The sequence below is a fragment of the Caldalkalibacillus uzonensis genome, from assembly GCF_030814135.1.
GTDB classification, from domain to species: Bacteria; Bacillota; Bacilli; order Caldalkalibacillales; family Caldalkalibacillaceae; genus Caldalkalibacillus; species Caldalkalibacillus uzonensis.
Genome location: NZ_JAUSUQ010000005.1, coordinates 113789 through 168381, shown reverse-complemented (window position 1 = coordinate 168381; position 54593 = coordinate 113789). Strand labels below are relative to the sequence as shown.

Here is a 54593-nt window from a genome sequence, read left to right as displayed (position 1 = left end):
ACACTATCCGTTGAGGTGGTCCACATGTACGTTTATTTACCCCCGGAATATATTCAACACCTGGAAGAGCGCCTTCAAAAACTGGAGAAAGATAATGAGGAATTGAGACAGAAGCTGGAAAACATCAAACCGGTCCATATTGAAAACATCAATTACAAGATTCAAGAATTGGTGGTCCAGGAACTGAGCGGAACACTCAATATTGGCTTTACGGCAGAAGCTGATGCCGAAGAGATTCAAAAGTGGTTCAATGAGGATGGCAAGGAAGGGGTTCAAATCAACGATTTGGAGGAAAACCAAGCGGCCAACAACAAACAAACGGAGTAGAAACATCTACTCCGTTAAATGAGGTTGATCCCTGTACAACATGACCAACGCAGACAAACCGATGGCCCACAATATAAACGCTAATATCCCGTCTGTCCAGGCAATCACACTATCCATACGGCACCTCTCCTTAAATACCTCACTGATTGCACATCCGTTAGTACAGCTTATGGCCTGTACCAAGGAAATAGAACTCATAATTGGACAACCTTTTCCTTACAAAATCTTTTGAGAGTCTATATACACATGTCCAATCTTTCAAAAATTAAAATACATACACTAATTTTGAGTCTGCTTATTACTATAATTAAAGGAGGTATGGTTATGGCCCACCCGTATTATCACCTTTGCCGGGCTAATATAGGGCGTATCGCATATATCCGGACAAGAGATGGGAGAAGAATATCCGGTCGTGTTGACAGGGTTACACCTACTCATGTTTATATTACCCCCCTCGGACAGGGTGTCTCACTTGAGCCGAAAGTTGAAGAAGGGACACCTGACGCTAAGCACGCCATAACAACCACATCAAAGGAAAAAGGAGAAGAAGTTTTGTTCTTTTTCTTTCCAGTGGCGGTAGCTCTTGCTGCGATTGCTGCTATTGCCTTCGCAGCTGCCTTTTTCCCGTTTGCTGGATTTAGAAGACCATTCTTCCGCCGTCCTTTCTTCCCACGGCCCTTCGCCCGCAGAGGCTTCTTTTATTGAATGGTGTCTAGAGTAGAAACATGGTAGAAGAGCCCAAAAAAGTTCAGCAACATTTTAAATGGTGACCTCTGTACAGGTCACCATATATATTTCACATTTAATATTTTCTGTATTATGATAGAGAAAAAGAGTGGGAGGGTGTCACAGATGAGTGAATGTAAACTGGACCATTCTTTGGAGGATGTGCAAAAAAAGTTGGAAGAACAAGCGCCGTTTTTACCTGAGGACTTGTACAGCCGGTTCAAAGCCTTTTTAACTTCCGATGTGGATCAAGCGACTTTAAACGAAGCATTTCATTTATTAAAAAAATATGATCTGGCTTCAGCTGAAGAGCAACAAGCCCGAAATGCCAAGATCGAAGTAATGATTCAAGGTTGAGTCCTCTTATGAAGGTTCATTCTCCTTATGGTAGAGCCCCGTACGTCTCTATGACGCATGGGGCTTTTTGTGGAGCTTTCGTTGTTACAGCACGATTGTTTCTACCCATGTCAGCAGTTTGTCCGTCTCAACCAACAATCCTGTTGGAAAAGGGGCAATCCCCCTGCGATCACACTGATGGACATAGTGCTGCCGGTCGGCTTCCTGCCAGAACACGGCCCACTTAATGTTAGACAGCTGTTCAAGCAAAGGCAAATCTTTCTCATGACGGATCAGAACCAGCTTAGGAAAATCAGCTTGTTTAAATCCTTCCACAAGAGCCAAATCATAATCACCTGCATGTTGGACCAGCCGGAGTAACTGGTCTAAAGATTTTTCCTGATCATGTGCCATTGTCAATCCTATTCCATGTGGAGACTGAATCAGAATGGACTGTGCACCTGCCTGGCGGTGAGCCCAGGTATCGGTTCCCTCCCGGTCCATATCAAAATGGCCATGATCATGTTTGACCGTTAAAATGCGCAGGCCATACCCATGGACGAGGTGGCGAACCACCTTGGTGATCAATGTGGTTTTGCCGCTGTTTTTATACCCGACTATCTGTAATACCGGGATCTGGTTTTGTTGTTTAGACATAAAAATTCCCCTCATCCGGCCGCTCCAGCCACAACACTTCCACTTCTCCTTGCAGTGTATCTTCTCCCCTCCGGGCAATATTTTCCCCTGGTTTAACCGGCCGTTTGACCTCGATCCAGGTTAAAGGAGGGAACCGGGTGATCGGCAATCAAATCTTCAGCCAGGTAACGGCCATTGGCTTCCGCAAGGGGAACCACTTCCGTTTCACCCAACTCAACCCTGGCCATAATCCGGTTGATCGCTGCGGATACATCAAGGGGCACTCGGTTTTGGTTCATGGCTGTTCCAACTCCCGTTCAGATTCATTTCTTTGCTGATATCTTAACTTAAACAAAGCCCTGTTCCAGCGTGAAACAGGGCTTAAGAGGTCATATTCTGTAACAACGATGGACCGTTTAACTCACTTCCGTTTCCAGATCCTCAATGCGCTTCTCTACATAACGGGTATCTTTATGGGCATAGTACGTGTCTGCTTTTTCCACCACGGCAGCCACATTGTATTCGGGCACACCCGCAAATTCTTCATAGACTCCTTTTTCCAGGAGCACATTGCCTTCCGGCCAATAAACCTGAATATTGCCAGGACGGACATCCTCATATTTGGCCCGTCCTTGTAAGAAGCCAAACTGGTTATAGACCACAATGGCCTCACCCTCTTCAATATTCAGCTTTTTGGCATCTTCCGGATTGATAAAGATATCGTGCCGCTCTCCCCCTGTCGCGGGGTCTTTTTCACTGAAAATCATGGAGTTAAATTGCTTGCCCCGCCGGGTGGTGACGTAGAATTGTCCTTCTGTTTTGCGCAGCTCCGGAATCTCTATGGGAATCAAATTGCCTTTCCCGTCCGGGGTGGGGCAAATCCCGTCTTCGCACAGCCAGGCCCCGCCCCATTGAAAGAAGTCTCCTTGTTTTTTCAAATGCTGGATGCCGTCATAATTAGGGTTAGCTTTAGCAATCTCCTCCCGGATGGCCTGGGCATCTTTAAACTGAATCAGGTGCGCCTTTTCCGGATATACCCTGGAAGCAAGGTCGATATAAATCTGCCATTCGGCTCTGGCCTCTTCAATACGCGGCCCTTTGATTTCCGGACTGAAATAAACCATGCGTTCCGTGCTAGTGGAGGTGCTTCCCCCCGGCTGTTCAAAGCGGGTCATGGCCGGCAGCACAATCACCTCTTCTTTGGCATCCACCAATGTGGAGGTATTAAGAATAATATCCTGATGCACCCGTAACTCGACGGCCTCAAGACATTTCTTCACAAAATCAGGGTCAGGCATGGTTTCCAAGAAATTGCCGCCGCTGGTGTAGAACAGTTTTGTTTTGCGCTCATGGCCATCGGGCAGCAAGGCATTTTCCAGGGAGACACCCACAATATCGCCAGGCCATCTGGGGATCTCAAAGCCCCAAATCTCTTCCATGCGCTTGACATTCTCCTCATCCAAGGGACCGCCGCCAGGAAGTGACATGGGTTCGGCCCCCATCTCACCTGCTCCTTGGACGCCGCTGTGACCGCGAATGGGCATGACACCGCAATGTTCACGCCCGATAAACCCGCGCAGCATGGCCAGGTTCGCCACTTGGGAGACGTTGTCTGTGCCAAAGCGGTGCTGGGTCAGGCCCATGCTCCACACAAAAACGCCTGACTTGGCCTTGGCCAACAGATCGGCGAACGCTTTCATCCGCTCGCGGGACACACCGGCCGACTTCTCCAGTGAGGCCCAGTCTTGTTTCAGCACATGGGCTTTCAACTCTTCGAAACCATTGGTATGTTCACGGACAAAGGCAAGATCAATGGCTGAGCCGGTTTCTTGCTCTTCCATTTCAAACCAGTGTTTCATCACCCCGTTCATAAAGGCAATGTCCCCGCCAATGTTCACTTGGTAGACATCATCCACCAATTTAGTGCCAAATAAGGCACTCTCAGGGATGGAGGGAATCCAGTAATTTTCCATAGACGGTTCACGGTAAGGATTAATGAGGATAATTTTGGTCCCCTTCTTCTTGGCCGCATACATATACTTGGTGGAGACAGGCTGGTTGTTGGAAGGAACGGAGCCCCAGAAAATCAGCACATCGGTGCCGATCCAATCCTTATAACTGCAGCTGGAAGCCGCAATGCCCAAGGAACGTTTCAGGGCCGTTTTGCTGGGCGAATGACAAATGCGTGAAGCATTGTCAATATTGTTGGTGCCCAGAAAACGGGCCACTTTGGTCGCTGTGTAATACACCTCATTGGTAATGCCGCGGGATGTGAGGTAAAAGGCCAGCTGTTTGGGGTCAATGCTTCTGATTTTGGTTGCAATGCGGTTCAGGGCCTCATCCCAGCTGAGGCGGGTAAACTTGTTTTCTCCCGGCTTTCTTGACATGGGAAACGGGATCCGGCCCAGCTTGCGCAACTCGGTGCTGTCCAGTTTCCTTAACGCCTCGACATCCTCCAACACGGCTGGATTTAAAGCCGGCATGGTATTTAAGCGCAATACATTGAGGCGGGTGGTGCACAAATGGGGCCCTGTCAGGGTCTGGTCGTATAACCCCCCCACCCCCAAGGCACAGCCATCGCACACGCCTTGGGTCAGGATCCTGTAGGCATAAGGCAGGTTATCCCGGTTTTCCCACACCACTTTAAGGGTGTCCCGAATATGTTTCGGTTTGATTTTGCCCAGCCCCATCGGCACCTTGCTGACCCACAGGGAAGGGGTTGGGGATGTGTCCAGTTTGATCGGTCCTGTATGTTTGGTTTTACCCATGACAATCCTCTCCCTTAACAATATGTTGTGCTGTGCTGACCTGTTTTTCTGCTGTACTCACTTTCTATGTTGAAAAAAACGCCGTATATCGTTTGTTCGTTCACCTGGAACAACGATACTACGGCGTGTTGCCCTTCCAGCAGGAGCGCTACCGAAGAGCCAACAACTGCAATAGGCGACTGAATCTGTTTCCCAAATGTAGCTGATCCCTATTCTTCTCGTTTATGCTTACAAAACTTAGCCTCAATATCCTGATCAAAGACAAAGATGGACATACCAAAATCCCGTTCTATATCAATATCCACAAACAGGTCAACAAACTTAGCCCCCAAGAATTCTTCCATTTCAACCGGATGGTTTTGCCGGTACATCTCTTTGACCATCTCAGTGCGGGCGGCACGCAACATTTGCTTGCCTTCATCGTAATTGGCAATAAATTTTTCCACAGGAGACAGGTTCCCTTCCAATTCACAAATCGCCCAATTTTTACAGAAGGTGGTCACAATCTTGCGTGGCCCTTTGCCCATATGTTTCTTGCGGAAAGCTCTGACCAGATTGCTAAACTCGGCTTCATACTTGTTCATTCTGTCCAACCTTCTTCAGTCTTTATTTAATATTAGCACGACTGCTTGGAACGGTAAATAACTCAACATACAACTCAGCTATTCTCTTCTGCCAGCTTAACCGGCCAGCTCCATGTTGCCCTGCTTGGCTTCTTTGGTATTACGGACGCGCAAGCGTCGAATGTCAAGGCGGATGAAGAGGGATACGGCCAAAGCGATAACGAACATACCGCCAAAAATATACGCTGAATCACAAAAAAAGCAGTATATACATTGGGACGGCCAATGTAATCGGAAATAGAGGCCCACATAATGCGGCCCAGACCGTTAAACAAGCCCATAGAGGCAGCAATTAGCCAGCGGTTTTTCTGTTTCGCCATCCTTCCCCATCTCCTTTCAACTTTGTCCCTTGCTTCATTGTGAATTCGTTTTCACACAAAAAACCGTCGTAAACACTTTGCAGTTTTACGCTGCAAATGGTTTACGACGGTTAGCCTTTAGCAGGGCCACTACCAAGTGCCAACGGTCAGTGCTGATCTGACTGGCTCCACCCCCCTATTAACCGATGACAGGGCCGCTGTCTCGTATCAATAAGGAACAGAGCACCGGTAGTAAGTGTGTCAGTGACGAAAATCACTGATGTAATCATTAATTGTGACAGATTTCTTACAAAACGTTGTCTGAAACAATATTATCATGATAACGTATACATGACAATATCTTTTTTGTTTTTTTGAAACCCCTGTGAAGGAGAGAAAAAAATGACCACACCAGAGATCACCACAGGCTGGCGCATGATGAAATACAAGGATAAGTGTGTTGTCTCTTGTGAGGACCAGATTGTCACTGAATATCCTTTAACCATTTACCTGAACGGAGACGAGTTTGCCACTTTGGTGTGTACACCAACTCACCTGGAGGAAATGACCGTTGGTTTTTTGGCTTCAGAAGGTGTGATCTGCCGTTACACTGAAATCAAGTCACTTCATATTGATGATGACCAAGGGCTGGCCTATGTTGAATTGCATCATTGCTCTACACCTGCACAGACGTTCCATTCCAAACGCTTTATCGGTTCCTGTTGCGGGAAAAGCCGCCAGTCATTTTATTTTTATAATGATGTGCGCACAGCTAAAACAGCTGTCACCAAACTTGCCATTACGGCCGAAACATGCTTGGCTTTAATGGCTGAGATGCAAAACCAAAGCAACACTTTTAAAACAACCGGCGGGGTGCACAACGCTGCTTTATGTTCCCCAGAGGGCATTCTAGTCACCCGGACGGATATCGGCCGCCACAACACTCTAGATAAATTATACGGCTATTGTCTGATGCAGCGTATTCCTGTTGGTGATAAAATTATCACCTTCAGCGGCCGAATATCCTCAGAGGTGTTGCTGAAAGTTTCCAAGATGGGCATAGGCATTCTGCTCTCCAAATCAGCCCCGACTGAATTGGCCTTACGGATGGCGGACGAGCTTAATATCACCACGGCTGGTTTTATCCGGGGCAATCAAATGAACGTTTATACCCATCCTGAGCGAATCTTGTTATAATCCTGGGGTGTATTCATATTGAAAAAAGGATCCGGCTGTTTGGTCCAGGTTTGCCATTCTTCTTCTTGGATCAAATAGCCTTTTTTCAATTTGGAAAAAAGATCACTCCACCGCTTTTCCCCCCGCTCCAGCAATTCCTCAATTTGGGCAGCCAGATTCCGATATACCCCGGCAAAAGGTTGATACTTTCCGCCAGATAACGGCACGTAGGCTTCATGTCCCGGCTGTTCCTGAATGAGTTGTTTTAACCCGTGCAGATAATCCTTATCCAAACAAGGCATATCACAGGCACATACAAAATAATACGGAGAAAAAACGGCCTTCATCCCAGTATACATGCCCGCCAAGGGGCCATATCCCTTATAGCGCGGGTCATCCTGTACAAGATGAACAGATTTACCCTCCCTAAAAAGGGAAGCTATTTGGTCATGATCCTCTTGGCGAACAACAATGACGATATCCGTTGAAAAGGGGCTTAACAATTCTGACAGCCGCTCAACCATGGTCTGATTCTGAATCGTAAGCAATGCTTTGGTCTGGCCCATGCGGCGGCTGGCTCCCCCAGCCAAAATAATGCTTGTCCATTTCACATTGCTCCGCTCCTCTATGAATATGATCTCTTCACCACGTCAAAGGTGCGCATAAAATGGCCCAAATGCCAAAAACTATCTTACTAAGCATGTTCTATATGTTCTTTCCATGTTCATTTTAGCATGTTTAAGGAGCCCTGATCATGAAACGAAAATTTATCAAGCCGTTAAGTGTGGCAGAATTAAAGAAGAAGAAACTGCAGCAGGAATATGAAAAAAAGCAGCTGGAACCTTTACAGGGCATCCGCCTGCATGAATCCTTGGACGTTAATGTCAAGTGGCTGAAAGACATTTTTAAAGACTGTGAAGATCTTGTGGAACGCGAATTTTACATTGGGGGACATCAACATCTGAAAGCAGTCATGTTTTTTATTGACGGATTGACCAATAATTTTGTAACTGATGAGTACGTCATTGGCGCTTTAACCAGAGAGATCATAGACCGGATCCCTGATCACCTGCTGACCGATCACAAACAAATGTATGCATGGGTGAAGACCGCCGGACTTTATGCCAGTGAAGTGGAAGAAGCGCTGGAATTGAAACAGATCGTGGAAAGCATCTTGGTCGGGGACAGTGTCCTGTTGATCGATCAGGTCGATAAAGCTTTAATTGTAGACACACGGGGCTGGGAAACGAGGGGTGTGGAAGAGCCCAGTAACGAACAAGTGATCAGGGGGCCCCGTGACGGATTTACAGAAACGATACGGGTCAACACCGCCTTGATCCGCCACAGGATCAGAGATCCCCAGCTACGTCTGGTTCATTATAAAATAGGCGAACGCACCCAAACTGATGTGGGCTTGATGTATATAGACGGTTTGGTGGACAAAAACACCTTGCAAGAAGTGAAAAACAGAATGGAGAACATTACCTTCGATGGCATCCTGGAGAGCGGCTATATTGAGCAGCTGATTGAAGACCATCCCTGGTCTCCTTTCCCGCAAGTGCAGTACACCGAACGTCCTGATAAAGCTGTCTCCCACCTGCTGGAAGGCAAAGTGATTATCCTGGTGGACGGTTCTCCTTTCGCGCTGATCGTTCCGGCTATCTTTATCCAGTTTTATCACAGTCCAGAGGATTATTATGAGCGGTTTATTATCGGCAGCTTGGTACGCTTTATCCGCGTGCTCAGCTTCTTCTTTGCCTTACTGCTTCCCTCTCTGTATATTGCCTTTTCCTCCTTTCATCCGGAAATGATTCCCTCCAAACTGGTCATCGCCATGGCAGCAGGGCGGGCGACCGTGCCTTTTCCTGCCATTGTGGAAGCGATCCTAATGGAAATCGCGGTTGAAATTTTGAGGGAAGCCAGTGTCCGTCTGCCCGGATTAATTGGGCCAACCATCGGCATTGTAGGTGCCCTGGTTATCGGTGAGGCGGCTGTGACTGCCGGTCTGGTCAGTCCCATCATGGTGATTGTTGTCGGATTAACCACTATTTCATCGTTTGTCATCCCCAATTACAGTGCCGCCATCGCCCTCAGGATGCTGCGTTTCCCTATGATGTTGTCAGCAGGTATGTTTGGACTGTATGGCATTATGTTTTTTGCCATTATCATCATCATCCATCTCTGTTCTTTAAAGTCTTTCAATGTGCCTTATATGGCCGGGTTTAGCCCTGCCCGCCTGTCGGATCTGAAAGACACCGTGTTCCGGGCACCTTTGTATAATCTGGAAAAACGGCCAACGCCTTTTAACACACAGAATACCTACCGTCAACAGACAACTCAGCAGCAAGGTGGAGAGCAGCATGCAACTGCGCAAGGACATGGGCAGGCCAACGGCCAATAAAGCCCCTCAAGCTGAACAAGAAAAAGTGATCATCACTCCCAGGCAATCCGGTTCCCTCATCGCCAGCACACTGATTGGCGTAGGGATTTTAACCCTCCCCCGGGGTATGTCTGAAGCGGCCCGCGAAGCCGCCTGGCTGACCACCATTCTGGGCGGCTTGGTCACTTTACTTTTCATGATCATCTTGACCCGGTTAAGTTTTCGCTTTCCCTTGAAAAGCTTGGCTTCCTATGCCCCGGAGATTTTAGGCACCAAACATAACCCCAATATGATTGGCAAGGTGCTGGCTGCACCCATCATTGTGGGATTTATCGGGTATTGGCTGTTTGCCGTGGCCATGGTCGTCCGGGCCTTTGGTGAAGTGGTTGTCTCTGCTGTCTTAATAAACACGCCGCTCGAAGTGATAATTATAAGCATGTTGCTCCTTTCCTACATTTTAACATGGTACGAAGTGGAGGTGGTGGCCAGGATCAACGAATTACTGCTGCCCCTCATTGTGATTCCCAGTATTTTAATCATTCTGTTTGCTGTGCAAAGTTTCAAGCTGGAATATTTTCTGCCGCTGTGGCCAGACGTGCGCTGGCAAGATTTCCTGTACGGGGTCGTCATCTCCGCCTTTGCTTATGCGGGGTATGAAGTGATCACCGTTTTCGGCGGCTATACTTTTGTGACCAAAGAAACCCTGCCAGCCAATGTGATTGGCTTTTCCACTCCCCTCTTAATCTATACGGCGGTAGTGGTTGTCGCTGTGGGCACGTTCGGCACAGAAGAGTTGCAAGTGCTCCTTTGGCCCACCTTTGAGCTGGTTAAAACCACAGAGGTGCCAGGCGTGATATTGGAAAGAGTAGAGTCCGCTTTTCTGGGGGTGTGGGTGGCTGCCGTGTTCACTTCCTCGGCCAACTTGTTCTACGCCACCTCCTTTTTAGCCAAAAAGTATGTCGCCCGGGGAAAAACACACGTCTATGCGCTCATTTTCCTGCCCATCGTGTACTGGATCGCTTCGATTCCCGAAAACGTGCATACCTTGTCCGACTGGCAAACCTATGCCGGCTATGCCGGGTTGATAGTCGGCGGAGGGGTGCCGATCCTGTTGCTTATTATCGCCCGTATCAGAAAAATTGGCCTGACTCCCCAACCAGCAAGACCAAACAAATCAACAAACAAGGGACAAACCAGATAACAATACCAGCTCCCAATAAGCTGACGAAGAAGGTGACAGCATGCCTGTGCTAAAACGTCTTCTCTGTCTGACGTTAACCATTACCCTGCTCCTGACAACAGCCGGCTGTTGGGACCGGCGGGACCTTGAAGAGCGTATCTCTGTGGTGGCCATTGCCGTCGACAAACCAAGCCAGGAGGAACAAAATGCCGGCCAAAAGTACAAGGTGACCATTCAGGTACCGATCCCCATCCGCATTGCTGGCGGAGCTGAAGGAGGCGGGGGCGGAGGAGGCGGCGGCGCCGAATCCGTCAAAGTGATGAGTGCCACCGGTTTCTCTGTCAGCCAGGCCTTGGACAATCTCCAAAAACGCTTAAATCAGCAACTGTTTATGGGCCATACCCGGGTGTTAGTCATCAGTGAGGAGGTGGCCCGGGAGAGAATCAAGGAAATCATCGACGGCTTCCGACGCAATCCCCAAATACGGCGCTTGCTGTGGCTGTTAATCTCAGAGGGCAAGGCAGAAGACGTCTTACGTGTGTACACCGATCTGGAGCAAGTGCCGATTGTGTATATCATGCTCATGCTTGAGAACGGCGCACGGATGGAAGAATTGCCGGACATCTCACTGGGAGATTTCTATATTGCTCTGTCAAGCACCACATTTGAACCGCAAACGAATTACATCAAGGCCGATAAGAATGAGGTAGCCTGGAAGGGCGTGGCCTTATTTAAAGGAGCAAAAATGATCGGTACCCTTACCGACAGTGAAGCCTGGATCCTTATGCAACTCCAAGGTATGGGCACAGGCGGGGAGTTTCTTGTTTCCATTAACGAAAATGACAAGCGTCATCAGGTCCTGCTCGATCCGGAACACTTAAAAACCAAAACCCGTATTCAGGTTAATAACGGCCAAATCAAAGCCAGTTATCATGTGGAGATTGAAGCAGAGGTCAAGGAGAAAAACGCTGACATTCAACTTAACGATCCGGCTGTGCTTGAAGATGTAGCCAAAAAAGCAGAAGAGCAACTGCAGAATAGGGCCCATGAACTGATCAGCAAATTGCAGACAGAATACGGAGTAGATGCCTTGAAACTGGGCTTAAAGCTGAAAGCGTATCATTACAAAACATGGGAAAAAATAGACTGGGAAAAAGAGTTTCCCCATGCCATCATTGATGTGACTTATGATGTTAAAATCCGCCGGACAGGGATGCAAATGAAACTTTAATTCTGACCATCCAGTGACGCATATAACTTCTGAGCGGAGGTAACCTAAAAAAGCTTTCATAAAAAAACCTCCACTGATTAAAAACAACCGATTTAAATTGCAGAACGAGGTGGTTACCATGAAAAGATTGTGTTGTGTTGTGGCAATGCTGATCCTGATCGGGGGCTGTACCCTCAATAACATGGATGAAGGGATGGAGTACTTTGCTGAGTCTCAAACCGAATTAAAACGAAGCCAAATCCCCACCATTACCGTTAATGGTCAAGAAGTGCCTGTTTTACGGGGTGAAATCCGCCCTGAACAACTCTCAGGAAACACGCAGCCTGCCCCCGTCCAGGCTGGAGGGACTGTGGAGATCAAATTTGAATATGCTCCGCAAAATCCTCACATGAGAGTTCAGGAATGGCACGGCGGACAGCATACCTGGAAAACAATTGAGGGCAACCAGTTTGTACTCCCTGAAGATCCAGGGCTCTACCTTTATAATCTTCATGTCAACTGGGGACAGTATGATGATCTAACCGGCAGTTACAGCATATTTCTCGATGCTCGCTGAAAAAAAATTTCATCGTAAACCGTCATTATCAGTATTAAACACAATCCTTCGCAGCGGCGGCGTTTACAAGGTAAACGTCTGCCACTATTTTTCCATTTATTAACTTTATTGGCCTATTTTATCATTGACATCACTTCTGCTTCCGTTATAATGCTAGAGGTAGAAAACAACCAGAGGTGATGTCATGAATTCAAACACCAAATGGGTGTTGGCCGGATTGATCTTGCTCACCATCATTGGTCTTCAGCTGTATGCCCTGTATGAGATTCCCCAAACTTACGCGGAAGAAATGGACGCCATCAAGAAAGAAAAAGAAGTGCTGGAGACTGAGAAAGCCGCATTAGAGCAAGAAAACACCCAAATGGAGTCTGAATTATTCGAGCTCAAAGACCAGCTTCAATCCATAGAGGAACGCTTTGAAGAAACCAAAGAAGAACTGGAAAGCACCATCAAAGAACTGGAAAAAGATTTGGAACAGTCCAATGAAGAGATACAACAGTTAAAACAGATCAACCAGCAAAAAGAGCAGGAAAACAAACGACTTCAACGTGAACTTCAATCCCGAAAAGAAAAACGCCAAGTTCAAGTAGCCAGCCGCAGTCGTGATTCTGGCACCGCTAACAGTCAAGCTTCTCAAACTGCGAATAACCAATCAAGCAAGCAATCCTCTTCCTCACATGTCCTAACAGGATTCGAAGTCACTTGGTACAATACGAGCGGAACAACGGCGAGCGGGCGTCCAACCCAAGACGGGGTGACCATTGCCGTTGACCCGAACGTCATTCCTCTAGGCACATGGGTTAAGCTAACCTTTCCGGACGGCACGGTTCAAAAACGCAGAGCCGATGATACCGGCGCCGCTGTCCGTGGACGAAAAATCGATATTTACAAGGATGCGCCAACCAATCAACTTTTATCACTTGGACGTGTCTCCGGTGTGAAAGTCGAAATCCTCGACTAGTCACACCATTAGCAAAAGCGACCCTGATGTTACGGGTCGCTTTTGCTTAGTGATAATATGAACAAGACATGACATACAAGAGACAAGTTTAATGAAATTCCACATCGATCCGCTTTTGGTTGGTGCGCTCCTGTTTGGGCATACGAATTTCCAAGATGCCTTGTTTGTATGTGGCTCTGGTTCCTTCTGCAGACACAGGTGCCGGCAGGGGAACGGACCGTTGAAAGCGGCCACTGAACCGCTCCCGGCGATACATATGCTCTTCTTTCACCTCTTTCACCCGGTTGATCACTCCGCTGATAGTCAGCATTTGATCGCGTACATCAATATCCACATCCTCTTTTTTTTCCAGCCCCGGGAGTTCGCAAGAGGCAATCACCTCTGTCTCCGTTTCATATACATCCACGCGGGGCATATCCAGTTCCTGGTTAAACAGCGGCAAATCGTGAAAGAACCGGTCCAAGTCTCTGCGCATATGTGCCAAGCGCCGAAACGGATCGTAAGGTATCAAAGCCATGGGTTCCACTCCTTTCTTATCAGTTTATACGTCATGTATTTTCCCCAATTGTGGTGGCCTTATGCCACAAAAAAGGGTAAAATTAATAAATAAATGTCTTGTCCAGAGTATAGTTTGATGCATAAAATGGGAAGCATAAAAAAGTCTAGATAGGAGTGAAAAAACGGGAGTGAAAAAAATGGACAGAAAACTATTCTTACAAACGTTCTTACACTCACCCACGCAAGTTGGCAGTGTGGTACCCAGTTCCAGTTTTATGGTGCGGAAAATTACAGATCTTGTTGCCAGAAGTACACCATCAACCGTTGTGGAGTTTGGTGCTGGAACAGGGGTGATTACCCGTGAGCTGAATCACTACTGCGAAGAAAACCAGGCTACGCTCATGATTTTTGAAAAGGACGATAAATTAAGGGATTACCTAAGCGAACAATTTCCTCATCTTCCCATTTACTCGGATGCCCTTCATCTACCCAAAGTACTGCAGAAACAAGGGAAAAAGCAAGTGGATTGCATTGTCTGCGGGTTGCCCTTTACCCTCTTTCCTCAAGAGCTAAGAGATCAATTTTTCGAATTAATTTATTCCTCTCTAACGGATGACGGTGCACTTGTCATGTATCAATTCTCATGGCACATGCGCAAAGCATTGAAACAAAAGTTTGGCTCAGTTGAGTTGAATTTTATTCCTTTGAATATACCGCCAGCTTTTGTATATTATTGTAAAAAATAACAATCCTAATGAACTCCCTCCATTTACACTGACTGCATAAGTTGACTCCAAACGGTCAAACTAAACTTAACCAAAGGAGGGAGTTTATCTATGCCTGAAAAAGAACGTAAACAAGAAAACAAACCCATAACCCCGGAAATTGAACATCCTCATATCAAAGAGTTTGATCATAGCACTTCTCATCCGGACAACCCCACGGTCACCAACGGTGAAATTGGACGAAAACCTGGTCAATCGTAACAGGAAGGAGATGCCTGGGGAACAGTGCGGCCACATCCCCAGGGCATCGTTTTCTACATAAGAATTGCATCTTTTTTTCCACGTTAAAACATACTATAATAGCAAAAGAAGTGAAAGAGCTCTAAGAAGGGGTGGAGATCACTTGAAAGAGAATATCAGTAACGTTTTATTGGAATTGGGACTTAGCTTGGTGGGATTATGCTTGGCTTTTGTGGGGGTGGTTGTGAAAAACGTACGCCGGTTAAAAGAAATGACATCTACTCACTGGTTTATTGGCCTGGCCGGACTGTCTGTTTTCCTTATCGGTTTTGGCCTTTTATCCTTGCTTGGAACTGAACCTTTCGCTGTTCCCGTAATTATAGCCGGAATCGTCGGCCTCGTTCTCTCAACAGCTAAGCTTGTTTTTATTTTCCTTCAAATTGGTCTGATCCTGGCCACCAGTAGCATAAACCACAGCAAATAATAAGAATAGGCAACAAGAACTTTTGGATGTAGCCCCGGCTACATCTTTTCTTTTTTTAGGCCGGCTCCCTGATCACTCTATTTTCCATTTCTCTCCATGCACCGGTAGTGCATTCTGGGCATACATTAGATCAAAGTGGTTTAGTTTGATCAACTAACGGAGAATCAAAGGGATGGGAGATCATGATTGGACTTATATTGTCAACAAGGAGGATTAATAACGCTGCCCGCCATTATTTCACTGATGACTATTTTTCTTTTTATACAACCCAGGCCAGAAAAAACAAGGTTGACCTTTGTATTTACTCCATTGATCATATTAATGTGCACAATAAAACGGTAGATGGCTTTGTTTATGACTATCGTACAAACGTACTGATGCCAAAAAACGTACCAATCCCCCGCCTTAACTTATACCGGCTGAACGCCAGTTTGAAAAAAAAAGCAGCCATACAAAAGGTAAGACAGTTAAGTGAAGAAGACGGTATCATTTTTTTTAACGCCTGCACCAAAAGGGAACGGAGTAAATATCATGACTATTTATTTTTAAATTCTTTTAAGGAGATCAGGCCCTGTCTGCCTGAAACAGCCTCGCTGTCATGGAACTCACTGCTAGGCATGTTAAAAAGATATGAAACCGTTTTTGTCAAGCCAAAATTCGGTGGAAAAGGCAATCATATTTATATCATCAGAAGAAAATCTAATCACTACACCATCGATTACTTTTACAGACAAACCAAAGACAGTCGTATCGTTCATGACAAAGAGTTAAAAACGTTCTACTCCGAGACGTTTTCCCGTCCCTCCCGTTACATTGTTCAACAGGGGATTCCCTTAAAGACATACCAAGGACGTAAGTTCGATATCCGCGTGTCTCCCCAAAAAAACAAGATGGAAAGATGGCAAATCACAGGAATGTTTGCCCGGGTGGCTAAAGAAGGGTGGGATGTGACTAATTTGGATAAAGGAGGAAAGGCGAAATACACATTAAAACGGCTGCTCAGCATGAAGACAAAAAAAGAGATTCACCGCCTGAGCCTGCTGATTGCCCAGGCTTTGGAACAACGCTTTCCGTACATGATAGACATGGGCCTGGATTTTGCCGTAGACCAGGACGAGAAGATCTGGCTTCTGGAAGCCAACTTCAGACCCTTTCGTAAACAGGTGAAAGTGAAGCGCAACCGTATTCCATTTGAATATGTGTGTGCCGTCTACAGGCGGTTGAAAGAATAACAAGAATAGTATATGGGAACCGCTTTACTCCAGCTTGCTGGTGGCGTTTTTCATCCAGTCATAACTCATAGGGCCTACCATTTTGTGCTGGATGACACCGTTTGAATCAATCACATAGCTGGTTGGAATGGTAAGCGCTTGATATTTGGCTGCCACCTCACTGTTTTCATCCAGCAAGACCGGGAAGGTCAGCTCATACTCCTCCACAAACCTCTTAACGCTTTCAAGAGAAGCTTCAGATTCAAATAAATTAACCGCCAATATTTCAACTTCGTCCTGATACTCTTCGTAAAATTGCTGCATATCCGGCATTTCGGCCCGGCACGGCGGACACCAGCTGGCCCAGATATTGAGGATCACTTTTTTCCCCCTTAAATCAGATAAAGTGATTTCCTCACCAGACAAGGTGGCCAGCTTAAAGTCAGGCGCTATGTCTCCGTACGCCAGACCGACACTTTCGGCTTCAGCGGGTTGCTCTTCCGTATCTGTGGCTACGACCAGCTCGTGAAGGGAGCCCTCGTTTCTCTCTTGGGCCGCTTCTTGTTTTTGATCTGCATACAGTGTATCAAAAACAGTCCAACCGAGGACCAGGAGCAAAATAGCCCCCATCATTACTTTTTTCACGCTTCATCACCTCAGGTCTGTTTAAAGTTCAAGCCACTTGATTCTGTAACCAGCCAAGAAATTAACCCAGTCTAGAGAACCAGGTTCCGTCTATTAGTTGGAAAATCCAGCTTGACAGCCGGGCCATTTGGCCGGCATACAGCAAGATGCCCATCACAATCATGATGGCCCCGCCAATCTTCATGATCTTTGTTGAATATTTCATAATCCATTTTGAAGTGCTGATATAAAAAGAGAGAATCAAAAACGGCAGGGCAAAACCCACAATATAAAAAGAGGTATAAGTCAATCCTTGTGCAGGATTATTGGCTGCCAATATTAGTATGGCAGCAAAGATCGGTCCAATACACGGGGTCCAGCCGGCAGCAAAACCCATGCCCACCAGGGTAGTCCCCACATACCCCGCTGGTTTGGTGGCGAACTGAAAGCGCCGTTCTTGCATCAGCCAGTCCACTTTCAAAAATCCGATTAAAAACAAACCGATCAGGACAATCAAAATCCCGCTTATCTTTTGAATGAATAGACCTGAACTGCCTCTCAAAAAGTCACTGATAAACTGCCCCACAAAGCTGGCCCCAACCCCAAGGGCCAGGAAAATGGAGGAAACTCCCAGCAGAAAAAAGAGGGAATGCGTCATCACCCTGGCTCTTATTGTGGGATTCTTGCTTTGTTGCAAATCCTGTACGGAAATGCCGGTGATGTAAGAGAGATAAACCGGGAATAACGGCAATGTACACGGCGAGATAAATGATAGTACGCCCGCCCACAGGGCAAGCCAGATGGTGACATCGGTGGGATCAACCATTCTAACATCTCCTTCATGTGATAGGTGATTATAATCGTTGCAGTTGGCCGTCAACATAACTGATTAACATGTGCTCTGCTCCATATCCTGTCAGCATTTGCCCCATCCAAACCCTAAAGTTAATCGGAAATCCTTTCCATAATACCCAGAGTAATAATAGTGTATGCAACGTTAATTGATAAATATGAACAGCGTGCTGATCCAGATGAAGCACCGTTTTAACCATTCAGATTGGATTGCTCGTCCCTTTTAATCCTACTTTTTATTGTAAACCATAAATGTGAAGATTTAATGAACAAAAGAAGAAACAAGTGGCAAAATCTCGACACTTATTTACATTTGTTCAGTGGTTGTGAGAAAGACATTGTTTAGTTCCCCTTATGCGGTATGATGAGCGGCACAACGGTTCGGACCTGGAAATATTTTATATTTCGGAACATCCTTCTTTGGAGCAGGAAATACTTCACGCTAACATCATCACTAACAAAAAAGGACCCCTGTAAGGCCCCCTTAACAACATCAATCATATCTCAAGGGATGATACACCCGATTATACACATCGGTCATACTAAAAGATTCCGGTCATAATGTATGGTTATCTGCTTTTGACAAGAAGTTTAATTGCTTCCTGAATCACTTCTTCAGGACTTTCTCCTTTTTTCATCTGCTCTAGCATACATTGTTCCATGTTCTTACCAATAATGTAAGCAGTGGCTTTATCTATTGCCGTACGCACGGCTGTCAATTGATAAATGACTTCTTTACAATCTTTTTCTTCTTCCATCATGCGTAGAACGCCTCTGACTTGTCCTTCCACGCGCTTCAAACGGTTCTTCATATCGTCTGTATATTTCATCCCTATATCAACCCCCACTACCCGTATAGGTATATTATATCATCAGTGTATATAACGTTGCAAATCATTGAATAAGCATCACACCAATTCAACACTGAATCCGTGTTGGCGAAAAATATCGCTCAATACTTTTGGTCGAATCTAATCTATGAGCCGCAATACAGCCAGAACAGGAAGATGGTCTGATGCTTCCCTGTTGATGTGGACAACCTGAACCGCTTCAACCGAAAAATGTGAGCTGACAAAGATGTAGTCTATTCTGAAGCGGGGCTGCCTAGATGGAAAAGTGGCTCCTTTTCCTTCTCCCTTTACATCCCACACGTCTTGCACATGGCAGGTCATCTTCCGCCATCGGTGACCATAAGGTCTCATGTTCCAATCCCCTAATACAATTGCCGGTCCGCGGCAGTCTTGAAGCAAATCAAGCACATGATTCACCTGTTGTTTATGTAATGGTGGGTATAAGCTGAGTTGTGTAACAAAAACGTTGATGGATAATCCCTCTATGTTCACCGTAACGTGAAGAACCCCTCTGTTTTCTATACCCTTGATCGATTGAAAAAGATGGTTTTCCCACTTCATAATTGGAAAACGGGATAAGAGGCCGTTACCATATTCACCTTTTGTTCCAGCCCTAGTTTGGTCAATCGCGATGGAAGAACCAAAAGCATATTCCATTTTCAACCGCTTCGCCAGTTCCGTTATTTGATCCTGATATTGACTTCGTTTTGAAAATCGGCGGTCCACCTCGTTTAAACCAATTAGATCAGCACCTGTTTGGTGGATTGTCTTGGCAATCCTGTCCAAATTTAATTTCCCATCTATTCCCCGCCCATGATGGATGTTAAATGTCATCACATTTAACCGCATGGTCTTACTCTTTTATACCTTCCAGCCACTCTGCATAACAATGCTCGCACAACGCCTCTTCCCGTTCTGCATCCATAATCTGAAACATGACAAAATGAACCTCCTCAGGGTCTACTTCATAATCACAGTAGAAACAGAGATAAGACACGCTTCTGCCTCCTTCTATCGTCATTTGTCCTTATTAGTTTGCCGGCTGGCCACACATTTCTTTCGCTGCAAAAAACACCAAAAAAACCCCCTTAATGGGGGTTGCAGTCTTATATCTGCCTTATTTGTTGGTGTTAACGGTAGAAAAAGCCCATTGGTGACATAATTTTACAGATCAGCCAAGTTAAAGAGATTGAACTTTAAGATATGTCCTCTTTCATTCTGATTAATCTCATGCCATTGAGGGTAACGAGCAGGGTGGCGCCGACGTCAGCCAGTATGGCCAGCCACAAGGTTAACCAGCCCGGGATAATCAGCAGAATCGCTGCCAACTTGATGCCAAGGGAAAAAGCCACATTTTGCTTAATAATTTGCAAAGCTTTGCGGCTTAAGCGTATGGTAAAAGGCAATCTGCTGATGTCATCAGCCATGAAGACAATATCAGCCGTTTCCATGGCTGTATCCGTTCCGGCTCCGCCCATGGCCATACCGATATCGGCTGCAGCCAGTGCCGGAGCATCATTCACCCCGTCTCCCACCATAGCAACTTTATGGTCATGCCGTTTTAAGTGCTTAATCACTTCCAGCTTGTCTTGAGGTAACAGTTCTGCTTTCACGTCAGGTATACCCACTTGCTTGCTTATTGCTGTTGCCGTCACCCGGTTATCCCCTGTCAGCATCACCGTTCTCTTGATTCCTAACTGATGAAGCTGGTCAATAATGCTCCGGCTGCTCTCGCGGATTTCATCACGCACAGCAATGAGCCCTAACACTCTTTCCTTGTTACCCACCAGTATGGCTGTCTTTCCTTCTTCCTGCAACGTTCGGATTTGTTTGAGAATATCTTCGGATAATCCTGTTGCCAGCTTTTCTTGAAGCAGGCCCGGACTGCCGATATAATATGCCTGACCGTAAAGGGTTGCTTGAACACCTTTCCCAGTAAGAGATTGAAAATCTTCCACTTCATAGGGTGAGAGATCACACCCTGCTTGTTCTGCGTGGCGGACAATGGCCGCGCCCAAGGGGTGCTGTGACCCTTTCTCAATCGCCGCAGCCATCCCGAACCAGGCCGGGTTTTCTTGATTCAGCGCTTCTGTTTTAAACCCTGTACCATCATAAGAGATAATGTCTGTCACTTGCGGAACACCTTTGGTTAAAGTCCCCGTTTTGTCAAAAGCAATGGCAGATAAGGCCCCTGCTTTTTCCAAATAGACACCGCCTTTAATCAAAACCCCATGACGTGCGGCATTACCAATAGCAGTCACAATGGAGACCGGCGTAGAAATGACCAGTGCACAAGGGCAGGCCACAACTAACAAGGCTAAACCGCGGTAAATCCAGTCTTGCCACACTCCTCCGATAAATTGAGGAGGAATGGTGGCGATCCCCACAGCAATGAGCATGACCACCGGTGTATAATATTTGGCAAAGCGGTCGATAAAAGCTTGGGAGGGCGCCCGTTCCGACTGTGCTTCTTCCACCAGATGAATGATTTTGGCAATAGTTGTGTCTTCACTCCTTTTGGTGACTTCCACTTCCAGCAGTCCTTCTTCATTCAATGTTCCGGCAAATACTTCATCCCCACTGGATTTTTCCACAGGAAGGGATTCACCGGTAATCGCCGCCTGATTAACCGCTGAATGCCCTTTGACCACCCTGCCGTCCATGGCGATTTTTTGACCAGGTTTGACGATCATAATATCACCAATCTGGATCTCCTCCACTGAAACCTGCATTTCCCCGCCGTTACGGCGAATGATGGCTTCCTTAGGTGCTATTTCCATTAAAGAGCGGATGGATTGGCGGGCTTTATCCATGGAGTATGTTTCCAATGCTTCACTAATGGCAAAAAGGAACACCACTGTAGCTCCTTCTCCCCATTCTCCAATGGCCGCTGCCCCCAGTATCGCTACTGTCATTAAGGTTTTCATATCAAACCGTAAGTGAAAGAGATTTTTAATGCCCTGAACAAATAATGTATAACCGCCAATGACAATTGAAGAGGCAAAGGCAAACAAGGAATAAGGGTTTCCTTCACCATATACCAAGTAAAATATCCATCCCAGGACCAATAGGATTCCGGAGATCAGCGTTCTAATCGCACCCTTATTTTTCCACAATGGAATACGGGTCATCTCCTCGTTTTCAGGACTCACTCTTAAGTTCTCGAATGATCCCGCTTTTTCCAGTTCAGCGATAGAGGGGTTCCCATACACTGTTATTTTTGATGTGGCAAAGTTAACTTTAGCGTCGTGTACACTGGGTAATTTTTTCACATTGCGCTCAAACTGAGCGGCACAACCCGCACAGGTAAAGCCCTGAACCCGATATGTTCGTTTTTCAGCCATGATAGTTAGCTTCCCTTCTTTTCCCGGCTATGTTCATGGGCGATCATGATCAGCTGCTTGACATGATCATCATCCAATGAGTAAAACACCAATTTCCCTTCCTTCCGGTATTTAGCTAAACCCATATGACGCAACAAACGCAGGTGGTGTGAAGCTGTTGCTGTGGAGGAGCCGATAATATTGGCCACATCACAGACACACAATTCGTCTTCCTGACTTAACGCATAGGCGATTTTCATCCGCGTATCATCGGCCAGTGCCTTAAAAATGCGGGCCATCTCCTGTATATCTTTTGTTTCCAAACCTTGTTTCAAACGATTAACCTTTTCCTCATCGTAGCAAAAAATCTCACATTGATCTTTTTCGACCATTGGTTGTCATCCCTTTACATTCAAACGATTATTTTATTATTATAATATACTGCGTACAAACATATTGTCAAATATATATTTGAATATTTTATTTTTACATTTCTATCCTACCAAAATTCTGAATTGTTCCACGAGAAACACTATTTCCTTTATCACTTAGGCCCTGAGACTCATTTTTGGGTTAAGTGAACAAACCTGGAAGGAAAATCCGTATGAAAGACGAAATATTTATATATAAATCTCAATAGAATGAATCTTCTAATTTCTATGCAATTTGGAAGTGAGATAGCTAATGTCTATTCATCGGGATGGGAACAAAATAAGCATTTTACACGTCAAAAAGAAGTATGAGCAACAATTGCTTGCCTTGCCCAATGTCGTTGGCGTTGGTATTGGCCTGAAGGGAGGAAATGCTGTTATTAAGGTCTTTGTCTCTCAAAAAGTGCCGGAAGCCCAGTTAAAACAGCTGGAAAAAATTCCGGACCGTTTGGAAGGCTTTGAAACTGATGTGGAAGTGATTTGTTATCCGGTGCAAGAGGATTAAAGCAGAACAATAAAGGCTGGCCAGATTCATATTGATAGGAGGGGAAGAGTGGTGCCTCAATACAATCGTTTCACACTCAACAAGCAGGAAGTAGAGGAAGTAAGAGAAGCCAAAGTACAGGTTGAAGAGGACTTTCTTGGTAAAATTGAACCCCCCGCCCACGTGGTGGGCATGGGGGTAGGCGTCAAATGGAAAGATGGACAGGCAACCGGCGAACCCTCATTACTTGTATTTGTCACACATAAAGTTGATAAAAGCCAGCTAAGCGCAAAAGATTTAATTCCAGACAAGTTGGCTGACATGCAAACTGATGTGGTATCCATTGGAACCCCTGTCATTGAAAGTGAACGTTTGACAGTTACCCATCCACTCGCACAATCTTCGGGCAACGTGCTCAATTCCCGTGTACGCCCGGTTAAGGGAGGATGGAGCGTCGGTCATAAAGCGATCACAGCAGGTACAGTAGCCACTTGTGTCTACGAACTGCTGCCAGGTGCCCGGAAAACACCGGCTGAACCAGGCCTCGGCATACCAGCCAAGTATTATATTTTGAGCAACAACCATGTTTTGGCTAACAGCAATGAAGCTTCCTTAGGCGATGCCATTTTGCAACCCGGCCCTTATGATGGAGGGAAGCAGGAAGAGGACACGGTCGCCCACTTGTCGCGTTTTATTCCCATTCAACTGGACCCGCCCACGCCAAGAGGACAACATGCCAATTTAGTTGATGCGGCGATTGCCGAAGCACCATTCCATGAACTGGACAGAGAGATCCACTGGATCGGCAGGGTCCGGGGCTGGCGCAGAAAGGAGAATGTGACCGTGGGCATGCTGGTGCAAAAAACTGGGCGAACCACGTGCTATACCACCGGACGCATTATGTCTGTTGACACCACCATCGACGTGGGCTTTGGAGGTGGTAAAGTGGCCCGTTTCAAAGATCAAATTGTGACCACTAATATCTCCGCTGGCGGTGATTCAGGATCACTTGTGACCACACTGGATAATATTGCGATTGGCTTGCTTTTTGCCGGATCGGCCCAAGCAACGGTTTTGAATCAAATTGAAAATGTCCGTTCACTGCTTGGGATCGAAGTGGCTGAAGAAGTACTATAGGGAAGACATCTCGCAGAGAGTACCAGTGCGGGGCAAAGTTTGCTGAATAACAAAGCTGTGGGCAGGAACCCTGTGACAGGTTCTCATCCCACAGCTTGCTCTATTTATGATGATCATTATCGTATGTATGGCGGGAGCGTGTGGGAATTCTCCCATTCTTTATCTTATTATTCGCTTCGCTCACCTATTTTATGGATGAATGGGACGCTCGCCCTGACATGGTTGTTGCTCAATGATGCTGCGGGCGGTCGAACCCTGTGGTGGGTTCTCATCCCACTACATGTAGCTACTCGATGATGATTGTTCACGAAGTATGTATGGCGGGAGCGTGTGGGAATCGAACCCACCAGGGACAGCACGTGCCCCCCACTCGGTTTTGAAGACCGGGGCGACCACCAGGTTCGCATCCGCTCCCAAGTGAATTTTGTCTTTATAGTTAACAACATGGGCAAGCATGATCTATATTACAAAAATGTTGTTGAAAAATCAAGTGGGATCTAGTGGAACTGTCTGTATCCTGACCAGGTCTATATCATTTGAACGAACGTACACCCTTCTAGTACAATGAGGAAAGGAGAATGTTACTAACAAAGGGGGGCATGGTATGTCAATATCTTTCAGAATAGAAGTTGCACAAGATAGAGTCATCCGGGGTGAGCTTTTCCCTGCTGAATATCATCCTCAAGGAACGCTAATCATCTGTCACGGTTTTAAAGGCTTTAAAGATTGGGGCTTTTTTCCTCATGTTGCTGAGACCCTTTCATCTTCGCTTTCACTGAACGTCATCACATTTAACTTTTCCCATAACGGCGTGGGTGACAACCCTCTTGAGTTTACAGAACTGGAGAAATTCGCTAAGAATACATACACACGGGAACTGGAAGATTTAGACACGATCGTTAAAGCAATCCGCTCGAACACACTTCCGCTGGAAGATCAAGGTGAGAGAGTGGAAATGATGCCAGAACCCCTCTATCTGCTCGGTCACAGCCGAGGAGGAGGCGTTAGCCTGATCTACGCTTTTGACCACCCGGAGCTGGTCTCGGGTGTGATCAGCTGGAACGGCATTACCAACGTTGATCTGTTCACTGAGGAGCAGAAGCAGGAAATGAAACAGAACGGGCGCACCTATATCGTTAACGCCCGCACGGGACAGCACATGCCCTTGGACCGGGAAATCATTGAAGATATAGAAGCTAATCAGCAACGCTTTAATATCGTGGAAAGGGCGAAAACAGCCACAGTGCCTATTTTCTTGATTCAAGGAACGGACGATCACCCGCGACTGATTGAAGGTTCCAAAAGACTGGTCAACGCTAGTCCCCAGGTCCAGTGGGTAAAAATTGAGGATGGAAATCACACCTTTAATGCAATCCATCCCTTTGCAGGTGAAACCAAACCCTTATATGAAGCAATCAAACACACAGAAGAAGCCATTAAGTCCATACTACAAAGGAGCTAATCATCATGAGCATGACCGAAATAAACAACAGGAATGAACAACCCCATTACACCATTGGTATTGCCGGTCATATCGATCATGGTAAAACAACGCTGACCAAAGCACTAACCGGAAAAGATACGGACCGTCTCAAAGAAGAGAAAGAACGCAACATCTCCATCGAATTAGGCTTTGCTTCCTTCTCCCTTTCGAACGGCAACATCGTCAGTGTAGTTGATGTGCCTGGGCATGAGCGGTTTATCCGGCAAATGGTCGCCGGTGTGGCCGGTATTGATATGGTGCTGCTTGTTGTGGCGGCTGATGAAGGTGTTATGCCGCAAACAAAAGAACACCTAGATATCTTAAATCTCTTGAACGTGAACCGCGGATTGATCGTTTTAACAAAGGCAGACAAGGTGGATGAAGAGTTTATCGAGCTGGTCAAAGAACAGGTAGAGGAAGAAACAGCGAACACCTTCTTGAACGGCAGCCCTATCATCGAGGTAGACAGCTTGAGCGGCCGCGGCATTGACCGCTTAAAACAGGAGATCGAGCAGCTTTTGGCCAGTCTCCCATCCCGGCCCACATCGGGCATTGCCAGACTGCCCATTGACCGGGTCTTTTCCAAAAAAGGGTTTGGCACGATTGTGACAGGCACATTGTATCAGGGAAAAATCAGTGCAGGGGACGAGTTAGACATTCTTCCTCATGGACTGAAAGCAAAAGTCCGTCAGTTACAGGTGCATGGCTCTCCTCAGGAACATGCCTATGCGGGCCAACGGGTGGCTGTCAACCTTTCCGGCGTTGATAGAGAAGAGCTTACTCGCGGTGATGTGCTGGCCACCCCTGGCAGCATTGAAAGTACGCAGCGGATTGATGTGGAGGTCACGATCTTAGACCATCTGGATTTCACCATCAAACAACGCAGTGACATCCGCCTGCACCTTGGTACCTCGGATATTCTGGGGCGCATCATTTTCTTTGACCGTAACGAATGTCAGCCTGGGGAGACATGTTTTGCTCAACTGGAATTAAATGAACCGGTCACCACATTGTTTGAAGATCGCTTTGTCTTGCGTCGTCCCACTCCGATGACTACCATCGGCGGGGGTATGGTGATCGATCCTTATGCAACGAAACACCGCTTTGGCCAGCAAACCATCGAACTTATTGCTGCCAAAAAAGATAAAGACGTGGCTGCCAGAGCCAAACACATCCTGGAGCAAGCTGGCATCCTCGCCTTAGATGAGCTGACCCACCAACTGGGCATCTCCCTCTCAGATTGGGAGCAGGACATCGCTGATGCGGCTCATCATGGACTAAAACAGATCGTAAGCCCATCAAGCTCCTTGGTTCTAGTTACAACCACCGACTGGTGGGAAACAACGTGGGAGAATCTGTTGGATGAACTGGAGAAGTATCACCAGCGTTATCCGCTCCGGGAAGGACTGGACCGCAAGCAAGCACAACACAAATACTTTTCGCAGTTAAACACAGCTCAGTGGAATTTGGTCCTTCAACAGGCTGAAGCCGAGGGGCGGGTCCAACTGAAAAACGAGGCATTGGCCAAACCTGATTTTGAGTCGGTACTCCGGCCGAAAGATGAAGACATTTGGTACAAAGCCCAGGCGGTTATGGCCGAGAAACAATTGGAAGTGCCAGCTTGGCAGGAACTGATGCCCCAGCACATGCCGCAGGATGTGCAGCTGGACCTGCAACAATGGTTGGTGCGCCATGGGTATATCGTCCCCCTCGATGACGGCCGTTTCCTCAACCGGGAAACCTTTGAGGAGGCTGTTCAGCTGCTTAAAAACAACACAGGCGAATCGTTCACGATCCAAGAAGCCAAAGATGTATTTGGCACTACCCGTAAATACCTGATTCCCTTTTTAGAAACACTGGATAAATTGGGTTACACCACACGCAAAGAAAACAAACGGTACTGGAAATCATAAAAGAGCCCCACATCATGTTGGGGGCTCTTTTATGTGCCTGCATTTGATGTTCAATATGCACTTAAATAAAACTGAATTTAGGGACTGGAGACAACAATCCGGATGCGCCCCGCCTCGGCGGAATCGGATTCATTGTCACTGTCGTCACCATCACCGTCTCCTTGGCCGTCGTCGCCGTCATCATCGCCTCCGTCCGGTGATCCTTGATCGCCATCTTCTTTTTTATCTTTTTCAGGCTTTTTCTCCTCCCGTTTTTCCTTACCTTTCTCTTGATTCTCTTTGTTCCTTTTATCCTCTTCATTATCTTCCTGCTCTTCTTGTTCTTCCTCAACTTCTTCCTCTGCCGGTTCTTCCTCTTCATCGCCAAGCATTTCACGCAACCATTTTTCAAATGCTTCTTCATCCATATCTTCCGGTCGTCTGAAGAACGGATACTCTAAAGAGATCACCACTGTAGCCCGGTTGGAGACAGGGCCTTCTTCACCTGTTTCCGTATTGACAGGTGCCACTTCATAGCTGTAGCTTTCGTTTAGCTGGACATTATGATCGCTCCATGTTTCACCCTTGCTGATCGTGGCCACCAGTGAACGTGAACCACTCACTTCACTGATACGGTAAATGTTGTAAGCTACCCGTTCATCTTGCTGCTGGGTAAATTCCAGATCAACTGCAAAAGTAAAGTCACCTGTGAGACGTAAGAAGGCTTTTAAGTCTGTAATTTGCTGCAAGCGGATTGGGGGTTTTAACTCCTCAACACCTGCCGGGCGCTCAAACTGTTTAACCGGATAGTTCTCCAGCACTTGCGACATCACATGTTTATACAGCTGGGCTGGCAGTCCTCCACCAGTCGTGTTAATGGTATGCTGCACATCGGTCTGGTCAAAGCCCATCCACACCGCGGCAGTAAAGTAGGGCGTATAGCCTACAAACCAGGCATCCTGGTTTCCATCCGCAGGTTCATATTGATTTGTTCCTGTTTTTCCGGCGACAGGATGAGCAAACTGGGCATTGCGTCCCGTTCCGTTCTTAACCACATTGACCAGCATTTCAGTCATGTACCAAGCCGTTTGGTCACTGATCACACGCTCATGCTTGGGTTGGTGAACCGCCACAGTGTCACCACGCTGGTCAACGATTTTCTCGATGAAGTAAGGCTCCATAATCACGCCCTGGTTAGCAAAGGCAGAATACGCCCTGGCCATAGACATGGGCGAGGTCTGGACCCCTCCTCCCAGTGCAACTGCCAAGCCCACATTGGGTTCTGTTTTGATGCCAAAGGCCTCAGCTGACTGCAATCCTTTGCTCAACCCGATTTCGTTTAGCAACCAGACCGCTCCAGCATTAAGCGACTGCTCCAACGCGTACATCATGGTGACTGGGCCATAATAACGTCTGGTATAATTCCGAGGAGTATATCCGTTATAATCCCTCTGCTCATCCCGGACCGTGGCATAAGGATTCCAACCTGCCTCCAAGGCAGGTGCATAAACAGTAATCGGTTTAATGGCCGAGCCCGGAGAGCGGGAATCCCGGTTGGCCCGGTTTAATCCCCTCGGCTCATAGTCACGTCCGCCGGTAACGGCCAGAACCGCACCCGTATGATGATCCAGGATCACCATGCTGCCTTGCACAATTTGCTCGGGACCGTTCGGCGGAAACAACTGGTCAGCCATTGGCCCGTCTGCCCGGAGTGCTTCATGCATAATCTCCTGAGCCCGGACGTCCAGGGTGGTGTGAATCTCGTAACCGCCTGTGTAAATATCATCAATGGTCAAACCATACAATTCCTTCGCTTCTTCCAACACCATATCTACAAAAGTGTTGAACGCTGCGTTCTTGGTTGAACGTTGAGGGTTGAGCTCCAACTCCTGGCTGGCAGCAACCTCACGTTCTTCTTCAGTAATAATGCCCTGCTCTTGCATGATACGCAACACCAGCTGGCGGCGCTGTTCGCTGCGCTCACGGTTTTCTTCCTCCAACGGGTTATAATGGTTAGGCGCTTTTGGCAAGGCAGCCAGCAAGGCCACTTCGCTGATCGTTAAGTCGTTCAAGTCATCTTTGCCAAAGTATGTTTTGGAGGCGGCTTTAATTCCATGTGCCCCCGCTCCCAAATAAATATAGTTCAAATACATCTCTAAAATCTCATCTTTGGTATAGCGCCGCTCCAAGTTGATGGCAATCAGAGCCTCTTGCAGCTTGCGCATATAGGTCCGTTCATGGGAGAGAAAAACATTCTTGGCCAGCTGCTGGGTAATCGTGCTGCCTCCCTCAACGGTTCCCCCCGCCAGCAAGTTCCGGAAAAAGGCACGGGCAATCCCCCGTATGTCGACCCCGTTATGCTCATAGAAACGTTGGTCCTCCACCGCAATAAACGCACTGCGAACCATGTCAGGAATCTCTTCAATGGGCACATACTCCCTGTTTTCAAAGTACAGCTGATCCACTTGGTTGCCTTCGCGGTCAAAGATCTTCGAGGTTTGCCGCATATCGAGCAGTGCTTCATCAATCTCGTAGTTTTTGGCCAAAGTGACGCCAATAAAAGCCAACAAGGCAAAAGCTAAAACAAGACATAAAACAAGCAAGGATAAAGCCACAGATTTATAGTTAATTTTGCGTTTTCTTTTTCGGTTTCTTTTCTCTTTGGAATCTGCTGCTTCATTCATGATGGTCCCTCCTCATCGACCAAATCACATGACATCAAAAGATATCATACCTTATTTCGAAGCACTTGCCTAGTTTATGAGGATCAAAACACCCCAAAAAAATTTCAAGTTTTGGAGGATTTTTGCGGGGCAAAGGGAACTATTATTTATGGAGGCCAGAAGAAATGGATTAGGAAATGACAATGCACAAGGAGGAGATAATGATGAGACTCACCGTGTATCTGGCAGGTCAAATCCACAGTCCGTGGCGTGAGGAATTTAAACAGCTGGCTGAAAAGAGAAATCTCCCTTTAGATTTCGTCGGTCCCATGGATAACCATGACCGTTCGGACGATATTGGTGAAGAAATTTTAGGTCCGCAGCCCAACGCCATTCTGAAGGATGAAGCGGCATCCCAAATCAATAATTTGCGCACCCGTGTCTTAATGAATAAAGCCGACGTGGTGGTTGCTGTATTTGGAGAAAAATACAAGCAGTGGAATGCCGCCATGGATGCCGGCATCGCCATCGCCTTAAATAAACCCCTTATCCTGGTGCGGGCCAAAGAGTTGCATCACGCTTTAAAGGAAATCGCCAACAACGCCCAGGTGGTTGTGGAGACACCGGAGCAAGCGATCGAGGCCTTGGCTTATATCTTCGCTGCCGAATAATGTTTCATCTGTCCAAACAGAAGTAAAACAATATCACAAAAGAGCTGGGAGCGGTCGATGTATCCTTGGGTGAGGATGCCGACGGCTCCTTCTTTTTGCCGCACATTGGTTTGCCGAGCATACCCGTCGATCACGGTGCCCAATTCCTGTCCTGCCCGTATCTCATCTGCTATGGCAGCAGGCAAAGGCAGACGGAGGCCGCCGGCAATATAGGTTTGTCCCTTTTCATCGATCAGCGCTCCCCAATTGGTCAGTAATAAGCCATGAGAACTCTCCTGCACGCCCCCTTCCAGTCCGATGCAAATCGCCCCGGGAGATTCCTTTTTCAAAACCCTGCAGCGATTAAGCGCACCCTGGATTGTCTCCTCATCGGAGCGGGGCTGGGCAGACACACCTGAAGGAACGGACCGCCCCAATACCTTGACCCCCTCCAGGGCCGCAGGATTTCCAGCATGATCATGTTGCTTCTCGACACTGATGATGTGGGCAATGGCCAGCTCTACCGCCTTAATTTTAGCTGGGTTTTCACTGCCAACGTAGATCACTTTTTGGTTCAGCATCCCGATCTTACCTCTGTTTAATAGATTCCACAGTGCTCTTATCTAATTTTTTCACCAAAGCAACCAACAGCTTTTTGGCGGCTAAAATATCATCGGTATGGGCAATGGCCGCATGGCTGTGGATATAGCGGGCACAAATCCCGATCACCGCACTGGGCACACCGCTGCCACTGGTATGAATACGGCCGGCATCTGTTCCTCCCTGGGAAACAAAAAACTGATACGGGATTCCTTCCGCCTCCGCAATATCTAAAATAAAGTCACGCAACTCAGGGTGAGCGATCATAGAACGGTCATAGATGCGCAACAGAACACCTTGGCCAATTTTACCAAACCCGTCTTTGGTGCCCGGCAGATCGTTAGCCGGACCGGCATCAAGGGCAAAACCAATATCTGGATCGATCAAATGAGTCGCCGTTTGCGCTCCCCGCAGACCCACTTCTTCCTGCACCGTCGCTCCCGAATAGACGTGGTTAGGCAATTTTTCTTCTTGCAATTCTTTGAGCAATTCGATGGCCAGACCACAACCGTAGCGGTTGTCCCATGCTTTGGCCATAATCTTTTTTCCATTAGCCAGGGGGGTAAACGGACAAACAGGGACAATTGGCTGCCCAGGGCGCACGCCAATCTGTTCGGCGTCTTCTTTATCGTCAGCACCGATGTCAATAAACATCTGTTTAATCTCCATCGGCTTTTGACGCTGCTCTTCAGACAAAACATGAGGAGGGATCGAACCGACAACCCCTTCAACCGGACAGCTGTCTGTTATAATATGTACACGCTGTGCCAGCAGGACTTGACTCCACCAGCCGCCCAGAGGCTGAAAACGGATAAAGCCTTCGTCCGTAATATGAGTCACCATAAAGCCAACTTCGTCCATATGACCGGCCACCATAATGCGGGGGCCCGCTTTTTCTCCCTGCTTCACACCAAAAATGCTGCCCAAATTGTCTTGGATGATCTCATCACTATACTTGCTTAACTCTTCTCTCATGATCGCCCGCACGTCATGCTCAAATCCTGGTGCACCCGGTGTTTCTGTCAGACGCTTAAACAGTTGCAAAAGTTCCTCGTTCATGCCCGCTTCTCCTCTCTTTCCCCTCTTTGATTACCATTTTACACCAAACGTTGTCTTTATATTTCCTTTTTTTCGGGTTTCTTATTATTATACATCTGTATGGTTCATATTTCACGTCTGTTTCTAATCAATGAAAGAAGAAGCACCGTTACAGTGCTCCTTCTACTATGACCATACTCTACCGATTTGATATATCGGTCAAACAGGGTGCACCCACCCCGTTTATTTGGCAAAGATATGCTTGTCAATGCGCTTGATTTGCGGACGAGTCCAGATCCAGCCGGATGTGGCTACGTCCGGGTTAAAGTAATACAAGGCCCCTTCTGACGGATCCCAACCGCGAATGGCGTGATAAACAGCACGGTATGCATCACGATTAGGACGCTGGTAATATTGTCCGTCAGCGACTGCAGTAAAGGCCCGGGGTTCAAAGATAACCCCTTTAACGGTATTGGGAAATTTTGGAGAGTTCACACGGTTTAATACGACAGCGGCAACAGCCACCTGGCCCTCAAATGACTCACCGCGTGCTTCACCGTACACCAATTTGGCCATCATCTCAATCTCATCTGCTGTAAAGGTATTGGCACGCAAGGTGCGCAAAGTTTGCAAATCTACTGTACCAGTGGCAGGAAGACCATACTGACGTTGAAATTGAGTAACAGCCTGACGGGTTTGGGAGCCAAATACGCCATCCATTTTAATCTGGTACAAACCTAATTGTTGCAGGCGGTGTTGCACATCCCAAACCACTCCGCCCCGGTCGCCCTGGTCGACAATCACGCCTGACGCTTCGGCCTGATCGGCAGCTGTCAAGGTGAAGCCAAGCATAAAGGCCAAACCAAGCGCAGCTACAAATAGTACTTTATATGATTTCCACATAGTTTCTCCTCCCTTAATTGGTGTCTATCAAAAGCAGGGCTTACACAAAGACGATCCCCTGTTTTTTCCCTGCAAAATAAAAAAAGTCTTTTTCATTGTGAAAAAGACTACCATGAGTATATAAGGGATCTCCCAATGGGGCAATAGGGGGTTGGAGGAAACGTTACCAATCAATGGTGATGGCATATGGCAAAGGATCGCGGTAACCGGCTTCTTTAAAGCCTTTGATGCGCAAACGGCAACTGTCACATTGCCCGCAGGCCACTTCGCCTCCTTTATAACAGGAAGTGGTCAAGTGATAGGGAACACCCAGTTTCATCCCCCAGGCAATGGTTTCGGCTTTGCTCAAATGAATGATCGGTGTATCGATGGAAATGGCTTGTCCCTCCGCCCCCGCTTTGGTGCCCAATTGGATGGTGCGGGACAGACTGTCAATAAATTCCGGACGGCAATCTGGATATCCGCTGTAATCGACTGCACTAACCCCTATCACAATCTTCTCCGCCCCCACCACTTCGGCATAAGCGGCAGCCAGTGACAGGAATATCAGGTTGCGGGCCGGCACATAAGTGGGCGGAATCCCATTTTCTTCTCCTTGATCAGGCACGTTAATGGCGTCATCGGTCAAGGCGCTGCCCCCGATGTCCCGTAAAAAGCCAATATTCACAATGCGGTGATCAGCCGCCTGATAATAAGCGGCAATTTGTTTGGCCTGTTCCACTTCACGGCTATGCCGCTGTCCATAATGGAACGTAAGGGGATATAACGCATAGCCTTGGCTCTGGGCAATGCCCATGCATGTGGTGCTATCCAAACCTCCGCTCAAAACAATCACTGCTTTTTTCATGCTCTTCCTTCCTTTCACATTCAGACCTTTAACGTTCAGACTCCCCTTTGGTCCGGGTCCCAAATGATTTTATGCAGCTGCAGGTTGACTTTCACATGGGCCAGACCATGGCTCAACACTTTTTCCACCAGCTTCATGGGCGGCATCGTCTCCCACACCGGACTCATCAACACCGTTCCCCGCCGGTGATAACGTTCCATCACCTTCAGGGCACATTCAAAGTCTTCATCCGAACCAATGACAAACTTAATTTCGTCCCCATTCCGCAGATATTCAAAGTTGGAGTGGATCATCCGCTCCATTTCCCCGCTGGCTGGCAGTTTATAATCCATAATAAAGCGCACTTTCTTGTCCCACACTGGGTCCTGCTCCCTTATTCTCGCAAAAGGTTGAAGATCAATGGCCCCGTTCGTCTCAATATGGATGTCCTCGAACGAGTCCACATAGCTGAGACCATGAATCAGGGCGGCAGATTTATGACCATGGATCAGCGGTTCTCCCCCCGTCAGGCAGATCGCCCGGCTGGCAAAACCCTTTACCTTGTGGACGATCTCTTCAACTGTCGCCTCAAATTCCGGTTTGGCCGGCGCATAACTGTAGGGGGTATCACACCACACACATCTCAGATTACAATGGAACACACGCACAAACACGGTTGGAAAACCGGCTCTCAGCCCTTCCCCTTCCACTGTTTCAAAGATTTCCACCATAGGGACAGAGAACCGGGCCATCTCCTGCGGTGTGTATGTTGTTTCCTTCCAAACCAATGACGGTAATGTGAATGTCACGTCAACTGCCTCCACTTTCAAAATCCAGGGCGACCACTCAAGACGTCAGGCTCTGTTTTCTTTGCCCATAGATAGTATACACTACATACTAGGAATACTAAATCCCTGTCTGCCTGGACAGGATAGATTTTACCATACAAAACAGATACAATAAGAACCAAGTCATCTTGAAAGGGAAAATCACACTAAGGAGGGCTTGACCATGAAATGGGGCCGCTTTTTACTGGGCATGGCTGCCGGAGCTTTAGGAGGTTACCTGTTGTACAAACAAACGCAGGACGCACCCATCCGACCGGAAACAATTGTGGAGACACTGAAGAAACAGTACAGAGAACACATGGCCATTGTGGGAAGCTGGATTCATGTGGAACCACAAACAGAGGAAATGGAGGGTGTCCAGTACCGCATCTACCAGTGCGGGCTGACCGGCTTGGTGGATGGGGAGCCGCACTATTTGGAGTTTAAGGTGGATGCAGATACCGGACATGTGTTAAGAGTGGAGAGTTAAGCAGCCAGATCCACTGCCGAACAACATCTGGTTCATTTGCTCCAGCTTTGCATATACTGTTCATCCTCATAGGCTAACGCAAAGCTGGTTACGGAGAGCGGGCGGAAGGTGTCGATCATCACCGCACACTCCTGGGTTTCTTTCTGACCGATACTGGCTTCGATGGTGCCCGGATGAGGACCGTGGGGGATGCCTGAGGGGTGCAGTGTGATCGACCCTTTTTCAATTCCCTTACGACTCATAAAACGGCCATCCACATAATAGAGCACTTCATCACTGTTCACGTTGCTGTGGTGATAAGGTGCTGGAATGGCCTCTGGATGATAATCAAACAGGCGCGGCACAAAGGAACAAACCACGAAGTTGTGACCGGCAAACGTTTGGTGAACCGGAGGAGGCTGGTGAATCCGCCCAGTGACCGGTTCAAAATCACCAATATTAAAAATCCAGGGGTACAAATAACCGTCCCAGCCCACCACGTCAAAAGGATGGTGGTTAAAACGGTAGACATACAGCTGATTATCCACGTTGACCCAAACGTCATACTGCCCCTCTTCCACATATGTGTTTAACCGTTCAGGAATGCGGATATCCCGCTCACAAAACGGGGAATGCTCAAGCAACTGGCCGTATTCATTACGGTAGCGTTTGGGAACCTCAATACGGCTGTTTGCTTCCACAATGAGCAGACGGTGATTATTTCCTGTCAAATGCATACGGTAAGTGGTGCCGATAGGGATAACGATATAATCTCCCGCCCGGAAAGGAAGCTCTCCAAACACACTTTCCAGCACCCCTTCCCCTTCATGGACAAAAATTAACTCATCCTTTAACCCATTGCGGTAAAAGTAAGTCATGCTTTTCGTCGGTGTGCAGATGCCGATTTGAACATCCTCATTAACTAACAAATAGCGTCTGCCCCGGATGGCATCCTGGCCCGTGGTCATCGCCCCTGTTTTAAAATGGCGGTGGCGCAGAGCCGTTGTTTCTTCCAGCTCGATCTCCATCTTTTCCCCAAGGACCGCTTCTTGCACCCGGGTTGGAGGGTAATGATGATACAAAATGGATTGAATGCCGGAAAATCCTTTTGTACCCATGACTTCCTCAAAATACAAGGAACCGTCTGCTTTGCGAAATTGAGTGTGCCGCTTGTGGGGAACATGCCCCAAGCGATGATAAAAGGGCATCTGTTCTCCTCCTTTCTCAGCCAACCGTATTGGTCAGAACACCCAGCCGTTCAACCCTGAGACTGATTTCATCGCCCGGCTTGAGCCATTCTGGATTGTCCTGTTCTAATAGGCAACCTCCGCCTACGGTACCTGTCCCCAGGACATCACCGGGATACAATGTACAATCTTGGGAAGCACGCTCAATCAGCTGCGGAATGGAAAAATACAGTTCCTTTAAGTTCCCCTTGGTCATTCGCTGGCCATTGCGGTAAGCTTCCATGGTGAGATCAAGTGTTTCCCCGTCCTTTTTATCCCACCATTCTTCCGCAGTAACCACAAAAGGCCCCAGTGAGGTAGCAAAATCTTTGCCTTTGGCCGGCCCTAAACCTACTTTTACCTCTTGAGCCTGAATATCCCTGGCGCTCCAGTCGTTCATCATTGTTAAACCAAAGATATAATGAAACGCTTCCGACCTGGGAATATTGCGCCCTTTGCGGCCGATGATCACGGCCACTTCCAACTCAAAGTCCCAGCGGGCCGACTCGTGAGGAAAAGAAACAGTCTCATAGGGTCCGATAATCGCCTGGTGATTACTGAAGTAGAACACCGGAAATTGATACCATTCCTCCACCATGGACAACCCCCGCTTCTGGCGGCACGTTTTGACATGTGCTTCAAAAGCGTAAAAATCACGCACACTGGCCGGCCTGGGCAAAGGGGCCTTCAGCCTGGCTGTCTCAGAAGGAAAGACCCATTGTTCATCAGCCAGCTCCCATTTGTTGCTCAACAGGCGATAAGCCTCATAACAACGGTCTTTCCAGGACTCATAGTTTTGCAAATAGTCTAGCAGTTTAGACGGGGGCGCTGCTTGAGGCTCAGTCAGCTCAAGCAAAAAAGAGAGATCCACCACGTGATGATGCAGCAGCACCCCAGCCCGCACCTCCGCCAGCCTGGGGTGCTCATAAGCCAGAAATTTCATTATAGGTTCCCTCTCTTGGCCTGTTCTCTTTCGATGGCCTCAAATAATGCTTTAAAGTTGCCCACACCAAATCCGCGGCTGCCTTTGCGCTGAATAATCTCAATGAACAAGGTGGGCCGGTCCACTATGGGCTTGGTAAACAACTGCAGCAAATACCCTTCCTCATCCCGGTCTACCAGAATTCCCAGCTTCCTCAGCTGCTCCACTTCTTCATCAATCTCCCCCACCCTGTCTTTCAAATCATCGTAATACGTATCCGGCACCTGCAGAAAATCAATACCCGCCGCTCTCAGCTTTGTCACTGTCTCAATAATGTTGGGGGTGGTCAGGGCCATATGCTGCACACCCGGTCCGTAGTGAAAATCGAGATATTCTTGGATTTGGGACTTGCGTTTACCTTCAGCAGGCTCATTAATGGGGAACTTGATCCGCCCGGAGCCATCTTGCATCACTTTGGACATTAAGGCCGAATACTCGGTGCTAATGGCTTCATCATCAAAATGAACCAATTGTTCAAAACCAAACACCCGTTTGTAATAACGCACCCATTCCTCCATCTTATTTAGTTCCACATTGCCCACAATATGATCAATCCCCAATAAACCGCTGGACTGAACGTCATAATCATTCTCATATCGTTCAAAACCGGGTGCAAACACGCCTTGATACTGTTCCCGTTGAATCAGCGAGTGCACCACGTCCCCATACGTACCGATCACTGCCCGCTTATAAGTGCCATGCTCGTCCTCCACCGTCTGTGGCTCCTGAATGCCTATACCTCCCCGTTTGACCCCCTCTTGGTAAGCGCTTTCAACATTGTCCACAGTTAAAGCAATATCCTTTACCCCATCCCCGTGCTGTTTGACATAGTCTGCGATGGGGTGGTCAGGAGACAAAGCTGATGAAACAACTAAGGTGATATTTTTTTGCTTTAACACATAGGATGTGGTCTCTCTGTTATTGGTCTCTAGTCCCGAATAAGCGACCGGCTTAAAGCCGTACCCCTTCATAAAATAATGCATAGCCTGTTTGGCATTGCTCACATACAGCTCCACATAATCAATGCGCTTGATTGGAAAAAAATCGCGCACAGGCATTCCTCCTGGACATGCATTAATTTTCAAAACTTTTACAATACTATTGTAAAGAAAAACGGCCATTCCGTGCAAGCACATGCATTAACGCTCTTCAGCTGTAAACAACTAGAGAAAAAGCAGGGACTCCCAAATGGACAGTCACCTCTCGCACAAAAAAATAGACAAACCCGTGACAAAAATAGGGTTTGCCTGTCTGAGATGTATCTACTCTTCCACACGTTGCATTAAATTTTTGTCCTCAATAATTTTACTAACCTCATCTTTTTCAGGGAAACGGTCCGTTTCTTTCTTGGAAAAGACCCGGCTGCCTTCCACATCCACTTCAAACACGCCACCGCCGGAAGGGATCAAGGTAATACTTTCAATTTGGCCCTTAAAGTTCTCCATTAATTCCTCCGTCAAACTGACGGCTTTAGGCAGAAAATTTCACATCATACAAAACTCAATTGACAATTTTTTCTTACTCATTCTCACTGCCTCCCTTAATTGCTTGTTTTTTTATTATAACTCGTTCGGCTGTCTAAAACAAATATCGTGCATACAAAGATTGGTTTCAGTTCATACTGTCATACTAGGGGGGCGTGTTTTATGGCTTGGTTGGCACAAAACTTACTGAAAATCTTAACCATAGCTTTCATCATGCTGTGCATTCAGTTAATAGCTGTTGTTTTGGCCTCACGGTTTGGCCTGTTTATCTGGCTGCTTAAGCGCATCTTTGCCTTCCGGGCGCGGGTGCTGAAAAAAGAGGCGGATGAGAAAAAACAGTCATCCTCTTCCTAGATTAACCCAGTTTCTTTCAAGCAGCAAGAATAAGACAATCCCGACACCTAATCCCCAACTCGCTCCTTTACTTGCTAGTACTGCTCCAGTAATCGCTGCAATTCCTTTTTGCAAGTTGCCTTCAGTCTTGAGCATGGTCATAGCCAAGTAGCCACAAATATAGCCCTGAATCAACATGGTTAATGTCATACCAATATTTACACCTGGTTGAAAGAGGGTAACAATTGGCCCAATCATCAAAGCGATGCTCATGCCCCAGAATAAGCCGGTTGCACCACCCCAATAACTATCTACTTGTTCTCTACTATTGTGCATATAACGATTTAAAACCAAAACTTGACCTCCTGTCCACTGTGGGCCACACAATCCCAAGAATGGCATAAACGAACCCATGAAAAAGTTACGAATGGAGCAAATGATGCTATTACGGTTAGGACTAAAAACAAGCTTTTCATCCTTGCGTACTTCATCAGCATTTTTCAAGAGCGAATTAACTACGAGAATATCACCAAACGCAATGATATAGGCTGCTAACGCCAAAGGAAATGCTTGAACAAAATACTCAACAGGTGGCATACCAACAGCAAATATACTATAAGTGGCAAAAATTTCTCCCAGGGGCAGCGAAACAAAACTCCAGTCTATTCTTGGCGGGGTCACCTCACCGATCATGATTCCAAACATATATGCAATGAAAAATGGTACGGCAATCCCGAATTGAGCTATATAGCGAAAAAAACCATATTTTTCCCGCAATGGGGCAGCTGTTTTTGAGAACATCATAAAAAACCCAAGTGCTGCACCTGTTAAGATTGTAATCGGCATACTCCACACTCTGCCACCCTCTGCAAACTGACCATACACTGCAGCCATACCTGCACCAAGAAGGATACCAGCCTTTAATGATACAGGAACTTTCTTCACCAGCGTGTCTGCACCTTTAAAGAGTCCCATAAAGAGGAATATAAAAGCAACCATTAGTTGCAGAGCGATCAAGGCTTGGATACGGGCATCCCCTTCGGGAAAACCTGCTAAGAAACTTACATATAATGGTATACCTGCCGTAATCCAACCTGCTATAGAAGGGTCCCCAAAATGCGTGTGTAAAAGATACAAAAAATTATTAATAATCACAAAAGCAATTGCCAATTCAAATGGAATCCCTAAAGAGTCCATCATAATCGCAGTAATTGACATCGGCACCACACAAAGAATGGCGCCCTGAATCCAATCTGGAAATTCCATTCCATAATGTATAGAAGGCAATCTCAGCTTCAGCGGGCCAAGAATATAGGGTTGTTCACTCCCATATTCCCTTTTTTTACCAAAATACAAAGCCATAATTACCGCCACCCTCCTCTTTATTTACTATTGTAAAAATAAATAATATTTTATATACGTTGAGCCTCGTGACAAGAATAGAGCTGTTAAATGAAAGTCATTCAACTTCCTGTCTGAATCTTAAAATCTCATCTGTAAATGTATCTGCATTTTCCAACATGACATAATGTCCTGCACCTTCTAAAACAATTGCCTTGATAGAGTCATTTAAAGCTATTAACTTCTCCATGGCATCTTTGGGCAGCAGCTTATCTTCTTCACCGTAAATCGCCAGAATGGGGATCTCTACTGATTGAACCACCGATTTACCTCTCTGGTATTGATCGCAAGCCTTCAGATCTGCTTTAACTACGTTGACCGGAACCATATTTCTCTCTTTTTTCTCCTCCTCAATCAGCATTGGGTCAACGTCTCCGGCATAAGAAGCATAGAAGAAAGAATCAGGCAAGATACCTTCCGAAAGTTGCTGCAATATTTTGGGATGGACAGGTAAACGGTAATGACTGGCTACAAGAATGAGCCCTTTAACCCTTTGACTCCTAGCAGCCAATTCTAATCCTATTAAACCTCCCATTGAATGTCCGACGACGATAACATCATCTTCAAGTGTTTGATTAATCCACTCAGCATAGCTTTCTATTGTCACAGGAATAGCGGCCTTATTATTTCCATGTCCAGGCAAGTCGATATAGCGGGCAGAAACCAGCTCCAGGCGCTCTTTTTGTTTTCTCCACTTACTGCTTGTGCCTCCCGCACCATGTATAAATAGGAACTCAGGTGAATTAATAGTCATGGCCATCTCTCCTTCTAAAAAAGCGACCGATTTATTATGATCCGTTGAATTTGGTTGGTCCCTTCGTAAATTTGAGTAATTTTGGCATCCCGCATCATCCGCTCTACAGGGAAGTCTTGAATGTAACCATATCCACCAAATATTTGAACAGCATCTGTCGTTACCTTCATGGCCACATCAGACGCAAACACTTTAGCCATAGAGGCCATCTTTATGATTTCTTTGTTTTTCTTGTCAAAGTCCAGCTTATTGACCATTGTGGCGGCTCTGTAAACCAGCCCGCGGGCTGCCTCGATCTGCGTAGCCATGTCAGCCAACATAAACTGAATTGCTTGAAACGAACCAATAGGTCTTCCAAACTGTTCACGTTCCTGAACATATCCTAAACAGACATCGAGTGCTCCTTGGGCAATCCCTAATGCTTGAGCACCAATACCCGGTCGGGTCTTATCAAGTGTTTTCATCGCGATCAGCCAGCCCTCACCCTCCTGCCCGATACGATTTTCCACAGGTACTTCGCAATTATCCAGAATGATTTCTGCCGTCGGGGAACCCTTAATCCCCATTTTTTTCTCTAATTTTCCAATTATAAATCCTGGTGCATTTTTCTCTATCACATAGGCAGTAATTCCCTTGTCGGTTTTAGCAAACAAACTGTAAACGTCGGCAACACCACCATTGCTTATGAAACATTTTTGGCCATTAATAACATAATGGTCTCCTTTAAGCTCTGCCCTTGTCTTCATACTTTTAACATCTGATCCTGCACTGGGTTCAGTTAATCCGAAGGCAGCAATTTTTTTACCACTGACAAGATCAGGCAGATAGCGTTGCTTAAGTTCCTCAGAACCACCTATTAAAATGGGTAATGAGCCAAGTTCTTGAACTGTAACAACTTGAGAAGATGAGGCACATACCCTGGCAACTTCCTCAACAATAAGGCAGTAGGTGAGTAAGTCTAAACCTGCACCGCCGTACTCTTCCGGGATTGTGACACCAATAAAACCATGTTCAGCCAACATGTCTTTCACATCAAAGGGATACTCGCCTTTCTCATCAATTTCGGCCGCTCTAGGTTTTATTTTGTCCTGTGCGAGGCGGTGAATCACCTCTTGAATTACCCGCTGCTCTTGGCTTAGTTCAAACCCCATCGTAGTCCCTCCTATGCTTTCTCTTCCACTTTAAATTTATTCACAAGTACGAATTTTTGGATTTTTCCACTTGCCGTTTTAGGAAGTTCATGGACAAAATAGTACTGTCGAGGACGTTTAAACTTGGCCAGTTTTTCTCCATCGATTAAAAATTGGTCTAATTGTTCTTCACTTACCTGGCTGCCGTCCTTCAATACGACGAAAGCGACCACAATCTCACCCCACTTGTCATCGGGTTTGCCAACAACAGCAACTTCTAACACGGCTGGATGTTCAATCAAGGCGTCTTCTACCTCTCTTGGGTAAATATTTTCAGCTCCAGACACAATTTTATGATTCATACGATCTCTGATCCAAATATATCCTTCTTCATCATATTCAGCCAGATCTCCAGTATGATACCAGCCGTAAGCGAGTGCTTGTTCATTGGCCTCTGGCCGGTTATGATAACCCTTCATCACACAAGGTCCTCTTACAATAATCTCTCCGACTTCACCAACCTCACATTCATCATCAGGATGAGCGGGGCTTTCATCACTTTTGACTCTTACTATTTTTAGTTCATGGTTCAAAATTGTTTTACCGGCAGAGCCTGCTTTTGTTTCATGTTCATCTGAAAACATCACCGACATGACTGGCCCCATCTCCGTTGTGCCATACATTTGCACCAATTCTGCACCAACCATTTGCTGAAACTTTCGAATGAGGGCCGGGGCCATTGAAGCCCCCCCATACCCCAGCAATCTTAACGTTGATAAATCATACATTTCAAAGTTCGGAACATTTAACATCATATTGACCATTGTTGGGGCAGCAAAGATGTGGGTAACGTTTTCTTTTTCAATAGTGGCAAGTACCTTTTCTGCATTAAAATAAGGTAGGAGTACATTTGTAGCACCTGCTTGTAAGCGGGGCAAGAAAGACGTGTGCAACTCAGCTGTATGGTTAAGAGGCGCAACAGAAAGACCTACATCATTTTTATTGATGCCCATACACTGCATCATCAGTAAATTATGATGCACCATGCTTTTGTGAACATGTACAACCCCTTTTGGCTTCCCTGTTGTACCACTGGTGTACATCATAATATAAGGGTCATCCTCACTCACATATTCCTGGGGACGGTCAGTCGGGCTGGAATCGAGTATATTGTAAAAATTTAAAGTGTCTTCCGGTGTATCATGATCTACATATATAAAGTGTTTGACATTAGAACCCAGGTGTTTGACCTTTTCTACGCAATCCTTTACTCTTCCTTCATAAAGCAGGACTTTAGAATGACAGTCATTCAGAATGAAGAGCAGCTCATTGGCCGATAAACGATAGTTGATAGGGTTAAAGACCGCACCAATCTTAGCGGAGGCAAACAAAGCAATGACAAATTCACTTGTGTTGTAAAGAAATGTTGAGACCACATCACCTTTACAGACGCCTAATGTACGTAAGGCAATTGCAAACTGATTGACTTTTGCATCTAACTCAGCGAAAGTCCAGCGCTGATCCTTCTCCTCATAAACTAACCCTGTCTTATGAGGATAGTTGTGAGCGGCCCATTCTATCATTTGACCCACCGTTGCAGTCATGATAATCTACCCCCGTTTTTTTAGCTATAATCATAAAACCCTTGGCCCGTCTTGCGGCCTAAGTGCCCTGCCCGAACCATTTTGCGTAGTAGAGGAGCTGCCCGATATTTTGAGTCTTGTGTCTCCTCATAGAGTGAATCTTGGACAAACAAAAGTGTGTCCAAACCAATAAGATCTGCGAGCGCCAAGGGACCAATCGGATGGTTGGCACCCAGTTTCATTCCTTTATCAATGTCTTCTGCAGTGGCAATTCCCTCTTGTAAAACAATTATCGCCTCATTAATCATCGGAACAAGGATGCGATTGACGGCAAACAACGGTGATTCTTTCACATCAATCGCTTCTTTACCTAACGATTCAACAAATTGTTTGGCTGTTTCAAATATTTCTTCTCTTGTTTCATATCCACGAATCAGTTCGACCAGCTTCATTACTGGGACCGGGTTAAAAAAATGTACACCCAAAACTCTGCCCGGGTCTGATGTTACACTTGCCATTTCAGTAATACTCAGCCCCGATGTATTTGAGGCAATCACTGTTTCCGGGGCAATATGCTGATCGATCTTTTTAAAGATATCCTTCTTAACTTCCATATTTTCAGTAACAGCCTCAATCACAAAATCAACATCATTTAAATCTTCCCAACTGATAGTCATATTCAGACGTTTATTGTATTCTGTTTGTTGCTCTTCTGTTAAGTGCCCCTTCTCAATGGCCCTTTTCCAGTTTCTCTTTATCTGAGCTAATCCGCGATCAAAAAACTCTTCTTGTTGCTCAACCGCTACAACCTCATATCCTTTTTCGACACACACTTGAGCGATGCCTGAGCCCATTGTCCCAAAGCCAATAACCCCAATCTTCTTCACCACAAACATTCCTCCTTACAACACTGTCATCATTTTTTCTGAAAATTTGGCTCCCTGCGTTCAATAAACGCTGCCACACCTTCATTTTTATCTTTAGTTTCACAAATTTGACCAAACAGACTTGCTTCAAGCGCCAATGCACCGTTTAAGGACAACTCACGCCCTTCGTTAATAGCTTGCTTTGCTTTTTGAACAGCCAACTGCCCTCTCTTTCTGATGATCTCAGCCCAGCGCTGAGCCCCTTCTAAAGCGGAATTGGGGGTAATTTCCTCTATGATGCCGATGCGATATGCCTCCTCAGCAGAAAAGATTTCACCCGAGAAGATCATTTGCTTTGCCTTGCCTTCTCCTATAAGTCTAGGTAACCGTTGAGTTCCGCCATATCCAGGAATGATTCCCAGTGAAACTTCAGGCAAGCCAAATTTCGAACGTTCTGTAGCGATGCGAAAGTCACATGCCAATGCTAACTCCAAACCTCCTCCAAGCGCATAACCATCAATCGCTGCAATGACCGGCTGGGGTAAATCTTCCAATTTTTGAAATATAGCTTGACCCTCTAAGCATAATGCTTTTCCGGTTTCTTGATTTAATTCTGGAAACTCCTTAATGTCTGCTCCGGCGACAAAGGCTTTCTCTCCAGCTCCCTGAATAATGACTACATCTGTTTCATCATTAATTTGGTCAATGACAGCTGACAGTTCCGCAAGTACTTCTTTATCCAATACGTTAACGGGTGGTGAATCAATCGTTATTATTACAACGCCATTTTCGTTTTCAAACCTGACTTTTGTCATCACACTTCCTCCCAGATCATGATCTTTTAGGATTCAATTGATAAAACCATATTCATCCTCTCTCATTTTGAAAGGTTTGTTCTGTGCTGAGTCACCCCCAATATCTGAAGTTCTACCTTTTATATAGCAACAATGATGCCAACTTTGATAATCGTTAAATTTTCGCTAATTGCTCAACCTTCTGAATCTGTTTGTACTATTTTGTTTCCAAAGGAAACAATCAAACGTTTCCAAAGGAAACTTTTATGTTTCTGCGAGAAATATAAACTTTTTATATCATCCATATTATAAAAATAGGAAAAATATGATAAAAAACTGTTCCAAAAATGTACCTGCACATTTTGGAACAGTCGCCGTGGGGATCAGAGGGGTTAAATTGAAAAACCACCCGCTTTAGCTTCTAAGTACTCGAAAATACCTTCTTTGCCTCCCTCTCTGCCCCAACCACTTTCTTTCATTCCTCCAAATGGCACAGCAGCTGCTGTAGGATTAATGTCGTTAATACCAATGATTCCAAAGTTTAGTTGCTCAAACATACGCATTGATGTACTTAATTGATTAGAATACACATAAGCCGCTAATCCATAATGAGTGTCATTGGCCATTTCAAGCACTTCTTCTTCTGTTTCAAATGGGATAATTGGGGCAATAGGACCAAAAGTTTCTTCACGGTAGATGCGCATTTCTGTATTAACATGAGTCAGTACTGTAGGCGCAAAAAAGAATCCCTTATCCAAGCCATTCTCTGTTACTCTACCTCCTCCCGCAGCAACCAAAGCTCCTTTGCTCAAGGCATCATCCACTTGAGCCTGCATTTTTTCCAGAGCCTTATGGTCAATTAAGGGACCAATATTGGTGCCATCCTTCATTCCGTTCCCTACTTTCATCTTTTTAACCCGCTCAACCAAAGCGTTTGTGAACGCCTCGACATGTTTTTTGTGCACAAAAATTCGATTCGGACTGATACACGCCTGGCCAGAGTTTAAAAATTTGACCAAAGAGGCTCCTTTGGCAGCATGGACAGGATCCGCATCTTCACAAACAATAAACGGAGCATGTCCCCCTAATTCCATTGATACTCTCTTCATATGTTTAGCGGCGCCTTGCGCCAGTATTTTCCCTACTTCCGTTGAACCTGTAAATGTAATCTTTTTTACATTTGGGTTATTGATTAGTTCTTCTCCAATTGGAACTGGATCCTTTGAGGGGATTAGATTCACAACACCAGCCGGAATACCCGCTTTGTCAAAAATTTTAAAAACTTCAATGGCACAGAGTGGGGTTTGTTCTGCCGGTTTAACAACAACCGTACACCCTGCCGCAAGTGCTGGTGCTACTTTGCGAGTGATCATGGAGATAGGGTAGTTCCAGGGTGTAATAGCACCGACCACGCCAACTGGTTGATAAAGAACCAAAAAACGTTGTTCCTTACGGGGAGCCGGAATGATTTCACCATAGATTCTTTTTGCTTCTTCCGCATACCAGAGCAGGAAATCAGCACCATATTGTACTTCATTTCGGGCCGCTCTCAATGGCTTGCCTTGCTCTTCGGTCATCGTTCTGGCCAAGTGTTCTTTTTTCTCAATCATAAGCTCATACGCTCTGTACAAGTACTGTGCGCGCTGGTAAGCGGTCAAAGCCTTCCATTCTTTAAAGGCATGGTTAGCTGCGTCAATAGCTTTGGCCACATCCCCCTTCTGACCGTTGGCAACCTGAGCAATAAATTCCCCGTTAGCAGGATTAGTCACCTTAAAAGTTTGATTTCCTTCTGCTTCCAGCCACTCTCCATTGATATACAACATCTTTATAACCTCCCTTTCGTATTGACAAGCTAGCAGAGTCAAGTTATTGTCATACTATTATAAAAAACAGTATATTTAAATAAATGTTATAATTTTTTTTTAAAATAACATTGCCATTTACATTATAGTTTGATAATAGGTGTTATATTCTCTAACCTGCGGCCTATACCGGGGAAGAAGGAAGGAGGATGGGCGTTGAAATTAGAAAAACATGTATTATCGATCCTTGAATCACTACACGATCCCGTGATTATAATCTCTAAGGATAGCACGATTAAATATATTAACCAAGCGTACTCAAACCAATTTAATGTACCCGCTGAAAAGCTTATAGGACGTAAACTATGTGAGATTGAACCTCGGGCAAGAATCTTGGATGTTCTACGAGATGGCAAACCTAGGATTAATGATTATAGTTATGTATACTCTCTAAAAAAAGATGTTTATGCCAACATCACACCACTCGTCGAGGATGGAGAAGTCATAGGTGTCGTAACAATCATGAAGGATATCAGCGAGATTAAAAAATTGCAAGAAGAACTTAACAAGTATAAACGTTACTCAAGCCAGTTAGAAGAACAACTCATTCAGCAAAGCTTTTCGTTATTGGAAAGTAAAGTGCCAAAGATGAAAGAGGTTGTAAACTTAGCAAGAAAGGTTGCTCAATCCGATGCAACAGTTATGCTATACGGTGAGAGTGGTGTAGGAAAGGAGGTATTAGCAAAGGCCATCCATCAAGCCAGCAATCGAACAGGTAATCCTTTTATTCCGATCAACATGGCCTCCATTCCAGACTCATTACTTGAAAGTGAATTATTCGGCTACGAAGAAGGATCATTTACTGGTTCACGAAAAGGTGGTAAAAAGGGTTTATTTGAACTGGCTAATGGTGGAACGTTGTTTTTGGATGAAGTTGGTGAAATGTCCCTTAACGCACAAGCTAAAATGTTAAGGGTTATTCAAGAATCAGTATATTGGAAAATAGGGGGTACAAAGTTGTATCCTTTAGATGCTCGCATTATCTGTGCAACAAACCGTAACCTTGGAGAAATGGTTCAGAACGGCTCATTTCGTGCAGACCTCTACTATCGACTGAACGTAGTTCCTATTCACATTCCTCCATTGCGTGAACGAAAAGAAGATATCCCCTATCTGGTACAGCACATTTTACGCAAGCTAACCCTAAAATACTGTAAGCATGTAACAATTGATCATGAAGTATATGAGCAATTCAAAAGGTATAACTGGCCAGGAAACGTTCGGGAGCTGGTTAATGTACTTGAACGAATGGTCGTTGTTTGCCAAACAACTCATCTCACATCTGCAGAAGTCCCCAGCTATATCCGTGGTGAGGCTCCCGTAGTAAGCACATCATCCACTGTACCTGACAGACCGGCTTTGGAATCCGAGCAACCACTTAATGATATACTCGAACAAACTGAGCGTTATGTATTTGAGAAGGTACTCAGACAAAGCAGGAACAGATCAGAAGCGATTCAAAAGCTTGGAATCAGCAGAAAAGCCTTTTATACCCGTCTAAAAAAATATGGCATAAAATAATGTTAGTTATTCCGAGAGAACGAAGTGTTAGTTCTCTCGGTTTATGGCTAATCCATTTACATACAAAATTCCTTCTTTCCAGGCTAATTTATCCTCTTTATGCTTTTCCCATTGCACTTTTTCTTTTACTTTGGCAATGTAAGCAGAAACAGTATTCCAAATCTTACTCATCTCAATCTTTTCTGTCTGCTCCGAAAATCTCAGCATCAGTTCAAAATTATCCGCATCCATCTTATGTAATCCCTAGCAATGCGGTCGTAATGCTCTACCTTAACCGTTTCGCCCCGAGCCAATGCCTGATGCAGATCAATAAAATCTTGTCTGGTTTGAAACAGCAGCATTTCATGATCCATAGTCATACTCCTATTCTTTGTTTCGCTTTACTGCAGCCAGGATCTGTCCCTCTTTGTCCAGCTTCAAAGCCCGGTAATCTTTATCATGATAAAAGGTAAGCCACCATTCTTCCTCCATTACTTTGGGCACCCATTTTTGCTTAAAGAAAATTGAGTCCATGGGGTAATCGTCATAGGCCATTACCCACAGCGGGTTTTTATGGGCATAAGTCGCCATCAAGTCCCCGAAATGAATGCCTTTTTCACCTTCACTTTCAAATAAGATCACAGCGTGGCCGGCACTATGGCCTCCCGTATGTAGCATGGTGATCTCATCAATCACTTGATGCTCCTTTTGAAAGGGGTAAACCAGATCATGAATCGACTCCCAATTTATTTTCCAATATGTATTCTGTGAGCGAATATTGGGCTTCCGCATTTCATCCCATTCCACCTGAGAGACAATGTGCTTAGCATTGGGAAAGGCAGGAACCAGTTTTTCCCTTTCCCATTTGGTCAGGCCACAGGCATGGTCATAATGAAGGTGGGTCATCAGCACATAATCAATATCTTCCGGCTTTAGCCCCTGCTCGGCCAGCGACGCTTCCACCATAGATTCCTGTGTCACTCCAAAATTGCGTTTCTGTTTCTCGGTAAGTTTATGGTTGCCAATACCCGAATCAATTAACAGGTTTAAATCCCCTGTCTGCACCAGGATGGGATCAAGCCGCATTTGTATTTGATTATTATCATTGCAAGGATATTTCTTACTCCATAATGGTTTAGGTACCACACCAAACATGGCGCCTCCGTCAAGGTGATATTCACCTCCATCCAGCCAGGTTAAGGTCAAATCACCCAACTTCAACTGTTCCATGCTAACTCCTCCCCCTATGGCATGATAGCTTCACAGCGGTAAATTTTCATCCCCTGGGCAGCAAATTTTTCCTCGTACTCCGTCATGATGTTACCCATATAGTCACTGTTGTGCAAATCAAAAGTGATATTTTTTAAGCGGCAGCCATAATCTGAAAAGCTGTTTAGAGAGAATTCAAAGAACTTTTCATTATCTGTCTTAAGGTGAATCTCTCCCTTTTCTGTTAAAATTTTTCGGTATAGATCCAGAAATGTACGGTAAGTCAAGCGCCTTTTCGTATGGCGGCGCTTTGGCCACGGATCACTGAAATTAAGATAAATGCGTTCCACTTCCCCGGGAGCAAAAAAATCGGTCAGCTGGTTGGCATTTTCACGGAGCAGGCAGCAATTCTCCACTTCGTTGTTTTTCCGTGCTGCAATCAGTTTGCGCAAGGCAACACCCAGGACGCTTGTTTGCAGCTCAATACCGATAAAATTCACTTGGGGATGGGCTTTGGCCATTTCGGTAATAAACTGGCCTTTCCCTGTGCCAATTTCAATATGTATGGGATGGGTGTTATTGAAAAACTGATGCCACTTTCCTTTCCATTCATGCGGACGAGGAACGACGAGATGCGGGTTGTTTTTGATCTCTTCTTCTGCCCATGGTTTTCTTCTCATTCGCATAAAAATAACTTCCTCCTGTCACTCGCCCTTAGCCTTGATTCTAAGTTTACCACAGGTGGACCACCTTGCAAAACCAAGACAAAAGCTTAGGTAGGAGGAAGCTATTCAACAGATTGTTCAGTTGGCCCGGCAGGCTGTAACGATTCATTTGCCTGACCAGAAAAAGTGATACTGTCCAGCATATAGTCAAAGACAAACTGGTATTTATCAGCCACCGGTTCAGCAAACTGCATCAAAACCAGGATGGCCTGATCATTTTCAATCACATGATAGATTTCAATTTGATCACGGGCCTCATAAAGATAATAGATATAGCCCTCGCCATTTTCCAATTCAAACGCATGATACAATTCATACCCTTGCTCCACTACAGTATCCCTTTGCTGGGCAACAAACACTTCATCATGCAGAAGCTGGACCTTAAAACGTGCTTTGTCCTCAGGGTGCTGAAACTCCAGCCAATCTTCTTCCGCTGTCACCTCAAAGCGTGTATCATATTCCAATGCGATCCAATCGGTCACGTAGGGCTCCAAGGTCACCTTCTCTTGATGACCCTCCAGCCCCAAAGTGACAACCTTTTGTTTGTCAGGAGGGGACGGAGCAGGTGTATGTTCGGGCTCATGACCATTCTCATCCGGAGGGGCAGGCTCGTTCGGTTCGCCGGCAAACCATTGGCATCCTGCTAAGGCTAACAGGCAACATATTGAGACCAACATCACTTTTTGTTGATTATACATCGTCGCTCCCCTCCCTCCATTGCTTAATCTTGTCTACCATTTTACATCCTGCTTTTTACAAGTACAATAGACATGCTTGTTTCTGGTCAAAATCTTCCTTCTATAGGATTAGACGTAAATCACGCCTAAAAAGTTTCAAAACAACTTACTTTTTATGCTGATTTATTTGTGGTATAATTCCTATAAAGATACTTGTAATTAGATGCTGTTAAGGAGTGAAACCATGACACGAGTAGTGAATAATGTTGCAGAACTGATCGGTGATACACCTCTGGTTCGCTTGAACAGGCTGACCGGCAATAACGATGCAACCGTTTATGTTAAATTGGAGATGTTTAATCCAAGCGGTAGCGTCAAAGACCGGGCTGCTTTTAATATGATCGTGGAGGCTGAAAAACAAGGACTGCTCAAACCAGGTGCCACCATTATTGAACCCACATCAGGCAATACAGGTATTGGCATTGCCATGAACGCAGCAGCCAGAGGATACAAGGCTATTCTGGTCATGCCTGATACCATGACCCAGGAACGGATCAATTTGCTCAAAGCTTACGGGGCTGAAGTGGTTTTAACCCCGGGTGAGAAAAAAATGCCTGGTGCCATTGAAAAAGCCTATGAACTGCTGGAGAAAATCCCTAACAGTTTCATGCCCCAGCAATTTCAGAACCAGGCTAACCCGGACATGCACCGCAAAACGACTGCCCAGGAGATTATTGAACAGATGAATTCGGTTGGGATTGCACACCTGGATGCTTTTGTCTCCACTGCCGGCACAGGCGGAACCATTACTGGCACGGGTGAAATTTTAAAAGCACACTATCCTGGTTTAAAGGTCTTTGTTGTCGAACCTTCTGGGTCTCCTGTCTTATCAGGTGGAAAACCTGGTCCGCATAAGCTGGTCGGTACCAGCCCGGGATTTATCCCCGAGATCCTTAACCAGGATGTCTATGATGAAATCATTTTGTGTACTGATGAGGAAGCTTACCAAGTGACAAGAGACCTGGCCCGCAAGGAAGGGATTTTGGTTGGTCCTTCTTCCGGTGCCTCCGTTTTTGCGGCACTTAAAGCCGCCAAGCGTTTGGGTAAAGGTAAAACAGTGGTTTGTATCGCACCTGATACAGGCGAACGTTACCTGTCCAGCGATGTGTTTGATTTTGAATCATGATCTTTGTGTAAAAAAGGAGGATCCCCCTTGGGCTACGAATATGATGGTGTTATGCAGCTGGATACGGAAGAAGTAATGGAAATCTTTCAAACCAAACCCAAAAACGTTGTCTTACTAGACGTTCGTGAAAACCATGAGTATAATGCGGGTCATATTCCGGGCATTCAACTTTTGCCCACCAGTGAGTTTATTGAGCGTTATGAGGAGGAGCTGGATCGTAGCAAAGAATATGTGGTCGTTTGCCGCAGTGGCAACCGCAGTCATATGGTGTGTAAATTCCTGCAAGAGCAAGGCTTTAAAAAATGTGCCAACTATGCCCAAGGCATGCTGGATTGGCCCGGTCCCTTTGAAACGGCCGATCTTCCGCCCTCCCGAGGTCAGCGTTGGTGATCATTTGAATGAAAAATTTTAATTCGGAGATGTGACATCTCCGAATTTCTGTTTCCTTGCGATTTAATCTCACAATTGAATCACATCCTGTATACCGACAAAAAGGAAGCCTTGTGTCAGGCTCCCTTTTTACTCTCATACTGCTCCCGATTGTTCATGTAACCATTTGACCCTGATCAACACCAACAGCCCAACACCAACCAGTGTGGCCACAGCGAAAAAAAGATAAGTGTGGACGATGGAAAAATACTCATAGATAAATCCCCCGACAAATGTACAAAACATGGTCCCTAGGCCATTTCCCACTGAGGCATAAATGGACATCGCCGTCACTTTCACATCGTCGGGAGCCAATTCCCGAACCATGTGAACCGCACAAGGAATAAAAAAGCCAATCGAAATCCCCTGCAAAATGGACACCGCCAGCACCACCCAGGTGCTCGGTTCAAAATAAAACAGCAGCCAACGCACCCCGGAAAGGACAGCAGCCACGATCAGGAGCAGCATCACTCCGTAGCGCTGCATCATCTTGCCCGCTATTTTCATAAACGGCGCCTCACTGCCAGCGGCGAACAAAAAGACCAACCCTGCCCCTGCAACCGATCCTCCAATAGAAAGATAATAGAGGCTGAAATAAAAATTGTTGGCATTCATCGTTCCAAAAATAAGAAAGGTGCACATCAGAAAAATCACATATTGAGGGAGTTTGATCAGCTTAGCCAGGCCAGAGCGGATATCCGCTTGCAAGCTCTGCCCTTCTTCAGGCATGCGGCTGGCAAACCAGGTGGCCAGTACTAGTACCCCGGCAAATATGTAAAATATGATGCGGGTCGAGGTCAATTCAATCATCATCCCCGACACCCACACGGCAAAGGCAAAGCCCACAGCCCCCCACAGCCTGAGCGAACCATATTCTCCCCCATGCCGCTTAACATAGTTCATGGCCAGGCTGTCAGAAACAGGGACGATAGCACTTTGGAAAAAAGACAACAGCGCCACGATCACAATTAACATCAAGTACCATTCTGTTACTAAAAAAAGGAGGGCTGCCATCCCCGTTAACAACGTTGTCAGAGTGAGC

At 46.0% G+C, this 54593-nt stretch carries 61 protein-coding genes and 1 tRNA gene (1 of these 62 cut by a window edge); 23 read left to right on the top strand and 39 right to left on the bottom strand.

Annotated features, from left to right (window positions below):
- Positions 1 to 24: 24 nt before the first annotated feature.
- The 3 genes from gerPC (at position 25) to J2S00_RS08485 (ending at position 1410) form a co-directional block, all read left to right on the top strand.
- Complete coding sequence (gerPC, locus tag J2S00_RS08495; protein ID WP_307338123.1) at positions 25 to 327, top strand: spore germination protein GerPC; 303 nt, start codon at positions 25 to 27, stop codon at positions 325 to 327.
- Between the two features lie 324 nt (positions 328 to 651).
- On the top strand, positions 652 to 1032 hold the full coding sequence (locus J2S00_RS08490) for a hypothetical protein (RefSeq protein ID WP_307338120.1): 381 nt from the start codon (positions 652 to 654) through the stop codon (positions 1030 to 1032).
- 147 nt (positions 1033 to 1179) lie between these two features.
- On the top strand, positions 1180 to 1410 hold the full coding sequence (locus J2S00_RS08485; RefSeq protein ID WP_307338118.1) for a hypothetical protein: 231 nt from the start codon (positions 1180 to 1182) through the stop codon (positions 1408 to 1410).
- Positions 1411 to 1494: 84 nt separating this feature from the next.
- On the opposite strand, the gene mobB is transcribed toward J2S00_RS08485, so the two are convergent.
- From mobB to J2S00_RS19900, 5 genes are all read right to left on the bottom strand, one after another.
- Positions 1495 to 2046, bottom strand: coding sequence for a molybdopterin-guanine dinucleotide biosynthesis protein B (gene mobB, locus J2S00_RS08480; RefSeq protein WP_307338116.1), 552 nt, complete (start codon positions 2044 to 2046; stop codon positions 1495 to 1497).
- Positions 2047 to 2138: 92 nt separating this feature from the next.
- Positions 2139 to 2324 carry a hypothetical protein gene (locus J2S00_RS08475; protein ID WP_307338113.1) on the bottom strand — a complete coding sequence of 62 codons (186 nt, stop codon included), beginning with the start codon at positions 2322 to 2324 and terminating at the stop codon, positions 2139 to 2141.
- 117 nt (positions 2325 to 2441) lie between these two features.
- Positions 2442 to 4793 carry an FdhF/YdeP family oxidoreductase gene (locus tag J2S00_RS08470; RefSeq protein ID WP_307338111.1) on the bottom strand — a complete coding sequence of 784 codons (2352 nt, stop codon included), beginning with the start codon at positions 4791 to 4793 and terminating at the stop codon, positions 2442 to 2444.
- Between the two features lie 209 nt (positions 4794 to 5002).
- Complete coding sequence (locus J2S00_RS08465) at positions 5003 to 5377, bottom strand: Na-translocating system protein MpsC family protein (RefSeq protein WP_307338108.1); 375 nt, start codon at positions 5375 to 5377, stop codon at positions 5003 to 5005.
- Positions 5378 to 5451: 74 nt separating this feature from the next.
- Entirely contained in the window at positions 5452 to 5736 is a 285-nt protein-coding gene (locus tag J2S00_RS19900; protein WP_370875854.1) for a hypothetical protein, read from the bottom strand.
- 381 nt (positions 5737 to 6117) lie between these two features.
- Here J2S00_RS19900 and fdhD point away from each other — a divergent pair, with 381 nt between their 5' ends.
- Complete coding sequence (fdhD, locus tag J2S00_RS08455; protein WP_307338105.1) at positions 6118 to 6912, top strand: formate dehydrogenase accessory sulfurtransferase FdhD; 795 nt, start codon at positions 6118 to 6120, stop codon at positions 6910 to 6912.
- Here the strand turns inward: fdhD and mobA are convergent.
- Entirely contained in the window at positions 6882 to 7502 is a 621-nt protein-coding gene (gene mobA / locus J2S00_RS08450) for a molybdenum cofactor guanylyltransferase (protein WP_307338102.1), read from the bottom strand. The genes fdhD and mobA overlap by 31 nt on opposite strands.
- A gap of 143 nt (positions 7503 to 7645) precedes the next feature.
- On the opposite strand from mobA, the gene J2S00_RS08445 reads away from it, so the two are divergent.
- The 5 genes from J2S00_RS08445 (at position 7646) to J2S00_RS08425 (ending at position 13199) form a co-directional block, all read left to right on the top strand.
- Complete coding sequence (locus J2S00_RS08445) at positions 7646 to 9292, top strand: spore germination protein (RefSeq protein ID WP_307338098.1); 1647 nt, start codon at positions 7646 to 7648, stop codon at positions 9290 to 9292.
- Positions 9252 to 10472: a GerAB/ArcD/ProY family transporter gene (locus J2S00_RS08440; RefSeq protein ID WP_307338095.1), complete on the top strand. Its 1221-nt coding sequence runs from the start codon at positions 9252 to 9254 to the stop codon at positions 10470 to 10472. The genes J2S00_RS08445 and J2S00_RS08440 overlap by 41 nt, the downstream gene beginning before the upstream one ends.
- Before the next feature lie 40 nt (positions 10473 to 10512).
- The gene (locus J2S00_RS08435) at positions 10513 to 11682 is read left to right on the top strand and encodes a Ger(x)C family spore germination protein (RefSeq protein ID WP_307338092.1); all 1170 of its coding nucleotides are present in this window, start codon (positions 10513 to 10515) and stop codon (positions 11680 to 11682) included.
- A 118-nt stretch (positions 11683 to 11800) separates the two neighbouring features.
- Positions 11801 to 12238, top strand: coding sequence for a hypothetical protein (locus J2S00_RS08430; protein ID WP_307338089.1), 438 nt, complete (start codon positions 11801 to 11803; stop codon positions 12236 to 12238).
- A gap of 184 nt (positions 12239 to 12422) precedes the next feature.
- Entirely contained in the window at positions 12423 to 13199 is a 777-nt protein-coding gene (locus tag J2S00_RS08425) for a 3D domain-containing protein (RefSeq protein ID WP_307338087.1), read from the top strand.
- Positions 13200 to 13287: 88 nt separating this feature from the next.
- On the opposite strand, the gene J2S00_RS08420 is transcribed toward J2S00_RS08425, so the two are convergent.
- Positions 13288 to 13716 carry an Hsp20/alpha crystallin family protein gene (locus J2S00_RS08420; RefSeq protein WP_307338085.1) on the bottom strand — a complete coding sequence of 143 codons (429 nt, stop codon included), beginning with the start codon at positions 13714 to 13716 and terminating at the stop codon, positions 13288 to 13290.
- Between the two features lie 178 nt (positions 13717 to 13894).
- On the opposite strand from J2S00_RS08420, the gene J2S00_RS08415 reads away from it, so the two are divergent.
- The 4 genes from J2S00_RS08415 to J2S00_RS08400 all read left to right on the top strand — a co-directional run bounded on the left by J2S00_RS08415 (position 13895) and on the right by J2S00_RS08400 (position 16378).
- Complete coding sequence (locus J2S00_RS08415) at positions 13895 to 14443, top strand: class I SAM-dependent methyltransferase (RefSeq protein WP_307338083.1); 549 nt, start codon at positions 13895 to 13897, stop codon at positions 14441 to 14443.
- 90 nt (positions 14444 to 14533) lie between these two features.
- On the top strand, positions 14534 to 14683 hold the full coding sequence (locus J2S00_RS08410; protein ID WP_307338080.1) for a hypothetical protein: 150 nt from the start codon (positions 14534 to 14536) through the stop codon (positions 14681 to 14683).
- A gap of 142 nt (positions 14684 to 14825) precedes the next feature.
- Positions 14826 to 15146: a hypothetical protein gene (locus J2S00_RS08405; protein WP_307338077.1), complete on the top strand. Its 321-nt coding sequence runs from the start codon at positions 14826 to 14828 to the stop codon at positions 15144 to 15146.
- Positions 15147 to 15328: 182 nt separating this feature from the next.
- On the top strand, positions 15329 to 16378 hold the full coding sequence (locus J2S00_RS08400) for a YheC/YheD family protein (RefSeq protein ID WP_307338075.1): 1050 nt from the start codon (positions 15329 to 15331) through the stop codon (positions 16376 to 16378).
- A gap of 24 nt (positions 16379 to 16402) precedes the next feature.
- Here J2S00_RS08400 and J2S00_RS08395 read toward each other — a convergent pair whose 3' ends face one another.
- From J2S00_RS08395 to J2S00_RS08360, 8 genes are all read right to left on the bottom strand, one after another.
- Positions 16403 to 17002 carry a peroxiredoxin family protein gene (locus J2S00_RS08395; protein WP_307338072.1) on the bottom strand — a complete coding sequence of 200 codons (600 nt, stop codon included), beginning with the start codon at positions 17000 to 17002 and terminating at the stop codon, positions 16403 to 16405.
- Positions 17003 to 17063: 61 nt separating this feature from the next.
- Positions 17064 to 17807, bottom strand: coding sequence for a cytochrome c biogenesis CcdA family protein (locus tag J2S00_RS08390; RefSeq protein WP_307338070.1), 744 nt, complete (start codon positions 17805 to 17807; stop codon positions 17064 to 17066).
- 28 nt (positions 17808 to 17835) lie between these two features.
- Entirely contained in the window at positions 17836 to 18033 is a 198-nt protein-coding gene (locus J2S00_RS08385) for a hypothetical protein (protein WP_307338067.1), read from the bottom strand.
- Between the two features lie 369 nt (positions 18034 to 18402).
- Positions 18403 to 18663 carry a metal-sensitive transcriptional regulator gene (locus J2S00_RS08380; RefSeq protein WP_307338063.1) on the bottom strand — a complete coding sequence of 87 codons (261 nt, stop codon included), beginning with the start codon at positions 18661 to 18663 and terminating at the stop codon, positions 18403 to 18405.
- Between the two features lie 141 nt (positions 18664 to 18804).
- Entirely contained in the window at positions 18805 to 19518 is a 714-nt protein-coding gene (locus J2S00_RS08375; RefSeq protein ID WP_307338060.1) for an endonuclease/exonuclease/phosphatase family protein, read from the bottom strand.
- 19 nt (positions 19519 to 19537) lie between these two features.
- Positions 19538 to 19681 (bottom strand): hypothetical protein, encoded by a 144-nt coding sequence (locus J2S00_RS08370; RefSeq protein WP_307338057.1) that lies wholly within the window; start codon positions 19679 to 19681, stop codon positions 19538 to 19540.
- A 199-nt stretch (positions 19682 to 19880) separates the two neighbouring features.
- Entirely contained in the window at positions 19881 to 22028 is a 2148-nt protein-coding gene (locus J2S00_RS08365; protein ID WP_307338054.1) for a heavy metal translocating P-type ATPase, read from the bottom strand.
- Positions 22029 to 22033: 5 nt separating this feature from the next.
- Entirely contained in the window at positions 22034 to 22399 is a 366-nt protein-coding gene (locus tag J2S00_RS08360) for an ArsR/SmtB family transcription factor (protein ID WP_307338051.1), read from the bottom strand.
- A gap of 292 nt (positions 22400 to 22691) precedes the next feature.
- Between J2S00_RS08360 and J2S00_RS08355 the strand changes: the two genes are divergently transcribed.
- Both J2S00_RS08355 and J2S00_RS08350 read left to right on the top strand, forming a co-directional pair.
- Complete coding sequence (locus J2S00_RS08355) at positions 22692 to 22943, top strand: hypothetical protein (protein WP_307338048.1); 252 nt, start codon at positions 22692 to 22694, stop codon at positions 22941 to 22943.
- A gap of 51 nt (positions 22944 to 22994) precedes the next feature.
- Positions 22995 to 24059: a chymotrypsin family serine protease gene (locus tag J2S00_RS08350; protein ID WP_307338046.1), complete on the top strand. Its 1065-nt coding sequence runs from the start codon at positions 22995 to 22997 to the stop codon at positions 24057 to 24059.
- A 318-nt stretch (positions 24060 to 24377) separates the two neighbouring features.
- Here J2S00_RS08350 and J2S00_RS08345 read toward each other — a convergent pair.
- A tRNA-Sec gene (locus tag J2S00_RS08345) sits at positions 24378 to 24474 on the bottom strand.
- A gap of 189 nt (positions 24475 to 24663) precedes the next feature.
- Between J2S00_RS08345 and J2S00_RS08340 the strand changes: the two genes are divergently transcribed.
- Together J2S00_RS08340 and selB are read left to right on the top strand one after the other, a co-directional pair.
- On the top strand, positions 24664 to 25521 hold the full coding sequence (locus J2S00_RS08340) for an alpha/beta hydrolase family protein (RefSeq protein ID WP_307338043.1): 858 nt from the start codon (positions 24664 to 24666) through the stop codon (positions 25519 to 25521).
- Positions 25522 to 25526: 5 nt separating this feature from the next.
- Positions 25527 to 27455 carry a selenocysteine-specific translation elongation factor gene (selB, locus tag J2S00_RS08335; RefSeq protein ID WP_307338040.1) on the top strand — a complete coding sequence of 643 codons (1929 nt, stop codon included), beginning with the start codon at positions 25527 to 25529 and terminating at the stop codon, positions 27453 to 27455.
- Positions 27456 to 27532: 77 nt separating this feature from the next.
- On the opposite strand, the gene J2S00_RS08330 is transcribed toward selB, so the two are convergent.
- The gene (locus tag J2S00_RS08330) at positions 27533 to 30118 is read right to left on the bottom strand and encodes a transglycosylase domain-containing protein (protein ID WP_307338038.1); all 2586 of its coding nucleotides are present in this window, start codon (positions 30116 to 30118) and stop codon (positions 27533 to 27535) included.
- Between the two features lie 203 nt (positions 30119 to 30321).
- Between J2S00_RS08330 and J2S00_RS08325 the strand changes: the two genes are divergently transcribed.
- A complete protein-coding gene (locus tag J2S00_RS08325; RefSeq protein WP_307338035.1) occupies positions 30322 to 30768 on the top strand; it encodes a YtoQ family protein in 447 nt (148 codons plus the stop codon).
- Here J2S00_RS08325 and J2S00_RS08320 read toward each other — a convergent pair.
- The 5 genes from J2S00_RS08320 to J2S00_RS08300 form a co-directional block, all read right to left on the bottom strand.
- On the bottom strand, positions 30747 to 31328 hold the full coding sequence (locus tag J2S00_RS08320; protein WP_307338033.1) for a DUF84 family protein: 582 nt from the start codon (positions 31326 to 31328) through the stop codon (positions 30747 to 30749). The genes J2S00_RS08325 and J2S00_RS08320 overlap by 22 nt on opposite strands.
- Before the next feature lie 7 nt (positions 31329 to 31335).
- Positions 31336 to 32406, bottom strand: a complete 1071-nt coding sequence (locus tag J2S00_RS08315) for a M42 family metallopeptidase (protein WP_307338030.1) — start codon at positions 32404 to 32406, stop codon at positions 31336 to 31338.
- A 222-nt stretch (positions 32407 to 32628) separates the two neighbouring features.
- Positions 32629 to 33288 carry a spore cortex-lytic enzyme gene (gene sleB, locus J2S00_RS08310; protein WP_307338028.1) on the bottom strand — a complete coding sequence of 220 codons (660 nt, stop codon included), beginning with the start codon at positions 33286 to 33288 and terminating at the stop codon, positions 32629 to 32631.
- 163 nt (positions 33289 to 33451) lie between these two features.
- A complete protein-coding gene (gene queC, locus J2S00_RS08305; protein WP_307338025.1) occupies positions 33452 to 34135 on the bottom strand; it encodes a 7-cyano-7-deazaguanine synthase QueC in 684 nt (227 codons plus the stop codon).
- 35 nt (positions 34136 to 34170) lie between these two features.
- The gene (locus J2S00_RS08300; RefSeq protein ID WP_307338375.1) at positions 34171 to 34866 is read right to left on the bottom strand and encodes a 7-carboxy-7-deazaguanine synthase QueE; all 696 of its coding nucleotides are present in this window, start codon (positions 34864 to 34866) and stop codon (positions 34171 to 34173) included.
- A 259-nt stretch (positions 34867 to 35125) separates the two neighbouring features.
- Here J2S00_RS08300 and J2S00_RS08295 point away from each other — a divergent pair, with 259 nt between their 5' ends.
- Positions 35126 to 35431, top strand: coding sequence for a PepSY domain-containing protein (locus J2S00_RS08295; protein ID WP_307338022.1), 306 nt, complete (start codon positions 35126 to 35128; stop codon positions 35429 to 35431).
- Positions 35432 to 35463: 32 nt separating this feature from the next.
- On the opposite strand, the gene J2S00_RS08290 is transcribed toward J2S00_RS08295, so the two are convergent.
- From J2S00_RS08290 to J2S00_RS08275, 4 genes are all read right to left on the bottom strand, one after another.
- Entirely contained in the window at positions 35464 to 36618 is a 1155-nt protein-coding gene (locus J2S00_RS08290) for a homogentisate 1,2-dioxygenase (RefSeq protein ID WP_307338018.1), read from the bottom strand.
- A 16-nt stretch (positions 36619 to 36634) separates the two neighbouring features.
- A complete protein-coding gene (locus J2S00_RS08285; RefSeq protein WP_307338015.1) occupies positions 36635 to 37579 on the bottom strand; it encodes a fumarylacetoacetate hydrolase family protein in 945 nt (314 codons plus the stop codon).
- Positions 37579 to 38676 carry a 4-hydroxyphenylpyruvate dioxygenase gene (gene hppD / locus J2S00_RS08280; protein ID WP_307338012.1) on the bottom strand — a complete coding sequence of 366 codons (1098 nt, stop codon included), beginning with the start codon at positions 38674 to 38676 and terminating at the stop codon, positions 37579 to 37581. The genes J2S00_RS08285 and hppD overlap by 1 nt, the downstream gene beginning before the upstream one ends.
- Positions 38677 to 38880: 204 nt before the next feature.
- On the bottom strand, positions 38881 to 39096 hold the full coding sequence (locus tag J2S00_RS08275; protein ID WP_503128583.1) for a SelT/SelW/SelH family protein: 216 nt from the start codon (positions 39094 to 39096) through the stop codon (positions 38881 to 38883).
- A 168-nt stretch (positions 39097 to 39264) separates the two neighbouring features.
- On the opposite strand from J2S00_RS08275, the gene J2S00_RS08270 reads away from it, so the two are divergent.
- Positions 39265 to 39456, top strand: coding sequence for a hypothetical protein (locus J2S00_RS08270; protein WP_307338006.1), 192 nt, complete (start codon positions 39265 to 39267; stop codon positions 39454 to 39456).
- On the opposite strand, the gene J2S00_RS08265 is transcribed toward J2S00_RS08270, so the two are convergent.
- The 7 genes from J2S00_RS08265 to J2S00_RS08235 form a co-directional block, all read right to left on the bottom strand.
- Positions 39442 to 40797, bottom strand: coding sequence for a hypothetical protein (locus J2S00_RS08265; protein ID WP_307338004.1), 1356 nt, complete (start codon positions 40795 to 40797; stop codon positions 39442 to 39444). The two genes, J2S00_RS08270 and J2S00_RS08265, sit on opposite strands and share 15 nt — an antisense overlap.
- 97 nt (positions 40798 to 40894) lie before the next feature.
- The gene (locus tag J2S00_RS08260) at positions 40895 to 41590 is read right to left on the bottom strand and encodes an alpha/beta fold hydrolase (protein WP_307338001.1); all 696 of its coding nucleotides are present in this window, start codon (positions 41588 to 41590) and stop codon (positions 40895 to 40897) included.
- Between the two features lie 14 nt (positions 41591 to 41604).
- Complete coding sequence (locus J2S00_RS08255; RefSeq protein WP_307337998.1) at positions 41605 to 42741, bottom strand: acyl-CoA dehydrogenase family protein; 1137 nt, start codon at positions 42739 to 42741, stop codon at positions 41605 to 41607.
- Between the two features lie 11 nt (positions 42742 to 42752).
- On the bottom strand, positions 42753 to 44324 hold the full coding sequence (locus tag J2S00_RS08250; protein ID WP_307337995.1) for a long-chain-fatty-acid--CoA ligase: 1572 nt from the start codon (positions 44322 to 44324) through the stop codon (positions 42753 to 42755).
- A 20-nt stretch (positions 44325 to 44344) separates the two neighbouring features.
- Positions 44345 to 45199 carry a 3-hydroxybutyryl-CoA dehydrogenase gene (locus J2S00_RS08245; RefSeq protein WP_370875851.1) on the bottom strand — a complete coding sequence of 285 codons (855 nt, stop codon included), beginning with the start codon at positions 45197 to 45199 and terminating at the stop codon, positions 44345 to 44347.
- A 20-nt stretch (positions 45200 to 45219) separates the two neighbouring features.
- On the bottom strand, positions 45220 to 45984 hold the full coding sequence (locus tag J2S00_RS08240) for an enoyl-CoA hydratase/isomerase family protein (RefSeq protein ID WP_307338372.1): 765 nt from the start codon (positions 45982 to 45984) through the stop codon (positions 45220 to 45222).
- 371 nt (positions 45985 to 46355) lie between these two features.
- Positions 46356 to 47786 carry an NAD-dependent succinate-semialdehyde dehydrogenase gene (locus tag J2S00_RS08235; RefSeq protein WP_307337990.1) on the bottom strand — a complete coding sequence of 477 codons (1431 nt, stop codon included), beginning with the start codon at positions 47784 to 47786 and terminating at the stop codon, positions 46356 to 46358.
- 195 nt (positions 47787 to 47981) lie between these two features.
- Between J2S00_RS08235 and J2S00_RS08230 the strand changes: the two genes are divergently transcribed.
- Positions 47982 to 49346 (top strand): sigma-54 interaction domain-containing protein, encoded by a 1365-nt coding sequence (locus J2S00_RS08230; RefSeq protein ID WP_307337987.1) that lies wholly within the window; start codon positions 47982 to 47984, stop codon positions 49344 to 49346.
- 27 nt (positions 49347 to 49373) lie between these two features.
- Here J2S00_RS08230 and J2S00_RS08225 read toward each other — a convergent pair whose 3' ends face one another.
- The 5 genes from J2S00_RS08225 to J2S00_RS08205 form a co-directional block, all read right to left on the bottom strand.
- Positions 49374 to 49577, bottom strand: coding sequence for a hypothetical protein (locus J2S00_RS08225; protein ID WP_307337984.1), 204 nt, complete (start codon positions 49575 to 49577; stop codon positions 49374 to 49376).
- The gene (locus J2S00_RS08220) at positions 49553 to 49699 is read right to left on the bottom strand and encodes a hypothetical protein (protein ID WP_307337981.1); all 147 of its coding nucleotides are present in this window, start codon (positions 49697 to 49699) and stop codon (positions 49553 to 49555) included. Before J2S00_RS08220 ends, J2S00_RS08225 begins: the two co-directional genes overlap by 25 nt.
- Positions 49700 to 49709: 10 nt before the next feature.
- Positions 49710 to 50555 (bottom strand): YtnP family quorum-quenching lactonase, encoded by an 846-nt coding sequence (locus tag J2S00_RS08215; protein ID WP_307337979.1) that lies wholly within the window; start codon positions 50553 to 50555, stop codon positions 49710 to 49712.
- A gap of 14 nt (positions 50556 to 50569) precedes the next feature.
- The gene (trmB, locus tag J2S00_RS08210; protein WP_307337977.1) at positions 50570 to 51220 is read right to left on the bottom strand and encodes a tRNA (guanosine(46)-N7)-methyltransferase TrmB; all 651 of its coding nucleotides are present in this window, start codon (positions 51218 to 51220) and stop codon (positions 50570 to 50572) included.
- A 101-nt stretch (positions 51221 to 51321) separates the two neighbouring features.
- Positions 51322 to 51957, bottom strand: a complete 636-nt coding sequence (locus tag J2S00_RS08205) for a hypothetical protein (RefSeq protein WP_307337974.1) — start codon at positions 51955 to 51957, stop codon at positions 51322 to 51324.
- Between the two features lie 223 nt (positions 51958 to 52180).
- On the opposite strand from J2S00_RS08205, the gene cysK reads away from it, so the two are divergent.
- Both cysK and J2S00_RS08195 read left to right on the top strand, forming a co-directional pair.
- On the top strand, positions 52181 to 53122 hold the full coding sequence (cysK, locus tag J2S00_RS08200; RefSeq protein WP_307337971.1) for a cysteine synthase A: 942 nt from the start codon (positions 52181 to 52183) through the stop codon (positions 53120 to 53122).
- 27 nt (positions 53123 to 53149) lie between these two features.
- Positions 53150 to 53512 (top strand): rhodanese-like domain-containing protein, encoded by a 363-nt coding sequence (locus J2S00_RS08195; protein ID WP_307337968.1) that lies wholly within the window; start codon positions 53150 to 53152, stop codon positions 53510 to 53512.
- 135 nt (positions 53513 to 53647) lie between these two features.
- Here the strand turns inward: J2S00_RS08195 and J2S00_RS08190 are convergent, their stop codons facing one another.
- Positions 53648 to 54593: the 3' portion of an MFS transporter gene (locus tag J2S00_RS08190; RefSeq protein WP_307337965.1), read on the bottom strand. The gene runs 206 nt beyond the window's last position; 946 of the gene's 1152 nt are visible here — the last part of the coding sequence; its start codon lies beyond the right edge, outside the window — the gene reads right to left on this strand; it ends in the stop codon at positions 53648 to 53650.

What these genes read in the sequence shown, in the direction of transcription:
- gerPC (WP_307338123.1), top strand. Translation starts at nt 25, where the DNA reads ATGTACGTTTATTTACCCCCGGAATATATTCAACACCTGGAAGAGCGC.
- J2S00_RS08490 (WP_307338120.1), top strand. Translation starts at nt 652, where the DNA reads ATGGCCCACCCGTATTATCACCTTTGCCGGGCTAATATAGGGCGTATC.
- J2S00_RS08485 (WP_307338118.1), top strand. Translation starts at nt 1,180, where the DNA reads ATGAGTGAATGTAAACTGGACCATTCTTTGGAGGATGTGCAAAAAAAG.
- mobB (WP_307338116.1), bottom strand. Translation starts at nt 2,046, where the DNA reads ATGTCTAAACAACAAAACCAGATCCCGGTATTACAGATAGTCGGGTAT.
- J2S00_RS08475 (WP_307338113.1), bottom strand. Translation starts at nt 2,324, where the DNA reads ATGAACCAAAACCGAGTGCCCCTTGATGTATCCGCAGCGATCAACCGG.
- J2S00_RS08470 (WP_307338111.1), bottom strand. Translation starts at nt 4,793, where the DNA reads ATGGGTAAAACCAAACATACAGGACCGATCAAACTGGACACATCCCCA.
- J2S00_RS08465 (WP_307338108.1), bottom strand. Translation starts at nt 5,377, where the DNA reads ATGAACAAGTATGAAGCCGAGTTTAGCAATCTGGTCAGAGCTTTCCGC.
- J2S00_RS19900 (WP_370875854.1), bottom strand. Translation starts at nt 5,736, where the DNA reads ATGGCGAAACAGAAAAACCGCTGGCTAATTGCTGCCTCTATGGGCTTG.
- fdhD (WP_307338105.1), top strand. Translation starts at nt 6,118, where the DNA reads ATGACCACACCAGAGATCACCACAGGCTGGCGCATGATGAAATACAAG.
- J2S00_RS08445 (WP_307338098.1), top strand. Translation starts at nt 7,646, where the DNA reads ATGAAACGAAAATTTATCAAGCCGTTAAGTGTGGCAGAATTAAAGAAG.
- J2S00_RS08440 (WP_307338095.1), top strand. Translation starts at nt 9,252, where the DNA reads ATGCAACTGCGCAAGGACATGGGCAGGCCAACGGCCAATAAAGCCCCT.
- J2S00_RS08435 (WP_307338092.1), top strand. Translation starts at nt 10,513, where the DNA reads ATGCCTGTGCTAAAACGTCTTCTCTGTCTGACGTTAACCATTACCCTG.
- J2S00_RS08430 (WP_307338089.1), top strand. Translation starts at nt 11,801, where the DNA reads ATGAAAAGATTGTGTTGTGTTGTGGCAATGCTGATCCTGATCGGGGGC.
- J2S00_RS08425 (WP_307338087.1), top strand. Translation starts at nt 12,423, where the DNA reads ATGAATTCAAACACCAAATGGGTGTTGGCCGGATTGATCTTGCTCACC.
- J2S00_RS08420 (WP_307338085.1), bottom strand. Translation starts at nt 13,716, where the DNA reads ATGGCTTTGATACCTTACGATCCGTTTCGGCGCTTGGCACATATGCGC.
- J2S00_RS08415 (WP_307338083.1), top strand. Translation starts at nt 13,895, where the DNA reads ATGGACAGAAAACTATTCTTACAAACGTTCTTACACTCACCCACGCAA.
- J2S00_RS08410 (WP_307338080.1), top strand. Translation starts at nt 14,534, where the DNA reads ATGCCTGAAAAAGAACGTAAACAAGAAAACAAACCCATAACCCCGGAA.
- J2S00_RS08400 (WP_307338075.1), top strand. Translation starts at nt 15,329, where the DNA reads ATGATTGGACTTATATTGTCAACAAGGAGGATTAATAACGCTGCCCGC.
- J2S00_RS08390 (WP_307338070.1), bottom strand. Translation starts at nt 17,807, where the DNA reads ATGGTTGATCCCACCGATGTCACCATCTGGCTTGCCCTGTGGGCGGGC.
- J2S00_RS08385 (WP_307338067.1), bottom strand. Translation starts at nt 18,033, where the DNA reads ATGGTTAAAACGGTGCTTCATCTGGATCAGCACGCTGTTCATATTTAT.
- J2S00_RS08380 (WP_307338063.1), bottom strand. Translation starts at nt 18,663, where the DNA reads ATGAAATATACAGACGATATGAAGAACCGTTTGAAGCGCGTGGAAGGA.
- J2S00_RS08375 (WP_307338060.1), bottom strand. Translation starts at nt 19,518, where the DNA reads ATGACATTTAACATCCATCATGGGCGGGGAATAGATGGGAAATTAAAT.
- J2S00_RS08365 (WP_307338054.1), bottom strand. Translation starts at nt 22,028, where the DNA reads ATGGCTGAAAAACGAACATATCGGGTTCAGGGCTTTACCTGTGCGGGT.
- J2S00_RS08360 (WP_307338051.1), bottom strand. Translation starts at nt 22,399, where the DNA reads ATGGTCGAAAAAGATCAATGTGAGATTTTTTGCTACGATGAGGAAAAG.
- J2S00_RS08355 (WP_307338048.1), top strand. Translation starts at nt 22,692, where the DNA reads ATGTCTATTCATCGGGATGGGAACAAAATAAGCATTTTACACGTCAAA.
- J2S00_RS08340 (WP_307338043.1), top strand. Translation starts at nt 24,664, where the DNA reads ATGTCAATATCTTTCAGAATAGAAGTTGCACAAGATAGAGTCATCCGG.
- selB (WP_307338040.1), top strand. Translation starts at nt 25,527, where the DNA reads ATGAGCATGACCGAAATAAACAACAGGAATGAACAACCCCATTACACC.
- J2S00_RS08330 (WP_307338038.1), bottom strand. Translation starts at nt 30,118, where the DNA reads ATGAATGAAGCAGCAGATTCCAAAGAGAAAAGAAACCGAAAAAGAAAA.
- J2S00_RS08325 (WP_307338035.1), top strand. Translation starts at nt 30,322, where the DNA reads ATGAGACTCACCGTGTATCTGGCAGGTCAAATCCACAGTCCGTGGCGT.
- J2S00_RS08320 (WP_307338033.1), bottom strand. Translation starts at nt 31,328, where the DNA reads ATGCTGAACCAAAAAGTGATCTACGTTGGCAGTGAAAACCCAGCTAAA.
- J2S00_RS08315 (WP_307338030.1), bottom strand. Translation starts at nt 32,406, where the DNA reads ATGAACGAGGAACTTTTGCAACTGTTTAAGCGTCTGACAGAAACACCG.
- sleB (WP_307338028.1), bottom strand. Translation starts at nt 33,288, where the DNA reads ATGTGGAAATCATATAAAGTACTATTTGTAGCTGCGCTTGGTTTGGCC.
- queC (WP_307338025.1), bottom strand. Translation starts at nt 34,135, where the DNA reads ATGAAAAAAGCAGTGATTGTTTTGAGCGGAGGTTTGGATAGCACCACA.
- J2S00_RS08300 (WP_307338375.1), bottom strand. Translation starts at nt 34,866, where the DNA reads ATGGCCCGGTTCTCTGTCCCTATGGTGGAAATCTTTGAAACAGTGGAA.
- J2S00_RS08295 (WP_307338022.1), top strand. Translation starts at nt 35,126, where the DNA reads ATGAAATGGGGCCGCTTTTTACTGGGCATGGCTGCCGGAGCTTTAGGA.
- J2S00_RS08290 (WP_307338018.1), bottom strand. Translation starts at nt 36,618, where the DNA reads ATGCCCTTTTATCATCGCTTGGGGCATGTTCCCCACAAGCGGCACACT.
- J2S00_RS08285 (WP_307338015.1), bottom strand. Translation starts at nt 37,579, where the DNA reads ATGAAATTTCTGGCTTATGAGCACCCCAGGCTGGCGGAGGTGCGGGCT.
- hppD (WP_307338012.1), bottom strand. Translation starts at nt 38,676, where the DNA reads ATGCCTGTGCGCGATTTTTTTCCAATCAAGCGCATTGATTATGTGGAG.
- J2S00_RS08270 (WP_307338006.1), top strand. Translation starts at nt 39,265, where the DNA reads ATGGCTTGGTTGGCACAAAACTTACTGAAAATCTTAACCATAGCTTTC.
- J2S00_RS08265 (WP_307338004.1), bottom strand. Translation starts at nt 40,797, where the DNA reads ATGGCTTTGTATTTTGGTAAAAAAAGGGAATATGGGAGTGAACAACCC.
- J2S00_RS08260 (WP_307338001.1), bottom strand. Translation starts at nt 41,590, where the DNA reads ATGACTATTAATTCACCTGAGTTCCTATTTATACATGGTGCGGGAGGC.
- J2S00_RS08255 (WP_307337998.1), bottom strand. Translation starts at nt 42,741, where the DNA reads ATGGGGTTTGAACTAAGCCAAGAGCAGCGGGTAATTCAAGAGGTGATT.
- J2S00_RS08250 (WP_307337995.1), bottom strand. Translation starts at nt 44,324, where the DNA reads ATGACTGCAACGGTGGGTCAAATGATAGAATGGGCCGCTCACAACTAT.
- J2S00_RS08245 (WP_370875851.1), bottom strand. Translation starts at nt 45,199, where the DNA reads ATGTTTGTGGTGAAGAAGATTGGGGTTATTGGCTTTGGGACAATGGGC.
- J2S00_RS08240 (WP_307338372.1), bottom strand. Translation starts at nt 45,984, where the DNA reads ATGACAAAAGTCAGGTTTGAAAACGAAAATGGCGTTGTAATAATAACG.
- J2S00_RS08235 (WP_307337990.1), bottom strand. Translation starts at nt 47,786, where the DNA reads ATGTTGTATATCAATGGAGAGTGGCTGGAAGCAGAAGGAAATCAAACT.
- J2S00_RS08225 (WP_307337984.1), bottom strand. Translation starts at nt 49,577, where the DNA reads ATGGATGCGGATAATTTTGAACTGATGCTGAGATTTTCGGAGCAGACA.
- J2S00_RS08220 (WP_307337981.1), bottom strand. Translation starts at nt 49,699, where the DNA reads ATGGATCATGAAATGCTGCTGTTTCAAACCAGACAAGATTTTATTGAT.
- J2S00_RS08215 (WP_307337979.1), bottom strand. Translation starts at nt 50,555, where the DNA reads ATGGAACAGTTGAAGTTGGGTGATTTGACCTTAACCTGGCTGGATGGA.
- trmB (WP_307337977.1), bottom strand. Translation starts at nt 51,220, where the DNA reads ATGCGAATGAGAAGAAAACCATGGGCAGAAGAAGAGATCAAAAACAAC.
- J2S00_RS08205 (WP_307337974.1), bottom strand. Translation starts at nt 51,957, where the DNA reads ATGTATAATCAACAAAAAGTGATGTTGGTCTCAATATGTTGCCTGTTA.
- cysK (WP_307337971.1), top strand. Translation starts at nt 52,181, where the DNA reads ATGACACGAGTAGTGAATAATGTTGCAGAACTGATCGGTGATACACCT.